At 43.5% G+C, this 57,671-nt stretch carries 37 protein-coding genes; 17 read left to right on the top strand and 20 right to left on the bottom strand.

The annotated features are described in order from the left end of the window. Window positions 1-18: 18 nt before the first annotated feature. Together AB6D06_RS07815 and fabA are read left to right on the top strand one after the other, a co-directional pair. Complete coding sequence (locus AB6D06_RS07815; protein WP_372099254.1) at window positions 19-1,671, top strand: AAA family ATPase; 1,653 nt, start codon at window positions 19-21, stop codon at window positions 1,669-1,671. A 70-nt stretch (window positions 1,672-1,741) separates the two neighbouring features. Next, a complete protein-coding gene (gene fabA / locus AB6D06_RS07810; RefSeq protein ID WP_017059675.1) occupies window positions 1,742-2,257 on the top strand; it encodes a bifunctional 3-hydroxydecanoyl-ACP dehydratase/trans-2-decenoyl-ACP isomerase in 516 nt (171 codons plus the stop codon). 252 nt (window positions 2,258-2,509) lie between these two features. Here the strand turns inward: fabA and rmf are convergent, their stop codons facing one another. The 14 genes from rmf to AB6D06_RS07740 form a co-directional block, all read right to left on the bottom strand. Next, entirely contained in the window at window positions 2,510-2,683 is a 174-nt protein-coding gene (rmf, locus tag AB6D06_RS07805) for a ribosome modulation factor (protein WP_017059676.1), read from the bottom strand. Window positions 2,684-2,843: 160 nt separating this feature from the next. Next, window positions 2,844-4,562: a DUF3466 family protein gene (locus AB6D06_RS07800; RefSeq protein ID WP_372099255.1), complete on the bottom strand. Its 1,719-nt coding sequence runs from the start codon at window positions 4,560-4,562 to the stop codon at window positions 2,844-2,846. A 9-nt stretch (window positions 4,563-4,571) separates the two neighbouring features. Then, window positions 4,572-6,488, bottom strand: coding sequence for an ABC transporter ATP-binding protein (locus AB6D06_RS07795; RefSeq protein ID WP_017059678.1), 1,917 nt, complete (start codon window positions 6,486-6,488; stop codon window positions 4,572-4,574). After that, window positions 6,466-6,726: a glutaredoxin family protein gene (locus AB6D06_RS07790; protein ID WP_019823251.1), complete on the bottom strand. Its 261-nt coding sequence runs from the start codon at window positions 6,724-6,726 to the stop codon at window positions 6,466-6,468. Before AB6D06_RS07790 ends, AB6D06_RS07795 begins: the two co-directional genes overlap by 23 nt. A gap of 25 nt (window positions 6,727-6,751) precedes the next feature. Next, window positions 6,752-8,872: a bifunctional 23S rRNA (guanine(2069)-N(7))-methyltransferase RlmK/23S rRNA (guanine(2445)-N(2))-methyltransferase RlmL gene (gene rlmKL / locus AB6D06_RS07785; protein WP_017068915.1), complete on the bottom strand. Its 2,121-nt coding sequence runs from the start codon at window positions 8,870-8,872 to the stop codon at window positions 6,752-6,754. Window positions 8,873-9,379: 507 nt separating this feature from the next. Next, on the bottom strand, window positions 9,380-9,928 hold the full coding sequence (locus AB6D06_RS07780) for a cell division protein ZapC (protein ID WP_017059680.1): 549 nt from the start codon (window positions 9,926-9,928) through the stop codon (window positions 9,380-9,382). Between the two features lie 206 nt (window positions 9,929-10,134). Continuing rightward, window positions 10,135-11,145 carry a quinone-dependent dihydroorotate dehydrogenase gene (gene pyrD, locus AB6D06_RS07775; RefSeq protein ID WP_102479755.1) on the bottom strand — a complete coding sequence of 337 codons (1,011 nt, stop codon included), beginning with the start codon at window positions 11,143-11,145 and terminating at the stop codon, window positions 10,135-10,137. A gap of 330 nt (window positions 11,146-11,475) precedes the next feature. Then, on the bottom strand, window positions 11,476-16,317 hold the full coding sequence (locus AB6D06_RS07770; protein WP_017066961.1) for an NAD-glutamate dehydrogenase: 4,842 nt from the start codon (window positions 16,315-16,317) through the stop codon (window positions 11,476-11,478). Between the two features lie 228 nt (window positions 16,318-16,545). Continuing rightward, complete coding sequence (locus tag AB6D06_RS07765; protein ID WP_081325156.1) at window positions 16,546-16,764, bottom strand: DUF2835 domain-containing protein; 219 nt, start codon at window positions 16,762-16,764, stop codon at window positions 16,546-16,548. A gap of 219 nt (window positions 16,765-16,983) precedes the next feature. Next, entirely contained in the window at window positions 16,984-19,590 is a 2,607-nt protein-coding gene (gene pepN, locus AB6D06_RS07760; RefSeq protein ID WP_372110097.1) for an aminopeptidase N, read from the bottom strand. Between the two features lie 218 nt (window positions 19,591-19,808). Further along, window positions 19,809-20,492: a hypothetical protein gene (locus tag AB6D06_RS07755; protein WP_017059686.1), complete on the bottom strand. Its 684-nt coding sequence runs from the start codon at window positions 20,490-20,492 to the stop codon at window positions 19,809-19,811. A gap of 322 nt (window positions 20,493-20,814) precedes the next feature. Then, a complete protein-coding gene (prc, locus tag AB6D06_RS07750) occupies window positions 20,815-22,809 on the bottom strand; it encodes a carboxy terminal-processing peptidase (RefSeq protein WP_017068919.1) in 1,995 nt (664 codons plus the stop codon). Between the two features lie 17 nt (window positions 22,810-22,826). Continuing rightward, entirely contained in the window at window positions 22,827-23,450 is a 624-nt protein-coding gene (gene proQ / locus AB6D06_RS07745; protein WP_017057223.1) for an RNA chaperone ProQ, read from the bottom strand. Between the two features lie 97 nt (window positions 23,451-23,547). Next, window positions 23,548-24,039, bottom strand: coding sequence for a GAF domain-containing protein (locus tag AB6D06_RS07740; protein ID WP_019823239.1), 492 nt, complete (start codon window positions 24,037-24,039; stop codon window positions 23,548-23,550). 89 nt (window positions 24,040-24,128) lie between these two features. Between AB6D06_RS07740 and AB6D06_RS07735 the strand changes: the two genes are divergently transcribed. From AB6D06_RS07735 to rsmF, 4 genes are all read left to right on the top strand, one after another. After that, window positions 24,129-25,925 (top strand): ABC transporter ATP-binding protein, encoded by a 1,797-nt coding sequence (locus AB6D06_RS07735; protein WP_102333356.1) that lies wholly within the window; start codon window positions 24,129-24,131, stop codon window positions 25,923-25,925. Window positions 25,926-25,979: 54 nt separating this feature from the next. Beyond that, window positions 25,980-27,263: a PqiA/YebS family transporter subunit gene (locus AB6D06_RS07730; protein WP_372099262.1), complete on the top strand. Its 1,284-nt coding sequence runs from the start codon at window positions 25,980-25,982 to the stop codon at window positions 27,261-27,263. Continuing rightward, window positions 27,250-29,907 (top strand): MlaD family protein, encoded by a 2,658-nt coding sequence (locus AB6D06_RS07725; RefSeq protein WP_372110096.1) that lies wholly within the window; start codon window positions 27,250-27,252, stop codon window positions 29,905-29,907. The genes AB6D06_RS07730 and AB6D06_RS07725 overlap by 14 nt, the downstream gene beginning before the upstream one ends. 149 nt (window positions 29,908-30,056) lie before the next feature. Continuing rightward, the gene (rsmF, locus tag AB6D06_RS07720; RefSeq protein ID WP_372110095.1) at window positions 30,057-31,478 is read left to right on the top strand and encodes a 16S rRNA (cytosine(1407)-C(5))-methyltransferase RsmF; all 1,422 of its coding nucleotides are present in this window, start codon (window positions 30,057-30,059) and stop codon (window positions 31,476-31,478) included. A gap of 297 nt (window positions 31,479-31,775) precedes the next feature. Here the strand turns inward: rsmF and AB6D06_RS07715 are convergent, their stop codons facing one another. Beyond that, entirely contained in the window at window positions 31,776-32,684 is a 909-nt protein-coding gene (locus AB6D06_RS07715) for a S1 RNA-binding domain-containing protein (protein WP_372099266.1), read from the bottom strand. Between the two features lie 28 nt (window positions 32,685-32,712). Here AB6D06_RS07715 and AB6D06_RS07710 point away from each other — a divergent pair, with 28 nt between their 5' ends. Beyond that, entirely contained in the window at window positions 32,713-34,068 is a 1,356-nt protein-coding gene (locus AB6D06_RS07710; protein ID WP_017063834.1) for a hypothetical protein, read from the top strand. A 108-nt stretch (window positions 34,069-34,176) separates the two neighbouring features. Here the strand turns inward: AB6D06_RS07710 and AB6D06_RS07705 are convergent, their stop codons facing one another. After that, entirely contained in the window at window positions 34,177-34,662 is a 486-nt protein-coding gene (locus AB6D06_RS07705; RefSeq protein WP_017059696.1) for a PaaI family thioesterase, read from the bottom strand. Window positions 34,663-34,821: 159 nt separating this feature from the next. Beyond that, entirely contained in the window at window positions 34,822-35,709 is an 888-nt protein-coding gene (locus AB6D06_RS07700; protein WP_017059697.1) for a putative PEP-binding protein, read from the bottom strand. A 207-nt stretch (window positions 35,710-35,916) separates the two neighbouring features. Between AB6D06_RS07700 and AB6D06_RS07695 the strand changes: the two genes are divergently transcribed. Together AB6D06_RS07695 and AB6D06_RS07690 are read left to right on the top strand one after the other, a co-directional pair. Further along, the gene (locus AB6D06_RS07695; protein ID WP_017059698.1) at window positions 35,917-36,975 is read left to right on the top strand and encodes a 3-deoxy-7-phosphoheptulonate synthase; all 1,059 of its coding nucleotides are present in this window, start codon (window positions 35,917-35,919) and stop codon (window positions 36,973-36,975) included. Between the two features lie 12 nt (window positions 36,976-36,987). Continuing rightward, the gene (locus AB6D06_RS07690; RefSeq protein WP_372110094.1) at window positions 36,988-37,470 is read left to right on the top strand and encodes a YajQ family cyclic di-GMP-binding protein; all 483 of its coding nucleotides are present in this window, start codon (window positions 36,988-36,990) and stop codon (window positions 37,468-37,470) included. Between the two features lie 187 nt (window positions 37,471-37,657). Here the strand turns inward: AB6D06_RS07690 and AB6D06_RS07685 are convergent, their stop codons facing one another. Continuing rightward, entirely contained in the window at window positions 37,658-38,599 is a 942-nt protein-coding gene (locus AB6D06_RS07685; protein WP_017059700.1) for a bifunctional precorrin-2 dehydrogenase/sirohydrochlorin ferrochelatase, read from the bottom strand. 480 nt (window positions 38,600-39,079) lie between these two features. Between AB6D06_RS07685 and AB6D06_RS07680 the strand changes: the two genes are divergently transcribed. The 6 genes from AB6D06_RS07680 to AB6D06_RS07655 all read left to right on the top strand — a co-directional run bounded on the left by AB6D06_RS07680 (window position 39,080) and on the right by AB6D06_RS07655 (window position 44,709). Next, window positions 39,080-40,108, top strand: a complete 1,029-nt coding sequence (locus AB6D06_RS07680) for an amino acid ABC transporter substrate-binding protein (RefSeq protein WP_017059701.1) — start codon at window positions 39,080-39,082, stop codon at window positions 40,106-40,108. Between the two features lie 71 nt (window positions 40,109-40,179). Further along, on the top strand, window positions 40,180-41,385 hold the full coding sequence (locus AB6D06_RS07675) for an amino acid ABC transporter permease (protein ID WP_017066316.1): 1,206 nt from the start codon (window positions 40,180-40,182) through the stop codon (window positions 41,383-41,385). 1 nt (window position 41,386) lies between these two features. Beyond that, window positions 41,387-42,484 carry an amino acid ABC transporter permease gene (locus tag AB6D06_RS07670; protein WP_017066317.1) on the top strand — a complete coding sequence of 366 codons (1,098 nt, stop codon included), beginning with the start codon at window positions 41,387-41,389 and terminating at the stop codon, window positions 42,482-42,484. 22 nt (window positions 42,485-42,506) lie between these two features. Beyond that, on the top strand, window positions 42,507-43,271 hold the full coding sequence (locus tag AB6D06_RS07665; protein ID WP_017059704.1) for an amino acid ABC transporter ATP-binding protein: 765 nt from the start codon (window positions 42,507-42,509) through the stop codon (window positions 43,269-43,271). A 282-nt stretch (window positions 43,272-43,553) separates the two neighbouring features. Then, window positions 43,554-44,219, top strand: coding sequence for a Bax inhibitor-1/YccA family protein (locus AB6D06_RS07660; RefSeq protein WP_017057206.1), 666 nt, complete (start codon window positions 43,554-43,556; stop codon window positions 44,217-44,219). 160 nt (window positions 44,220-44,379) lie between these two features. After that, window positions 44,380-44,709, top strand: coding sequence for a TusE/DsrC/DsvC family sulfur relay protein (locus AB6D06_RS07655; RefSeq protein ID WP_017057205.1), 330 nt, complete (start codon window positions 44,380-44,382; stop codon window positions 44,707-44,709). A 58-nt stretch (window positions 44,710-44,767) separates the two neighbouring features. On the opposite strand, the gene yccX is transcribed toward AB6D06_RS07655, so the two are convergent. Continuing rightward, window positions 44,768-45,055: an acylphosphatase gene (gene yccX, locus AB6D06_RS07650; RefSeq protein WP_065677517.1), complete on the bottom strand. Its 288-nt coding sequence runs from the start codon at window positions 45,053-45,055 to the stop codon at window positions 44,768-44,770. An 88-nt stretch (window positions 45,056-45,143) separates the two neighbouring features. Here yccX and AB6D06_RS07645 point away from each other — a divergent pair, with 88 nt between their 5' ends. Together AB6D06_RS07645 and AB6D06_RS07640 are read left to right on the top strand one after the other, a co-directional pair. After that, window positions 45,144-46,547, top strand: coding sequence for a methyl-accepting chemotaxis protein (locus AB6D06_RS07645; RefSeq protein WP_372099269.1), 1,404 nt, complete (start codon window positions 45,144-45,146; stop codon window positions 46,545-46,547). Window positions 46,548-46,676: 129 nt separating this feature from the next. After that, window positions 46,677-47,870 carry a class I SAM-dependent methyltransferase gene (locus AB6D06_RS07640; protein WP_372099271.1) on the top strand — a complete coding sequence of 398 codons (1,194 nt, stop codon included), beginning with the start codon at window positions 46,677-46,679 and terminating at the stop codon, window positions 47,868-47,870. Window positions 47,871-47,958: 88 nt separating this feature from the next. Here AB6D06_RS07640 and AB6D06_RS07635 read toward each other — a convergent pair whose 3' ends face one another. Beyond that, window positions 47,959-57,627, bottom strand: coding sequence for a tandem-95 repeat protein (locus tag AB6D06_RS07635; protein WP_372110104.1), 9,669 nt, complete (start codon window positions 57,625-57,627; stop codon window positions 47,959-47,961). Window positions 57,628-57,671 lie beyond the last annotated feature (44 nt).

Here is a 57,671-nt window from a genome sequence, read left to right as displayed (position 1 = left end):
TCATAATCAGAAACTTAAATGACTCAAGTAGATTGGCGACATGTTACGCCTCAGTACGACGAATATAGCGCTCAATTAGAGCAATTCCCTGACATCTCGCCTTTCCCGTTTTCAGATATTCAACATAGATTCAAAGATGCGCTAACCCGCTTTGTTCGCTTGTCTAACCTTTCGCGCGTTTTACTGGTAAATGCTCCGGACAATTCAATCTATCGTCAAATGATTGTTGAATCTCTAGTCACTGCTTTAGATGATCACACTCTGCCGGTTATCAAAACTGAGTCTTTAAATGCTGCCTCTCTATTTGACCAAGTTCAATCGAAAGACGGTAAGGTTATTGCGACAAAACCTGGCCTACTGGCTAGAGCAAACAACGGTTATCTGATCGTTTCAGCAAACTTGATCTTGGCCAACCCAGGAAGCTGGTTACTGCTTAAATCAGCACTGCTTGGTGAAGCCGTAGAACCAATCAGCAGTAATCCAGAGCACTTGAACCAATCCCCGACTTTGCCTTTGACTTACAACATTAAGTTGATTGTTGTTGGAGACAGAGCTCAACTAGGTGACCTTGATTACCTAGACAGCGATATTCAAACCGGTTTTTGCCTATTCAGCGAAATTGAACAAGATATCAAGCTCTCTGAAGAGACTTTGACTCAATATCTTGGTTACCTTAAGTGGCTTCAACAACGCTATGAATTACCAAACATCACGCAACAAGCGTTGACTGGCATTCTTACTGCCGGAGCAAGAGAAACCGAAGATCAAAGCTATATCCCACTGTGCCCTATTTGGCACAACGCGTTATTGAACGAAGCTTTGATTGAAGCCGACAATGGTGAGATTGATATTCACCATATCCAGCAAGCTCAACAGCACAAATACAACCGTGAATCTTATCTACCAGAACGCGCCCTTGATGATATTCGTGATGGCCAAGTCATTATCGAAACTGAAGGTGAACAAGTTGGTCAAGTTAATGGATTGACGGTCATCGATGTACCGGGACACCCGATATCGTATGGTGAACCTGCACGAATTTCCTGTGTTATTCACTTTGGTGATGGTGATATTGCCGATGTTGAGCGCAAAGCCGAACTTGGTGGTAATCTTCATGCAAAAGGTATGATGATCATGCAAGCATTTGTGAGCAGCGCACTCAACCTTGAAGATCCGCTACCTTATGCCGCTTCTGTGGTATTTGAGCAATCGTATTGCGAAGTAGATGGCGATAGTGCTTCTCTTGCAGAGCTTTGCTCTTTGGTGAGTGCTTTGTCTGAATACCCTATCAATCAACAAATTGCGGTTACAGGTGCAGTTGACCAATTTGGACGTGTGCAAGCTGTTGGCGGGCTAAACGAGAAAATCGAAGGCTTCTACCATGTGTGTAAGCACAACGGCTTAACAGGCGAACAAGGTGTGATCCTTCCAAGATCGAACTTAAGGCATCTTGCACTAAAGCCTGACCTTATTGAAAGCATTAAGAATGAAGAATTCCATATTTGGTCTGTGTCTAATGTAGACGAAGCAATTCCTCTCATTATGAACAAACCATTTAGAGACGATGAACAAGAAAGCGTTCTGAGTAAAATCGCGGAACGTATTGAAAACTTTGAAAGACATGAGCACCCTATTGGAATCGTTGGACGCATTAAAAACTGGTTTGTCTAGTACTGATCGGACTTGTTTAGCGTACACCTGTTCACTAATATGCACCTATCAAAAATCGGAGTAATTGATAATGCAAAACAAACGTGATTCTTACACTCGCGAAGAGCTTCTAGCATCAAGCCAAGGCGAACTATGGCCACAAGGCCCTCAACTACCAGCACCGAACATGCTAATGATGGATCGCATCACTAAGATGTCTGAAACTGAAGGTGATTACGGTAAAGGTTTAGTTCTTGCTGAGCTGGATATTACTCCTGACCTATGGTTCTTCGATTGTCACTTCCCAGGTGACCCTGTAATGCCTGGTTGTCTAGGCCTTGACGCAATGTGGCAGCTGGTTGGTTTCTACCTTGGTTGGGTTGGCGGTGAAGGTAAAGGTCGTGCTCTAGGGGTTGGCGAAGTGAAATTCACTGGTCAAATTCTGCCTACAGCGAAAAAAGTAACTTACGAGATCCACATGAAGCGTGTTGTTAACCGTCGTCTAGTTATGGGCCTTGCGGATGGTCGCGTACTTGTTGATGGTAAAGAGATCTACGTTGCTAAAGATTTGAAAGTTGGCCTTTTCCAAGATACGTCAGCATTCTAATCTAATAGTTAGATTTTTAGTAAAGCAGCCCATGGCTGCTTTATTTTCGTTCCAATAAATTTAGTTATAGTGCATTAAAGTATCCCGTATTAAGCTTGAAACAGGATAAATCCACCAGCGATACGCTTATGATAGCGAAACTAGAATGCTACATAGCTCTGGGAGTCTTTGTGTTGTTCTGAAACTAACAAGGCTCCAGCCGTTGTAATCAACATACAATGGAGCCCTGACCTTGAATTCTTTACGCCCTATCTACTTATAGAGACCTGATTGCTTGTCATCTTTGGCGTCACGCCATCCACCTAACCAATAAGACCGAGAATCCATTTGGCTATATGGGCAAGCTTCTTGCGACCGTCCATTTAAACCAGCCTTGTAGCCTTGAGATTGTGCTCGTTCTAGTCGATCACGCTTTTGTCTCTTCATAGTGCAGTCCTCATACGGGTGTTCCATTTACTAACATACAATGATTACAACTTTGCGGAGTTTTTGTGACTCCAACTTTAAGAATCGATCAGATTTTCACTTTTCTCAAGGCGAAAAAAAGCCCGAGTTCAGAATTGTGAACTCGGGCCCAAGAGATAAATTATTTAAATTTTCTGCGGAACCCTAACAGACCAAGCACAGTCAAAGTTAACCAACCTAGGCTACCACCTTGACGATCAACTTTCTCTGAGTCGGCACTACGAGTTTGGATATCAGCTTTAGTTGCACCGGCAATTGGTACAAGCTTAACTGCAACAACCTCTTCTACCGCGTTAGATGACGCGCCACCACAATATGAGTTGTGAGAGGTTGTATCATACGCTTGTGCCTTACCACCCACAGTACATTTTATAGCAGTCGCAGAGATAACACCTGCATCATTAATACCTGTTGCATCTATGATTCGGAAATAGTTATTCGCATCAGAGTAGTCTTGACCGTCAGTGTTCGCACCATTGGTCAAGTCGTCTAGCCACCAAGCTTGATTATTAAATACTGCGTCAACTCTTACATTATTTGGGGCCTCAACAGCGTAAGGGTAAATAAAACCACGATGTCTACGTTCACTACCATCAACTTCACGAGTCGTTTCCGCATCAATCTGGCCTACAAATTCATTATAATTGTTTACCGCTTTAGCTTCACCACTTGAGCCACTAAAGAAAATGCCACCGGACAAGAATGTTGCTGTTGGGTTCGTCGCATCCGTTACAACAAAGATCTTATTACCTGCACTACCATTCTCTGGCACATAGCCATTACGTTTGGCATAACCAACAGCGAACAAGTTATTGTTAATATCAGTCGCAACAGAGTTACTGTATCTCGCATCGTCATTAGACGAGCCTGACTTCACCTCTGCACCACTAATCTGTGTAGTCGTCCATGTTGCACTGCCAAGATCTAATGAACCACTCACAAATACACTAGCATTCATGTCCTGTAGATCGCCATTGCCATCGGCAGTATTATAGCCAACACCATAAAAAACAGAGTTGGATTCAACAATTGAACGCATACTACCTTGGGCAAAATAATCACCCTGTCTAGCATCACCGGTGCGAATCCAATCAATTTCTTTAGTCGTCGTTCCGTCCCAAATAGCAGCTTTTGAGCTGAACGTCGTGTCAGAGGTGTCAGTACCAGGACCTTTTACAGAAACACTACCTACATTGTAAACAGTGCCGTTACTTGCTGTGATCGCTTTCCATGCACGAGTTTCAGAAGATCCGGTAGGTTTCGCTGTCGTCGTAAACAACGCGTTATTGCGAATGTCGCCTTCAGATTTAACACCTAGCGGTTGAGCATTATCATCTAGAGAGTTAATTACCGTATTACGAGTGTCAAAAGTATCACCACCTTCTACAAATGCTTTTGCATTGACGTAAGTAAGGTCATTTCTTTCCTTACTCCAAGTATCGTTCCAACGGTTTTGCGCCCAGCTTTCACATGTAGAATATCTTAGTTCTCGGTAGCAATAGTTTTCGAAATCATCGAACTCTTGAATGTATTGGAACGGAGCATCCATGGCAAAAGGCACTTCTTCGCGATAACTTACAGCCTCGACCGTATTGCGAGTTTCACCAGCTAATTTAAATGTCGTATCAGCACAGTTAGTTGCGGTAGCGTCAAAACATCCTAGTGCAAGGTCGTTCGTTCCGTCTGTAGCAGTACCAGGCTGAATAGCTACACCGAATATCTCTGATGTGCCAGTAATCGAAGGCGTCACTTCAACTACCTTGTAAAGCGCTGCGTTAGCATGAGTTGCCGCCAAAACTAGGGCTGCAACTGTAGTTAATTTAAATTTAGTACAAGTCATTATTACTTCTTAACTTTCCTGTTGTAGTGCCTCGAGCTCTTCCCAGCGCTCAAAAGCAACTTCAAGCTCCTGCTCTGCTGCAGATAGCTTATCTAATACTGGTTGTGTCTGCTCTACAGATTTCGAAAAGAAGCTTGGATCGTTGACTTCTTCCTGAAGAGTTTCAATTTGAGTTTCCAATTCTTCTAAACGCATTGGTAGCGCTTCTAGTTCTCGTTGTAGCTTATACGATAACTTCTTAGGTTTAGCCTTAACTGGCGCAGTTTTGGGAGTTTCCTCAACTACTTTCTCAGGCTTTGATGGCTTTTCAACCTGTCGGTACTCTAATGCTTGCTTTCTTTGCTGTTGAGCATCGTGATAGCCACCAACAAATTCTTCAATCACACCGTTACCTTCGAAGATCCAACTTGTCATAACCGTGTTATCAACAAACTGACGATCGTGGCTCACTAAAAGAAGCGTACCCTGATAGTTGGCAAGCAAATCTTCTAAAAGTTCCAAAGTTTCGATATCTAGATCGTTGGTTGGCTCATCGAGAATCAATAAGTTGTTCGACTTAAGGAAGATACGAGCTAATAACAGACGGTTTTTCTCACCACCTGATAGTGCCTTAACAGGAGTACGAGCACGTTTTGGTGAGAATAAGAAATCTTGTAAGTAGCTTAGTGCATGACGCTCACGGCCGCCTACTGTCACTTCTTGCTTACCATCCGCTAGGTTATCAATTACAGACTTCTCAGGATCTAGGATTTCGCGGTATTGGTCGAAGTAAGCCACTTCAAGTTTAGTACCACAATGCAGACGACCTGAATCAGGCTTAAGCTGGTCAAGAAGCAGCTTAAGTACCGTACTCTTACCACAACCGTTAGGACCAATCAGAGCAATACGATCACCACGCATGATGTTGAAGCTGAAATCTTTAACAATCTCTTTGCCTTCGAAGCCAAAGTTAATGTTCTCTGCTTCAAATACAATCTTACCAGAACGCTGGCCATCGTCGATTTGGATAATCGCTTTGCCCTGCACTTCACGACGGTTCAAACGTTCTTCACGTAGCTTCTTAAGCGCACGAACACGGCCTTCGTTACGAGTACGACGAGCTTTAATACCCTGACGAATCCAAACTTCCTCTTGAGCAAGCTTCTTATCGAATTCAGCGTTTTGCATTTCTTCAACACGAAGCGCCTCTTCTTTCTCAACAAGGTAATTTTCGTAATCGCCCGGGAAAGAGCTCAATTTACCGCGATCAAGATCGACAATACGTGTTGCCATCGATTTAATGAACGCACGGTCATGCGAGATAAAGATGATTGAACCGCGGAAGTCTTTCAGGAAGCCCTCTAACCATTCAATGGTTGCAACATCCAAGTGGTTAGTCGGTTCGTCGAGTAGAAGCACGTCAGGGTCACATACAAGCGCACGAGCAAGTGCCGCTTTACGTTGCCAACCACCAGACAAATCTGTCAGTTTGGTTTCAGCAGTCAGCTTAAGTGCTGCCAATACGTTACTTACACGATCTTCAAAACGCCATGCATTAGCATGATCCAGTTGTTCTTGAACGCGAGTAAGGCGGTTTAGATTCTTTTCACTTGGGTCTGTCGCGATGAGATCCAGAAGATCATGATAGATCTTCAGCTGTTCGCCGATTTCAGCAAGGCCACCAGCAACATAGTCATAAACTGTACCTTGTTCATTACGCGGTGGATCTTGTTCTAGACGAGACACAACCACATCTTGCGTGATTTGCATCTTACCGTCGTCCATGATGATGTTTCCAGATAGGATTTTCATCAATGTCGACTTACCAGCGCCATTGCGCCCTACTAAACATACACGTTCGTTTTCTTGCAGCACGAAGTCCGCACGATCTAATAATGGGTGATCACCAAACGCTAATTGCCCATTATGAATTGTAAGTAATGCCATTCTTCTTTAACCAATCATTAAGTTCTAACAAGCCAAATGGCCAGTTAAGCTCTGAGCTTTGAGAAAGGTCAGAGCTTTCAAATTTGAGCACCGGAATAGTGACCCCGTAACGGGAAAAGAGCTCATCATCAAATGCAATGTCAACAACGTTGACGTGATGGCTAATGTTTAACTGTTCCGTGAGTTGGAATGCCATCTCACATAGATGGCACCCTTCTGTACTGTAGAGAGTCAGCACTATATATCCTTATACGATCTCTTAACTACTTATGTGTAATCAACCAGCAATTATGAATGTGCTTATTGCGAGAGAAGTCCAATGGAAGTGTCTTCGCTGAGATATTCTGAGCCTTAAGACCTAACTCATCTAGAGCTTCCAAGTCCATTTTGAAGTGACGCTTGTTGTTAGAGAACACAATCGTGCCTTCTTCACGAAGAAGACGTTTAAGGTTTTCCATCAGCTGAATGTGATCACGTTGAACATCGAAAGATTGATCCATACGCTTTGAGTTAGAGAACGTAGGTGGATCGATAAAGATCAGATCATAAGAACCCTGCTCTTTAGCTAGCCATTGTAGACAGTCAGCTTGAACAAACTGATGTTGACGACCAACACGACCGTTAAGCTCCATGTTCTCTTTCGCCCACTCTAGGTAGGTATTAGACATATCAACAGTAGTTGTAGAACGAGCACCACCCACAGCAGCATGAACAGATGCACTTCCTGTATAAGCAAACAAGTTTAGGAAATCCTTACCTGCGGCCATCTCACCGATACGACGACGAGTGATCTTATGATCTAGGAACAACCCGGTATCTAGGTAATCATGAAGATTAACAATCAGCTTAACGCCATACTCGTTCACTTCTAAGTTCGATGAGTCTTGAGCCAATTTCTGGTATTGAGAACGGCCTTTCTGTTTCTGACGAACTTTAAGCACAACGTTGTTTGCTTCTACGCCTGTTACTTGAATAGAAGCACGGATGATATCGGTTAAGCGACGTTTAGCCTTCTCTTCCGGTACATCTTTAGGCGCTGCGTATTCTTGAATCACAAGATGACCTGGGTATACATCAATCGCTACATTGTATTCTGGTAAGTCCGCATCGTAGATACGGTAACAATCTAATTGCTCTTTCTTAGCCCACTTGCCAATTTTACCGATGTTCTTTTTAAGACGGTTTGCGAAGTCAGGAGCAATTAACTGTTCTTGCTCGCCCGTTGGACGTTCTGACATCGGACGATCTGAAATTGAGTAGTTCTTTTGGTGACACGGTAACGCACCGTTATTCAATTTGAACTGTTTGTCTGCACGCATGCGTAAGCAGCTTAGTAGCTCGTCTGAGCTAGAGAAGATAGATGCGTTACAGCCACCAAATTCAGCTTTGAGCTGTGCACCGAATGCTGTGTAAAGTGCAATAAGACCCGGCTCGGTACCAAGACGTTCACCGTAAGGCGGGTTAGAAACAATCACACCATCAGTAAACTCTGTAGGACGCTTAAGCTTTGCAGCATCGCCTACTTCGAATTCAATCAACTCTTCAACACCGGCACGACGAGCATTGTCACGCGCAGTTTTGATCATACGTTCATCATTGTCGTAGCCATAGAACTTACATTCCACTTTCTTAACACCACGACGACCTTGAACGTTCGCTTCAGCTTTCACTTCAGCCCATAGCTCTGGTTCGAAATCTTCTAGTGATTCAAAACACCACTTCTGACGTTTAACACCTGGAGCCATGTTTGCAGCCATCATCGCCGCTTCAATCACTAACGTACCTGAACCACACATAGGATCTAAGAAAGGTTTCGTTGCATCCCAACCACTACGAAGAAGGATTGCAGCAGCTAGTGTTTCACGCAGCGGAGCACGACCTGATTCTGGACGGTAGCCACGTTGGTGAAGACCGCTACCCACCATATCAACACCAAGAATCGCTTTATCACGGTGTAGACGAACGTGAATACGAACATCTGGGTTCTCTTTGCTGATAGAAGGACGAGGCAAAGACTTCTTCTCGAAGCAATCGACAACCGCATCTTTTACTTTCATCGCACCGTATTGGCTATTACGGATTTCGTTGTTCGTACCATTGAAGTCAACAACAAAACGCTTAGAGCTATGGAATTGATTTACCCAGTTAACCGCAGTGGTTGATAGGTACAAATCCATGTCGTCCATACAAGTGAATTCAGAAAGGACACGTACAAATCGAGAAGCCAAACGGCTCCACAAACAACAACGATAAATTTGCTCATTGGTGGCTTTGAATTTAACACCTGCTTGAACAGGTTTTGCGTTTGTAATCCCTAGTTGGGTTAGTTCTTCAACTAATAAATTCTCAAGGCCATTTGAGGTAACCGCTAGATATTGATTCATAGTGTTCTTTTATTGATAAAAATGAGCTCGATTATACCTGAATTTGTTACTAGAGCATCACACTAAACTCGTCTTTTCATTGAATCTTTCTTCTAACTGGCTAGCAAACACACAGTGTTGAAGCGATCGCTTACCCACATCCCCTTAGAACATAAGACTTATCAAACCAACACGATTCATGAGCAAATCCCCGTTAAAGCGACAATGTGAATTTATATTCACCCTAAAATTGGTATATACCAAATGAAGTTTGCGGGTGAAAGTTAGCTACAAAAGGACAAAAACAGGGAATAAAGATGGGTAAATTACACTTCTGGCGATAAAAACAGGCAGAAATTAAGGCGAAAAAATAGTCGTAAGTTCACTATTTAAATGGTTAAGCAGTGATGTATTTATCAGGATGAGGTTTTTTAGGCACAAAAAATCGGCTAATGAGCCGATTTTGGGGAAGATTTGACAGGTTGATGCGTTGCGATGTGTTTGAGAAATGATGGACTAGATTGAAGGCTAACCGACCATCGCAATGTGCGTTTGATGAAGAATAGCGTTCGCGTCTATCATTCTATCGTGCATGACCTTAATCGAGTCGCCAAAGCGTAACCCTTTTGAAGGTGTAAGCAGAAACTCTTCTAGGTCGACAAATGCACATAGGCTCGCACACTCTCCCACTTCTAATACAATGAAATACCCTAAGCTATGCTCGTTATTCATTTGTACGATATCCCCTTCTTGAGGGTATTCGTGGCCAGCGCCCTGTGAGTCGAAGAACCAACTCTTAGGCTGTACAGGCTTATGGAAACGCTTTGCTGCCACACAATAGAGTGCTAATTCAGCTTGACGAGGCTCAGACAGTTCTAAGCCAGAAATTTGTTCTTTGAAGGTTTGGTATGAAGATGCGTCATCAACGGTGAATTCATTATCTCGAAACGCACAGTCCACCAGCTTATTGCGGACCAGATTCGTTTTGAAAATCATATCCTCTCCGAGGTTTAGCATTAATGAACATTGCTGCTCATCGTAATACCAACTCCATGTATCGCTAGGTTTAAGCATCATTTCGTCTCACACTGTTGAACCATTCCATTAGGTAAAACGCAAAATTACCTTCAATTACAGTAATTTTACTGAGCAATAGGCAAAAAAAAAGAGGAAATGAATTCCTCTTTCTTGTCGCTTTTCTCTACAACTCAGTGAGTTACAGTGTCTCTTTTATTAAGACGATGCCAGATTGTCGCTTTTCAGAAATAAAAGCGTCTTGCCGTTTAAAGATTTTTAACGATGTCACCTACAAGGCCTGGACCTTTGTAAATGAAACCAGAGTAAACTTGTACAAGCTTAGCGCCTGCCATCATTTTCTCTTTTGCAGCAACATACGAATCAACACCACCTACCCCGATGATCGGCAGTTGGTCACCAAGCTCTTCGTGAAGTTTACGAACTACTTCAGTACTACGAGATTGAACAGGACGTCCACTTAGGCCACCCGCTTCATCACAATGTTTCATACCTTCAACGATTGAACGATCCAATGTTGTGTTTGTTGCGATCACACCATCGATCTTATTTTTGATCAATGATTCACAAATTTGGCGAATTTCGTCGTCGCTTAGATCCGGAGCAATCTTAAGAGCAAGAGGAACATATTTACCATGCTTCTCTTCCAGTTCAGATTGTTTCGTTTTAAGTTCAGACAATAGATCGTCTAGAGCTTCGCCGTATTGTAGAGAACGAAGTCCTGGAGTGTTTGGTGAAGAGATGTTCACAGCAATGTAACCAGCGTATTGATATACCTTCTCCATACAGATCAAGTAATCTTCAGCGCCCTTTTCAATTGGTGTGTCTTTATTCTTACCAATGTTAATGCCTAAGATGCCATCGTAGTTCGACTTCTTAACATTCTCAACAAGGTTGTCGACGCCTAGGTTGTTAAAACCCATGCGGTTGATGATACCTTCAGCTTCAACAAGACGGAATAAACGAGGTTTGTCGTTACCCGCTTGCGGACGTGGAGTCACTGTTCCTACTTCTACGAAACCAAAACCCATTGCGCCAAATGCATCAATACATTCGCCGTTTTTATCTAGGCCAGCAGCAAGGCCAACTGGGTTTTTAAAAGTAAGACCCATGCACTCTACAGGTCGGTGAGGTAATTGTTGGCGATACAAAAGATCAATAGGTGTGCCTGTGAAGCGCTTGAAATTTTGAATTGCAAGATCATGTGCCTTTTCGGCATCAAGTTGGAAAAAGCCAGTTCTGGCTAGACGGTAAAGCATTGTGCCTCCGATAGAAAAAAGCCCCGTGTAAACGGGGCGCTATTATTTACTTATTTACCCAACTATTCAATCTATTACTGTCTGTAAGGGTAAGATAATCAAGTTTGCTAACGAATGAGGTTCATTATTAAGCAAACGTTATCGTTTCTTCAAGTTATTAAGCCATTTCTAATCTCAACCTTAGTACAGCCATCAGGTCACTTAACAACAAACAACGTTTGCGTCGAAGTTTGTTCTTCAAAAGTCGTTAGGCCTATTGTTTCCACTTTACCGAAACGAAAAAGGCAGACCTTTTGGCCTGCCCTTATACTTTTTCGTCTTATCTAGTAACTAGTCTTTTGACATGCAGTTTAGATTCAACAGCATCAATTCACGCAGTGCTACTGAGAACTTAGCAAACTCATGAACAGAACCTACTTTGAATTCGTTTAGGATGCTTTCCCAACGATGTAGAGAAACAGAGTTACTTTCCATCCAGTCATCAAGCGCTTTAATCACATCGATATCTGAAGCACAACCACAGTTAAGTACTTGACCAGTTAACTGGCGTTGCTGCCAATCCAGATCTTCTCTGAATGCTGCACGCGCCAGTGCTTGCCAGTTGTTGTCTATAGCTTGGCCATTGATTTGCTTCAAGAACCAGTGCAGTGACAAACGGTCGCCTAGGTTGAAGTAAAGCTTAGACGCTTGCTGTACTGTTTTACCTGTTTCACGAGCCACTGTAGATATATCCAGTGCTGAGTACAGGCTAGACAAACGAGCCACTGAATTAGCCAGCTCAGCGTTTACACCTTGGTCAATCCATACTTGAGCCATTGCTTGATGCTCTTCTACTTCTGAAGCCACTAGGTTTTCATCCAGCTTCTCAGTAATTGCGACGACATCACCTTGGTAAAGCTCAATCAATGCATTCACTGACTGTTTACCGGTACGGTTTCTTAGCAACCAGCGTGCTAGACGACGAAGCGTACGACGTACATGGTAAAGCAATTCGTATTGAGCTTCAGAACTTGAGATGTTGTCCAGTTCACGGATGCTCTTCAATACCTTACCCAGGCCGTAGATTTCACGTGATGCCGCGTAAGCATTCGCAATATCAACAATGTTCGCGCCCGTCTCTTCTTGCAAGCGAGTCACGAAGTTACAGCCCATCTCGTTAACCATTTGGTTAGCAAGCGCAGTCGCAATGATCTCTGCACGAAGTGGATGGTTATCCATGTGCTGAGAGTAGTTACGGCGTAACTCTGTTGGGAAGTATTGCATCAGTTGTTGAGCATGGAACTCATCATTCGCAATGTCATCACTCACAAGATCTTCTTTTAGAACCATTTTACCGTAAGCGATCAATACTGATAGCTCTGGTCTTGTTAGTGCTTGGCCCTGCTTCTCACGTTCTAGCAGCGTTTCGTCATCTGGGATGTATTCCAAACCACGGTCTAAGTACCCGGCTTTTTCCATTGTGTGGATAAAGCGGATTTGCTCTTTCACTAAGCCTACACCTTGATGCTCAGTAACAGAGATAGACTCAGCTTGGCAGTAAGCGTCGTCTAGTACGATTTCACCTACTTCATCTTCCATAGATTCAAGAACTTGGTTACGTTGCTTAACGGTAAGATCACCATTAGACACCAAGCCATTCAAGAAGATCTTAATGTTAACTTCGTTATCCGAGCAATCTACACCACCAACGTTATCGACAAAGTCAGTATTAACTCGACCGCCCGTTAGAGCGTATTCAATACGACCCAATTGAGTCATACCCAAGTTACCGCCTTCACCAACAACCTTAGCTTTCAGGTCACGGCCATCGATACGTAGCACGTCATTTGCACGGTCACCCACATCGGTATGAGTCTCACTAGAAGACTTAACGTAAGTACCAATACCGCCGTTCCAAAGTAGATCAACTTTCATAGACAAGATCGCTTTGATCAAGTCGTTTGGTGCCATTGATGCTTTCTTGGTACCCAGCATTTTCTGAATTTCAGGTGTCAAAGAGATAGACTTCGCTCGGCGAGAGAAGATGCCACCACCTTGAGAAATCAGGTCTTTATTGTAATCTTCCCAACTTGAACGAGGCAGATTAAACAGACGGTCACGCTCTACCCAGCTTGATGCTGATTCTGGATTCGGGTCAATGAAGATGTGCATGTGGTTAAACGCAGCTTGCAAGCGAATGTGCTTAGATAGCAGCATACCGTTACCAAATACGTCACCCGCCATATCACCCACACCAATGGCAGTGAAGTCTGTGCTTTGACAGTTAATACCCATTTCGCGGAAGTGACGTTTAACCGATTCCCAGCCACCTTTCGCCGTGATACCCATGGCTTTGTGGTCGTAACCGTTAGAGCCACCCGATGCAAACGCATCACCTAGCCAGAAGTTGTACTCTTCAGCTACTGAGTTCGCTAGATCTGAGAATGTCGCGGTGCCTTTATCGGCTGCAACAACCAAGTATGGGTCATCTTCATCGTGACGAACAACGCTCTTAGGTGGGATAACCTCACCTTCAATGATGTTGTCTGAAACGTCTAGCAATGCACGGATGAAGCGCTTGTAACAACGTTGACCTTCAGCAAAGATCTCGTCTCGGCCAGACATCATGTGTTGACGCTTACAAACGAAACCACCTTTAGCACCAACCGGTACGATAACCGTGTTCTTAACTTGTTGCGCTTTAACTAGGCCTAGAATCTCAGTACGGAAGTCCTCTTGACGGTCTGACCAACGTAAACCACCGCGTGCTACTTTACCGCCACGTAAATGCACACCTTCAATGTCTGGTGCGTAAACGAAGATCTCAAACGCAGGAACCGGCGCAGGGATATCTGGAATCTCGCTTGGTCTCATTTTCAGAGCCAACCAAGGTTTAGACTGCTTATTCTCGTCTACTTGGTAGTAGTTAGTACGAAGCGTTGCAGTGATCATTTCCATGTAGCGACGAATGATACGATCATCATCCAAGCTTTCTACATGATCCAACTGTTCAGTGATCTTCTTAATAAGATCTTGTTGGCCTTTTACGCTGCCCTTCAGTTTCGGGTCAAAACGCTTGCCGAATAGGCTCACTAGCCCTTTCGCTAATTCTGGGTAATGAGACAATGTGTCTTCAATGTATTGTTGGCTGAATGGGAAACCAACTTGACGCATGTAACGAGCATAAGCACGTAAGATTGAGATTTCACGGCCAGAAAGACCAGCGCCAAGTACTAAGCGGTTGAAACCATCGCTGTCTAACTCACCCGCCCAGATTGCCGCAAAGGCTTGTTGGAAAAGATCGCGAGCTTCACGAAGATCAATGGTCTTATCGCTCTTGTGCAGCATAGAGAAATCAAGGATCCAATAGGTCACACCGTTGGTTTTACGCACTTCATATGGAGATTCACCGATAACGCGTAGGCCAAAGTTTTCAAGCATTGGCATAACATCAGAAAGGTGAATTGGCTCATCGCTGTGGTAGAACAACTTCAAACGAACGGCTTTTGAATCTGCCGCTTCTTCTTGAGGACGGTAGAAAAGCATACCCAGTTTGTTGTCTTCACTTAGCGCTTCTAAACGTTCAATGTCGGCAACAGCAGAACCTGGCATCATGTCTTCTTTGTACGAACGTGGGAATGCACGCATGTACTCTTTCGACAATGGAAGACCTTTGCTTTCACCGAAGTTTGCAATGATAGATTCAGACAGACGGTCATCCCACGTAGACGATACTTCCATTAAATTTTGCTCAATTGTTTTCACGTCCACATCCATGTTGTTGTTATCAACACGAACAATATAGTGCGTTCTTGCTAGCGGGCTTTCAGAGAAGTACGTTGTAAATTCAACCTCTTCTTCACAACCAAAGTACTGTTTCAAGATGCGCTGTGTTTGGCGACGAAGCTCAGTGTTGTAACGATCTTTTGTTACGTAAACCATGCAGCTAAAGAAACGACCAAACGGGTCTTTGCGAACAAACAAACGCAGGAGATCGCGATCTTGCATTTGTACTACGCCCGTACCGACTTCTAGTAGCTCTTCTTCTCGAGCTTGCAGCAGTTCATCACGTGGGTAGTTTTCAAGAATGTTGTGCAGCGCTTTGTAAGAGTATGAACCTTCACGGTAACCACTCGCATCCAAAATACGTTCTACTTTCTCGCGAACAAGAGGAATCGTTTCAACGGTTTGGTTATAAACGGCAGATGTGTAAAGACCAGTAAAGCGGTGCTCACCAATGACCTTACCGTTCTTATCGAACTTCTTAATACCAATGTAATCGTTGTAAGCTGGGCGGTGAATGCGTGAAGCCGTGTTGCCCTTGGTTACGATAAGCACATAAGGCTTTTTCGCTTCAAGACGTGCCGAATCAGAAAACTCAGATAGCTTAACGTTACGTACACGATCTGAGTTCGCAAACAAACCAAGACCTTGCTCCTTGGTCGGTTGCAGTTCAGTGTCGCCGTTAACTGAAACTAGGTCATATTCCTTATAACCCATGAATGTAAAGTTGTGTTGGCCTAACCAACGAAGAAACGCCAACGTTTCATCAAAGCGCTGGCCGTCTACTGGAATGCTCTCTTTTTGCTGTTCAACTTGATTGGTCACTTCTTCAAGTCTTTCAACCATCTTCAACCAATCGTTCACGACTAAGCTAGTGTCGGTAAAGATATCCAGCAACTCCGTTTTAAGTGCTGTCATTTCAGCTTTACTACTCAGACGGTCAACTTCGATATGGAAAAGCGATTGGAATGCACCTTCGTTATTGCTTACACCGACAACACTGCCCTTATCTGAGCGAGAGATTTGTGTTGGGTTATGAAGCATAAGGTGAGAAGAAAGGTCTAGGCGAGTCAATGCCATTTTTACGGAATCAACAAGGAATGGACTGTCTGGAACGACTATCTCAACGATAGTATGAGTAGACTGCCAACCTTGACGACTTACCGTCGGGTTGAATACGCGTACAGAGATTTCGTCGGCTTTCTTTTCATTGATGTGATGCCATAAGCTAACTACAGCACCATATAAATCGGATTCGTTTCTCTGAGTCAGATCGTCGTGAGAAACGTTACTAAACAAGTGTTGAGCAAGTTGAGTTACGAGAGGTCGATGAGCAAGGTCAAGTTTGTCTTGAATCAGCTTGTAAACTTTTTCAAGTAAAACTGGAACCACAGTTTCACGTGCGGTCATAGTCACACTCCACAATTAGAATTATATTTTATTATTAGGGGGATCACTTAATCTGGTGTTTGAAACGTGCCGTTGAGCGCTTTTCTACTAACGAGTTAAGCAAAGGTAATGCATTCATTTATTGTAAAAGCATTATTGAAAAATAGTTAATTGTTTTGGAGGTGGTAAGAGCTGAAATGTTTGATTATGTGATTAAGATTCCTTTTAACTCACTAGGCATGCCAAGGTTTACAGAGCTTCTAACTTAATAAACTTATTTTTTTGGTCAGTTGTCAGCCTAAACTGCCCTCTAACCCCTATTTGTGTAAGAAATGGTCTGAATCGAGTTGCAGGTAACTGTAAGCGTAAACCTGTTGTTGTTATCACTTGAACTTTACTTGCCGTACCAGAATAGCTGGCCAAAAACTGCTGATATGAGATGTTAAGTTGGAAAATATAGCGATTCATACGATACCTGTATAAATAAACAGTGCCAGTGTTTTTTGGCACTTTTAGATGTCTGACGGTGAAACTGAACTTGAAGCTGCTCTAGCTTATCGAAAATTCGATGAACCAGAAACAAAAAATCAGTGGCAGATATTCTCTACCACTGATGACCTTTCGTTGTAGCAAACAGTTTATTAGTAAACCGCTTATTAGCAAACAGTTACCTGAATGCGCGCTGACTTAAGCCTCTAGTGCTTTCGTCACTTTCTCAAACAAGTCTTTTGCTAGGTTGTCCATGTTCTTTAACGTCTCTAGTTCTTTTTTGATCAGAGCTTGGCGTTCATCGTCGTACTTACGGAATTTAAGAAGTGGATCAATCAGACGTGAAGCCACTTGCGGGTTGCTGCTGTTCAGTTCACGTAAGATCTCGCCTGCAAATGCATAGCCTTGACCAGACTTGTCGTGGAATTGAACCGGGTTCATGTTTAAGAATGAACCGACCAAGTTACGGGTACGGTTCGGGTTCTTCAAACTGAACGCCTGGTGCGACATCGACGCTTTGATCACTTCAAGTGCGTTTGAACTTGGGTTTGTACCTTGCAATGCAAACCACTTATCCATAACAAGACCATCGTGTTTCCACTTGTCACTGTAATCCACCATCAAGGTTTCACGACATGGTAGTTGTGCACTGTTTGCCGCGCCCATTGCTGCCATCGTATCTGTCATGTTGTTTGCTTGCTGGTACATCGCAACAACCAAGTCATTACCCTGCTCTGTATGTGCTAAGTAACTTAGGCAAACTTTACGTAGAGTACGCTTACCAATCGAATCGTGATCGACCGTGTATTCTGTTAGTGCGTGGCTGTGATAAACCGCCGCTAACTCGTCTTCAAGTTCTGCAGCTAGTGTGACTTTCATTGAGTTAAGAACCGATGCGACCGCATCAATATCAACGCGCTCGTACCAACCCGATACTTCATTGTGGCTTGGTAGAGAAAGCATTTCTGCAATAAACGCAGGCTCTAGTGAATCACTCAGCAGTACGCCACGGAATGCATCAACAACAGAATCAGAAAGCTCAAACGCTTGACCCTGCTGAACTTTCTCCACGTTACTGCGGATGTACTTCGCTAATAGCATTTGACCCGCATCCCAACGAGAGAATTCATTGCGAGCATTCACCATCAAGAAGATCAGTTCTTCATCTGAGTAGTCATATTCCAATTTCACTGGCGCAGAAAATTCACGAAGTAATGATGGGATCGGTTGCTCAGAAACGTTTTCAAACACGAACGTTTGCTCTGCTTCTTTCACATCTAATACATTATGAACTGGCTTACCGTTACATTGTAACTCAACAACTTCACCCGCAGCTGTGTACAGCTCGATATCAAGAGGAATATGCAGAGCCTGCTTTTCCGTTTGCTCATGAGTTGGCGCTGTTACTTGGCGAGTTGTTAACGTGTACTGTTTCTTCTCTGCGTCGTACTTACTTTCAACAGACAGCGTCGGCGTACCAGACTGGCTGTACCATAAGCGGAACTGAGATAAGTCAACGCCCGACGCATCTTCCATTGCCGCGACGAAGTCTTCACATGTTGCAGCCGTACCATCGTGACGTTCGAAGTACAGCTTCATGCCTTTTTGGAAACCATCTTCGCCCAACAATGTGTGGATCATACGGATCACTTCACTGCCCTTTTCGTACACTGTCAAAGTATAGAAGTTATTCATTTCTATCACTTTTTCTGGACGAATTGGATGAGACATTGGGCTAGCATCTTCTGCAAATTGTGGACCGCGAATGATACGTACATTGTTAATACGGTTTACTGCGCGAGAACCAAGATCAGATGAGAATTCTTGGTCACGGAATACCGTTAAGCCTTCTTTCAGACTTAACTGGAACCAATCGCGACACGTCACTCGGTTACCTGTCCAGTTGTGGAAATATTCATGGCCGATTACTGCTTCAATACCTAGGTAATCTGTATCCGTTGCAGTTTGGTCGTTTGCTAGAACGAACTTCGAATTGAATACGTTCAAGCCTTTGTTTTCCATCGCACCCATGTTGAAGAAATCAACGGCTACGATCATGTAGATGTCTAAGTCGTATTCAAGATTGAAACGTTCTTCGTCCCACTTCATTGAGTTAATCAAAGAAACCATCGCGTGGCTCGCACGGTCTAGATTGCCTTTATCAACAAAGATTTCTAGGTCAACTTTACGACCCGATTGTGTAGTGTATGCGTCACGAAGTACATCAAAGTCACCCGCTACTAAAGCAAACAAGTACGCTGGTTTTGGATGTGGGTCTTGCCACTTCACCCAATGACGACCGTTTTCAGCTTCACCTTCATCTACACGGTTACCATTACTTAATAAGAATGGGTTCTCTGCTTTGTCTGCAATTACCGTTGTAATGAATTTCGCCAACACATCTGGGCGATCCATGTAGTAAGTGATACGGCGGAAACCTTCAGCTTCACATTGAGTACAGAACGCGCCACCCGACTTGTACAAGCCTTCAAGTGCACTGTTCCCTTCAGGGTTAACTTCGGTAACGATGGTTAGAGTAAATTCTTTTGGAAGGTCATTCAGCGTAAGTTGAGTTTCAGACTGCTCGTACTGAGTCCATTCGTTGCCTTCAACCAAAACAGAAACCAACTTCAAGCCTTCACCATCAAGTACTAATGTCGTGCTGTCTTTCTCCTGCTTAACACTAGAAACAGCCGTAACAATGGATGCTGAATCGTACAAATCGAAAGTAAGATCGATTTCAGAAATCGTGTGAGATGGTGATTGATAATCTTTACGATACTTGGCTTGAGGTGTATGTGCCATGACGGGTTCCTTTTGATCGTTATACGTAATTATTTTTTAACTGTATATATCTAAAGGTTGAGCGCCAATAAAACAAGGGGAATATTAAAAAAAGGAGGCATTGTAAGAAAATGCCTCCATGTTTTGCTATTTTATCAATCAAATCAGACAGGAACGCCTAAGAAATGAACTGTGCACAATATTATCAACGAGTACGCCGTTACTGCTAAAACTCACGATTATCGAATGCGATTGAGTACCGCAAACATATCTCCCTCTTCACCTTGCAGCGTTAACACATCGCTGTTCAGTGTATATCGAGTGCCGTGTTCACCGTTCTCATAAAGTAACACTAGTTGATCGCCTTCTGTGTAATACACCCCGCGACGAATGACTTCACCACCTTCTTCATCTGATACTCGGAACATGAATATAAAGTCCGGCTGAAGGACTAAATCCATTTTTTGAATGTTACTCGCACGTAGATCGCTTCCAGACAGTTGGGCACTGGACCAGATTCCCGCCAATGCATTTGGCAAGGCCTTGGTGAACATAACACCGTTAAGATTCAGCATGTTGTGATTACTGCTGTACGCGTAAACCTGAGGTTCTGAGGTATTCAAACCCAAAATAATCGTGTCTTCATTGGCGTTATACAAACCTTCCCAATGATCGACACTGTAGTCTTTCTTTTGGATATCGATAGTGAATGAGTAGTTTGAATCAAGAGTGAGCTTGATCGCTCTAAAGTTTTCAGTGCCTTGCTCAGGATCAGGATTCATCAAATACCAATCACCAAGCAGCAAAGGAAGGTCAAAATGAGATAGATTACTATCACTTTTTGATTGTTGGCTACTCGAAGCGACCTCGCTCCCAAAAGCCACAAAACTTAAACAAGATAAAAATAGTAGAATCCATTTCATAAGCGTCCCCTCGTTTTCTTTAAGCTTAGGCACGTAATGAATAGAAAGCGAAAAAATATGATCTAAGTCACTAAATTTTAAGTGCGAAGTAACTTAAATGTCATTATCACTCGAAAAATAATACTTAAGTTTAGTTATTTTTACAGTGTACTTCACAGCCGAAAATCAAATAACAGTGGTTCTGCAGCAAGTTAAAAAGCGAGGAAGCATGCCGTTAACATGACATTATTCGAGGCAAGAACACAGGTACAAAAAAAGCGAGCCTAAGCTCGCTTTTCAAATAGTACGTCTTTAAACAATCACCTTATAACAGGTATTTTGTTTATTTCTTGATCATATCCAGCATGATAGCAACTGATTCATCAAGATAAGCATCCGGGGCTTCGTAGTCTTTTGGAATATCATCCAACGTTTTAAATGCCTCTAACTTAGCGGCTTTTTGACGTTGGTTAATACGCTCTAGACGAAGCGCATCCGCATCATCACTCTCTTGTTGACGAACCTTTTCATTCAGAGAAAGGTCATTGTCGTCTTTATCTGCCTTATATTTTTCAATATCTTGCGCGATAAAGCCAAATTCCATGTCTGTTGCGATACGAGCTTCGTGTTTAGCCGTCAACGCTGCGATCTGCTCATCGTTACGCTGTAACACTGAGTACTTCGCTTTGTCGATGCTGTCCCAAGGAAGAGCGTTGTCTTCAACACTTTCACCAGTATCTGCAGGATCAATTGGCGTTGGGTAAGCAATATCAGGTACTACACCCTTGTTTTGCGTACTACCACCATTGATTCGGTAGAATTTTTGGATTGTGTATTGAACGTAGCCTAACTCTTTATCGAACAAATCATAAATATGATTCAAAGAGCGATGCTGTTGCACCGTACCTTTACCGAAAGAGTTTTCACCCAAGATAATTGCACGGCCATAATCTTGCATCGCTGCTGCAAAGATTTCAGACGCTGAAGCACTGTAGCGATTCACCAATACCGTTAACGGGCCTTGGTAACTGATTTGACCATCAGTATCGCTGTTCACTTTGACACGACCGTAGCTATCACGAACCTGAACAACAGGTCCTTCTTTGATAAACAAACCAGAGAGTTCAGTTGCTTCAGTCAGTGCACCACCACCGTTGTTTCGGAGGTCAACAATAATACCTTCAACACCTTGCTCTTTAAGCTCGGTGATCAGTTTATCGGTATCTTTAGAAAGGCCAACGTAGAAACTTGGTACTTCTAATACACCAATTTTCTTGCCGTCTTTCTCGATCACTTCTGATTTAACAGCGCGGTCTTCTAAACGAATCTTATCGCGAACAATTGTGACAACGTGACTTTTTGCATCTTTACCATCTGGCAAGATCTGTAGCTTAACTTTGGTCCCTTTAGGGCCTTTAATAAGTTGTACTACATCGTCTAAACGCCAGCCGATAACATCAACAATTTCTTCGCCATCTTGACCAACACCAACAATGCGGTCTCCATCACTCAATTGTTTGCTGTTTGACGCAGGGCCACCAGCAACTAAAGAGCGAATAACGGTGTAGTCGTCTGTCATCTGAAGCACAGCACCAATACCTTCTAGAGATAGGTTCATCTCAGATTGGAATTGTTCTGCATTTCTTGGAGAAAGGTAACTTGTGTGAGGATCAACTTCACGCGCAAATGCGTTCATGTAGATCTGGAAAGCATCTTCATTATGCGATTGCGTAATACGCTTCATCGCATTGTTGTAACGCTTTTCCAAAACTTCTTGAATCTCTGGCCACTCTTTACCAGTAAGTTTTAGATTCAACGCATCATATTTAACGCGTTTTCTCCAAAGCTCATTCACTTCAGCGATATCTTTTGGCCACTCAGCTTCACTACGATTGAGCTCAATACTTTCATCGGTATCAAACTTAATCTCTGTATCTAGCAAAGACAATGCATATTGAAAACGTTCAAAACGCTTCTGCATAGACAGATTATAAACATCGAATGCAATCTGGTTATTGCCCGATTTCAGCTGATCATCAATTTGTTTAGATGACGCAGAGAAAGAGTCAATATCAGCTTGAGTGAAGATATTACGATTATAATCCAGCATCTCTAAGTAACGATTAAAGATAGCTTGAGAGAAATCATCGTTGAGATTGAAGTGTTTATAGTGAGAACGAGTAAATCGAGAAGTAACACGTTTACTAGCAGTTTCGTGTTGGACCTCAGGAGCGAGTAGAGGTAAATCGTCCTGATCTAATTTGGCTTCAAGAGCCTGAGCTGAAGCTGCTAGCCAAAAGCTAGCAGCAATCAGTGTCAATTTTGAACGGCATTTCATGCGTAGGAGTATCTCCTTTAAGCGCGCAAGTGCTCCGCTTTAACAACCATTTGTAGGCCGTTTGCTAACTGAACACGCACATCTTCCTTATTGATTTCAACAATGGTCGCAGCCATGTTTCCTTTACCCATGTTCACATTTACTTCTTTGCCAGCGATGAATTCGTCAGCGTTCAAAGCGCGTGTTTCTACAGGCTTTTCTACTTTTGGTGCTTTAGGCGCTTGACGACGAGGCTGTTGAGCTTTCTTCGCCTTAGGTTTCGCTTTGCCTTCTTCACGAGCTTTTTGTGCTTGTTCTTTACGACGAGCCTGAACTTTCGCTTTGCTTTCAGCAAGTGTAGCTTTAGCGTGTTCAACGTGCTCTTCTTCTAGTGTGCCACACGCGTTGCCGTCTAGGTCAACACGTTCTGCGCCAGCTTTTACGCCGTGCAGGTAACGCCATGATGATGTGTACTGTCTTAACGCTGCACGAAGCTGAGTCTTACTTACTTTTTCGTCTTCATTTAGACGTTCAGCAAGATCTTGAAAAATACCAATTTTAAGTGGCTTCGCTTCACCTTCTAGAGTAAAGCATTTAGGGAAACATTCAGCAATATATGCGATAACTTCTTTGCTGTTTTTTAACTTTTCAGTGTTTTCCATGTGGGTTCCTGGTTTTTGCGGTTTTCCGCGAGCATTAAGAAAATATTTTTACGTATTATAGAGAGATGCTTGGGAAAAACCACAGTAAGAGAATAATTTATGCCTTGTTCGCGTGCGAATTAAGCAGCTTTTCCACTTCTGCCATGAAAAATGTCAATCCGTCCTCGTCAATTTGAGAAAAACGACCAACATTTGGGCTATCAATATCAAGAACGCCCGCGATTTTTCCGCCAATCGAGAACGGAATAACGATTTCTGAGTTACTTGCAGCGTCACAAGCGATGTGACCTTCGAACTCATGAACATCATGAATGCGCTGAACTGTATTCGTCGCAACCGCAGTTCCACACACTCCACGCCCTACCGGAATTCGCACACAAGCAGGTTGACCTTGGAAAGGACCCAGTACAAGTTCGTCTTTTTCCTTAGCTTGATCCTGCTTCATTAAATAGAAACCCGCCCAATTCAATTCATCCAATTCCATGAATAATAAAGAACTGATATTAGCAAGATTAGCAGTTAGATCGGTTTCTGATTCAATTAATGCAACGGCTTGTTTGGTTAAGCGTTGGTAATGTTCTATTTTCATATTAACTTCCAATTAAATTGAGACTTCCATTATCAAGAGAACGCAGTAGAATGCGGTCATCAAACTAAATAGGACTTATTCTCATTACAATGAACAATTCAGAAGACACTATTAGCCGTTCTTGGTTAATAACTCAAGTAAAAAAACACAAGTCCAAATTACTGTTTGCTAACATTATTGCCATACTTGCAACTCTCATCAGTGTCCCTATCCCGTTGCTCATGCCATTAATGGTTGATGAAGTATTACTTGATAAGCCTGCTTCTGGCTTAGAGATGATGAACCACCTACTTCCATCTTCATTACAAACACCGACTGGCTATATAGCACTAACTTTGTTGTTAGTGATTATCATGCGCTCCGTTAGCCAAGCGTTGAACATTCTGCAAGGGCGTCAGTTTACGCTTGTGTCCAAAACAATTACCTATCAAATGCGCAGCAAGATGATAGATAAGCTTGGTCGCATCAGTATTAGACAATACGAAACCAAAGGCAGCGGCGGTATCAACGCCCACCTAATAACAGACATAGAGACAATAGATAAGTTCATTGGCTCGACTCTTTCTAAATTTATCATCAGCTTCCTGACCGTGTTCGGTACAGCGATCGTGCTGTTGTGGCTAGAGTGGCGTTTAGGGTTGTTCATTTTACTGGTCAATCCTGTTGTGATTTATTTCTCCCGTAAACTAGGCAGCAGGGTCAAACACCTTAAGAAATACGAAAACCAATCTTTTGAGCGCTTTCAAAACCGTTTGGTGGAAACCTTAGATGGCATTTACCAACTGCGCGCGGCGAATAAAGAGCGTATCTTTCTCGATGAGCTTAAGGTTCAAGCAAACCAAGTAAGAATCGACGCCGACAAATACGCTTGGCAATCTGAAGCTGCTGGCCGTGTTTCGTTTCTGCTGTTCTTACTAGGTTTCGAGCTTTTCCGTGCCGTCGCTATGCTAATGGTGTTATTCAGTGACTTAACCATTGGTCAGATTTTCGCGGTATTTGGCTACTTGTGGTTCATGTTAGGCCCGGTCCAAGAGCTACTAGGGATTCAATTCTCTTGGTATAGCGCGAAAGCGGCACTACAACGCATCAACGATCTTCTTCAGTTAGAAGAAGAGAAGCGCCCTATCAGTAAAGTGAACCCATTTACTGAAGATCAAGAAGTGACAGTTGACATCGAAGACGTTACATTCTCTTACACATTAGAAAACACTGTTTTAAATAGGCTATCGCTGCACATCCCTGCAGGTAAAAAAGTCGCTTTGGTCGGTGCGAGTGGAGGGGGTAAATCTACGTTAATCCAGTTGCTGATTGGGGTTTACCAAGCAGACTCAGGTTGCATTCGCTATAACGGTGAAACAACCGATGACATCAGCTTTGATGTAATACGCAATCAAATTGCCGTTGTTTTACAACAACCTATACTCTTTAACGATACATTAAGGCATAATCTGACCCTTGGTGCTGAATACGACGAAATGTCGTTGTGGCGTGCGCTTGAAGTCGCTCAAATGCAAGATGTCATCAAGCAACTGAGCAATGGCTTAGATACACAAATTGGTAGGAATGGCGTTCGACTGTCTGGTGGTCAACGACAACGCTTAGCAATAGCTCGTATGGTGCTGAGCAATCCTAAGTTTGTTATTCTTGATGAAGCGACATCTGCACTCGATACAGCAACAGAGTCAGCACTGCATAAAGCGTTGAGCGAGTTTTTGAAAGATCGCACAACTTTGATAGTGGCTCATCGATTATCAGCGGTGAAACAAGCCGATCTAATCTATGTTTTAGAAGATGGACAAGTCACACAGACGGGAACACATGGTGAATTGGTTGAACAACAAGGACTCTATCAAACACTCTACGGCAGTGTGCAATCGCACGCCTGATGTTTGTGGCTCTGAGTCTTTAAGTCGGGTTGCTAACCTAACTTACGTTTCAACTTGGGAGGTCGCGTGACCTCCCCATCCGTAACCAACCCTTTATCAACAAAACACCAATGCGACAGCAGCTCAGTGCGTCTTTGCCAGGGCTGCGAACTTCCCGTAGATAAAATGGACATCCCTTTAGGGAAATCAGCTTACTGCCCAAGATGCGGAACTCAGCTTTATAGAGGCGGTACCCCTAGCCTCTCTGGAAACCTAGCAATCGCAATTACCTGCTTATTGCTGTTTATCCCATCGCACTTTTTTGAATTCATCAGTATTCGCCTGATTGGCGTCATGATACCCGCGACGTTACCATCGGGTGTTTTTACCTTAATGGGCGAAGGCTTTCCTCTACTTGGTTTGCTGATCCTGTTCTGCAGTTCGATCGCTCCGTTGCTCGTGTGCACCTCGGTACTCATCACTCATGCATCACTGCGTCTTAAGATCTTCACACCCTTTCGTTATGCATTAGCCATTATTCAGACTCTCAAACATTGGATGATGTTGGATGTGTTTCTGGTAAGTTTGGCGGTCTCATGTTTCAAACTGCAAGATTACTCTGACATTTTCGTCGGCCCTGGTTTGATTGGCCTGATTCTTCTGCAGCTTTTCAGCGTATTACTAGTAAGCCGTATCAGTGTACGTCGCTACTGGGAAGCTTGGGCAAAAGAATCCGAATACTCTTTTGCTGAGAGTAAGAACGTACACTGTCACAACTGTCACCTATCTCAGCCTGACGGTCATACTTGTGTGCGTTGTCACCATGACTTATACCACCGCAAGCCCTACTCTATACAGAAAACTTGGACTCTGCTATTTGCCGCATCCGTGGCTATCGTGCCAGCCAATGTCATTCCTATTTCTATTCTTATTACCAACGGTCAAAGGCTAGAAGACACCATCATTTCCGGTGTCGCTTCGCTGATTAATAGCGATATGTATGGCATCGCTGCGATCATTTTCATTGCCAGTATCGTCGTGCCAGTCGCGAAAATACTGGGCCTCGCGTACATCTTAATCTGTATCAAGATGAAGCGCGCCGTTTACCACAGGCAACGTATGACCATCTATTTCATCGTGAAATGGGTGGGGAAATGGTCGGTAATGGATCTGTTCGTTATTTCGATCATGATGACCTTGGTCGACCGCGGGCAAATTTTAAACTTTACACCAGGTTATGGTGCAGTCGCTTTTGGCGTCGTAGTTGTTCTCACGATGCTAGCAGCGGAAAGCTTAGATCCTAGGCTAATTTGGGATAACTACACCTCTAAAGATGAGTCAGTGAATGAACAACGATAACCAATCACAAACGTCATATTCACCAGAAATAAGGAAAAACAAAGGCATCTCCCCTTTGTGGATTCTGCCGATATTAACCGTCGCCTTAGCCGGTTGGTTGGTCATGAAATCGATACACGATGCTGGGCAACGTGTGCAAATATACTTCTCAGATGCCGCAGGTTTAGTCGCAGGTCGAACAACGATTCGTTACCAAGGCTTAGAAGTGGGTATGGTGCGCCACATCACTTTATCCAAAGATCTATCGAGCATCTATGTCGATGCAGACATCTACCCTGAAGCGAAGAAGCTACTCTCAAAAGGCACTCGTTTCTGGCTTGTAAAACCGACAGCAAGTTTGTCGGGTATCTCAGGATTAGACGCACTTGTTTCAGGTAACTATATTGCTATCCACCCGAGCGAAACCAAACAAGACCCAGAAACCATTTTCCAAGCGTTAGAATCCTCCCCTTCTGATTTACTGGCTTCTGAAGGTTTGAATATTTCACTGACGACCAAAGATCTGGGCGGCGTGTCTGTTGGCTCTCAAATCGTTTACCGTAAAATCCCAATTGGTGAGGTTTACAACTACCAGTTAAACGACAACGCGAAATCCGTTACGATTCAAGCGTCAATTAAAGATGAATACAGCCATATCATTACCGACCAAAGCCGTTTTTGGAATGTCAGTGGTTTAGGTGCCAGTATTGGTTTTTCTGGTGTTGATGTTCGCTTAGAGAGCCTAAGTGCATTGCTTGGCGGTTCAATTGCGGTCGACTCTCCGGGAGAAGGCCAACCCGTAGAGATGAATACCAAGTTCAAGCTCTACCCAGATTTGAAGACAGCGGGTCGAGGTATCTCTATCAAGATCGCCGTTCCCGATGATAATAAAATCAGTGCAACGGGTGCTCCGATCATGTATCGCGGCATTGAAATCGGTCAAATCACTGATTTATCGCTAAGTGAAGGGCGTGAAAACGTCGTTGCATCTGCCGCTATCCAACCGGCATTCAGTGACTTTTTAAACAGCGGCAGTAAATTCGTTCTAGAAGAGGCTGAACTGTCGCTTACTGGCATGAAAAACATTGCCAATTTAGTGACAGGTAACTTTTTAACCTTGGTACCGGGTGAAGGTGAAAAGGCGCGTCGATTTACTGCAATCCGCAAAAATGAATTCAGTCAGGAACAACAGAAATCCGTTGCGATTCGCTTAACGTCGAACAATTCGTTCGGGTTAGATGTCGGTACACAACTTCTCTACAAAGGCATTGCCGTTGGCTCTATCATCCATGTGGGATTAGTTGATGGTGTTGGTACGGGCTCTGATAAACACGAAGTCTTCATGGATGCACTTATCGATAATGAGTACGCGCACCTTATCAAAAGCCACAACCGTTTCTTTGTGACAGGTAGTGCGACTGCAGAGCTAACCGAATCAGGCTTGAGTGTTACGGTCCCACCAGCAAAACAGCTTCTTACCGGCTCGATTAGCTTTGTGAGTGAAGGTAAATCTGAAGCTCGAACGGACTACCAACTTTTCCAAAGTAAGTCGTTAGCAGAAATTGCTAAGTTTAATCAGTCTGGTTCAAAGACACTTTCTTTGTTTGCCAGTGAGTTACCTTCAATTTCTAAAGGCAGCCCACTCCTCTACCGCAACCTACAAGTGGGTAATATTTCTGATTTTCAGCTTGCCGACGGTGGCGTAAGAATCAAAGTCACAATCGAAAATCGTTACACGCACTTACTCAACAAGCACACTGTTTTCTGGAACCGTTCAGGCGTTGAGGTTGATGCGTCGCTATCGGGTATCAGCATTAAAGCGGCACCAGTTAAAACCCTTATCCAAGGCGGTATTGCTTTTGACTCTCTGCCAGGAATCGACAACAAACTCGGCGATGTGTGGAAGCTTTATAAAGATTCGAAATCCGCTCGAAAATTTGGCCGCGCGATTACTATCACCTCTTCTGGCGATCAAGAAGTCAGCAAGGGCATGGCGATCAAATATCAAGGTGTCACTGTTGGTGAGGTTACTTTGGTGATTCCGAACTTCAACAAGGGCGGCATTGAAATTACTGCGCGTATTTTACCTGAGTACGTCGACAAGATTGCCGTGACGAACAGTCACTTCTGGTTGGCAGAACCTGAGATTGGCCTTAATGGCATCAAAAACGTCTCTGCGCTGCTCTCTAAACACATCAACGTAGACCCGGGCAAAGGTGAAAGAAACACGAAATTTGAGCTTAGCAAAGGACCTGTGCAGCCTGAAGGCAAGATATTCCAACTGCAAAGCGAAACGCGCGGCTCAGTATCTGAAGGTACACCTATCCTATTCCGTGAACTAGAAATTGGCAGTGTTATAGATGTTCAGCTGGGCGAGTTTGCTGATCGCATCATATCTACGATTCAAATAGAACCTGACTACGCGTATCTAATCCGCGCAAACACCGTGTTCTGGAACGTGTCGGGCGTCGATGTCTCTATCGGCCTGTCAGGCGCAAACATCAAAGCCGGAACGGTAGACAGCTTGTTAAGAGGTGGTATTACATTCTCAACGCCACCGACAAATGAACTTCAACCAGTAGCAAGCGAAGATCAGTCTTTCTACCTCTATCCTCAAGCCGAAGATGAGTGGAAATCATGGAGAACCGCAATTCCTCGTCCATAGAGTGAACTCTCTGACGTTTCTGGAAGATTAATTCTTCATCAAAATGCAGCCATTAGGCTGCATTTTTGTTGTTTGCTGCAAATATGGTTTAGGACGGCCTCATTTTGCTTTAAACTCCCCGCATTAATGCAATAAATCGAGATACTCTTTTGCACGCTAACGTATATATTCCTGAAGAATTCCTAACGCACATCGAAGCAATCATGCCTAGTCATCTAGATATGGCTTCTTTTGTTGCGTCATGCCAAAAACCACTTCGTAAAAGTATTCGAATCAACACATTGAAAATCAGTGTTGAAGACTTCCTAGTACGAGCAAAAGAGAAAGGCTGGGAACTGGAACCTGTACCTTGGTGTGAAACGGGCTTTTGGATTACAGCGGACGAAAGTGAAGCGCCACTAGGTAATACGGCAGAACACATGTCTGGTCTTTTCTACATCCAAGAAGCCAGCTCGATGATGCCACCCTCGGCACTTTTCCAAGGCGAAGCTGATTACCAAGCGGTGCTAGACACTGCGGCTGCACCCGGCTCTAAAACAACGCAAATCGCTGCGCTAATGAATAATCGCGGTGTATTGGTTGCCAATGAGTATGCAGCAAGCCGTGTGAAAGTCCTTCACGCTAACATCGAACGTTGTGGCGTTCGTAATGCCGCTCTAAGTAACTTTGACGGTCGAGTTTTTGGTGGTTGGTTACCAGAACAGTTTGATGCTGTGTTGCTAGACGCACCCTGCTCTGGCGAAGGCACCATTCGTAAAGATGCCGATGCGATGAAGAACTGGACGTATCAATCTGTGGTCGACATTGCCGACACGCAAAAAGATCTGATTGAAAGTGCATTCCATGCTCTTACACCTAATGGTGTTTTGGTTTACTCAACGTGTACGCTTAGCACCGAAGAGAACCAACAAGTGTGTCATCACCTAAAAGAAACCTTTGGTGATGCGGTTGAGTTTGAATCTCTTGAGTCACTGTTCGACAACGCAAAAGCAACCACGACAGAAGAAGGCTTTCTTCACATCTTCCCACAGGTCTATGACTCTGAAGGTTTCTTTGTTGCACGTATCCGTAAACTAGCGTCTGTTACTCCACCAGAAGTTAAAAAACGTATGGGTAAATTCCCATTTGAAAAAGCATCAAAGAAAACTCAGCAAGAAGTCGCTGAACAACTAATGAGTACTCTCGATATCGAATTGCCAAGCGATACTCAGGTTTGGATTCGCGACAAAGACGTTTGGCTATTCCCAGAAGCGCTAGAGCCTATGATCGGTGAGTTCCGTTTTTCTCGCATGGGAATCAAGATCGCCGAAACCCATAAAAAAGGTTACCGCTGGCAGCACCAAGTGGCGACAACGCTTGCAACAGGTAATGAAGCTAATGTTGTCGAGCTAAGCATTGAAGATGCTCGTGAATGGTTCATGGGCCGCGATGTTCGCCCTGAAGGCTTGTCTGGCAAAGGTGAAGTACTAGTGAAGTACAACGGTGCAATCATCGGCCTTGGTAAATGGGTTGGCAACCGAGTGAAGAACGGTTTACCACGCGAGTTAGTGCGCGATAAGAACCTATTCTAAAGCTTTCTCCCTGTATACAGCTAGATAAACAAAAGCCCAAACAACGTTAATTGTTTGGGCTTTTTCTATTCTATCGTCCATATAAGTCAGTGTGCGAGCGCTTGTAAATCAACAACTAATTACATAAATATCAATTCAAGCCACTATTTCCAAAAAGAAAAATCGCACTTTAGAGAATCTAAACTAGACTTCAATCTAACAGTCAAAAGATTAAGACGATTAGCGTAGGCTCTTCGGAGCCCTTTCCCCTAAGCCCAAACAGGAAGGTTTGGGCTTTTTTTTGACCGAAAGGACCGCTTACTTAACTAAGCTGATACCTTCTTTGTCGATAGTGATCTTGCCAGATTTGTATAGACCACCAATTGTCTTCTTGAACGTACCTTTGCTGGTTCTGAATGCAGAGAAAATAACTTCAGGAGAAGACTTATCATTCAAAGGCAGGTAACCGCCTTTCTTCTCAAGCAGGTCAAGAACCTTAGTGCTTAGGTCATCCATCTTAGCCACACCAACCTTCTGAAGAGACAAATCAATCTTACCGTCTTCTTCACGAACGTTTTTAATGTAGCCTTTTAGTGTTTTACCAATGAACAGCTTACCGATGATGTCAGATGGGAAAACCATACCCCAGTGTTCACCGTTCACGATCGCTTTGTAACCCAATTGGCTGCGCTCAGCGATAATGAGATCAACTTGCTCATTTTGCTTATAAGTAGCAGGCGTGTTGTCTAACCATTTGTTGAACTTCGTTGTACCAACGATACGGCTCGATGCTTTATCGATATACACATATACTAAGATTGACTGGCCTTCGTTTAAACGGCCACGCTGCTCGCTGAAAGGAACAAGAAGGTCTTTACCTTTCACGCCCCAGCTCATGAATGCACCAGTGCTGTTAACACCTTCAACCGTCATCAAACCAAACTGGCCTACTTGAGCGATTGGTTTTTCAGTGGTTGCAGCGATCTGGTTGTCAGAATCAATGTATAAGAAAACATCTAGCTTTTGACCAATTTCAACACCTTCAGGAGTAAATCGTTTCGGCAGCAACACGGTTCCATAGTCGCTCGCGTCAAGGAATACACCGAAGTCTGCTTGTTTTACTACTTCTAAGTTGTTTATTTGACCAATATTAATCATCAAGGTTGTCTCTACTTTAAATTTGGCGGAGATTATACGTGATCTCTGATATGCTTTCGCTAGTTTCATTCATATTTTTACATTCTAGGAGACATCGTTGATCACCGTTGATAAACAAGATGCGATAACACTCAAAATTAACCATGCCATGGCTAAGACCAAAAAGCTCGACATGGACGTTTATCTATTCATTCCCGGTGAACTTGGACTGACTCCTGAAGTGCTTTCTGAAAGTGCCTTTTTCTACAGCTCAATCACTCAAAAACGTGCCTACTATAGTGACAAAACACTTTTACCTTTGGTACACAGTCGCTTGGCAAAACGTGGACGCTTATCTACAACACAGTATCGTGTCAGTTTGAGTCTGTTTGCCTACCAATATGTTATCGCGTTAGATAAAGCAGTCAGCAGCTTAAATAAAACTGATAGTGACGACGTAACGGCTGATGAAGTAGATGAAGTCATTGAATTGGCTTTAGATATCTTGAAGAAGCTACGCCGAAGCATCCCTTACGAAGAAAATCTCAAGCGCTACTACGCTAATATCGATAACTACCTATCTTGGTATACCGAACAAAAGTTCCTATCGCTAGTTTCACACATGCCACGAGGTAGTGAGTATTCAACGATTAAAGAACGACTCTTAACGCTTTGTGATAAAGAGACCGCGCACCGTAAACTGAACCGCTACAACTCAGCAAGAGTTCGAGAGGACGTTACCCGCTTGAGTAACAAGATGCGTTTGCTGCGTCGTTTGATTGAACACCCTATCGTGCTTAAAGAAAAGACAACGTCGATGGGTAAGAACGTTAAGCGTGCCGTGAAAGGCATCGCGACCGGTTTGGTGATGGTTGTCGTGACCACTACTGTGATCTTGGCTCGTGACTTTCTTGGTGAGATTACCGCCTCTTTCATCGTGGCAATGTCTTTCATTTACGCACTGCGTGAGATCTTTAAAGATGACTTGAGAGACATCCTTTGGCGCTGGCTGCGTAAAGGCAAGCCAAAATGGAAGCGTCGTTACTATGATCCAACGACCAACAAGTCAGTAGGCCATAAACTGGAATGGTTGGACTACGCAAATTTTTCTAAGCTTGCAGATCGCATTCAGTCGATCCGTAAAAAGCGTGTGGTACAACGTGAAGAGCAAATCTTGCATTACCGCTCTCATACTGAGATGTCGACATCGACCTTTATGAGTGGTTATGAGGAGACTCGTGAAACGTTATCGATCAGCCTAAGAGCGCTGACACGGTTGATGGATAAAGGCTCAAACAAGATCTACCGCTTGAATGAAGGACAAGTGAGCCGCGAATCAGTAGAAAAGCGTCATCTTCTCAACCTGATCATTAAAGAGAACAACCATGATAACGAACCAACCTACTACCGTTGGAAGATCGTTATGAACCGTTCAAAAATAGTTGATATTGAGCAGATCACTCAAGAGTCATAGAGCCGTTATAAAGTTCTCTATAACGGTATGTGGAAACCATTCACATACCGTTGTTTTATCTCTTCAACGTTACCCATGACTTCTAAACCAAAATCTATTATTTAATCGCTATTTTCTTGAAGGGACTTTCTTAATTGAAAGCGTAAGCGTGAACTCCGCCATCGGCTCGTCACCATGTAAAGATGGGCAAGTCGCGATAATGGTTACGGGTTGATTGACCCGTTCTCCGGTCGACATGGTTTCTGCCAGCATAGTGTTGATCAGCTCACCGTCGTTACAAGTGAAATGCACATCACCTTCAGGGCGCTTCAAAAAGTTACCCGTCACCTCTTTAAAAGCCAACGAGATCTTTTCACCTTGCTGCTGAGATTTGCTCATCGCAAGAAACCCACCCGCGACATCCGCACCTACAGCCAAAACGCCAAAGTACATACTGTTAAGGTGATTCTTAGTACGCCTTCTAAGCGGGATTTTCACTTCAACATGTTGGTTGTCCAACGCGAGTAGTTTTGGTCGGCACAACCAGATAAGTGGGACTTTGAAAAAGCCAAACATGCTTAAGTAGAAATTTGCTTTTTGTAGAGGGGTCAACATTCGAATTACCTAGCCAAGTTAGTCATCAGACCAGTTAATCGACTAGCGATAAGAATGTCAAAAAAATGTTACAAAAAAGAGATATCATCGCACAATGATATCTCTTTCATTCTCAAAGCATTAGCGCCTTAAGTCGGCTTATCAGGCAAGCTAATAGATTTACGCAGTCACGACCGTTTCAACACCTTCAAGGTCAGCAATGTAACCTTGTAGACGTGGATAATCGACTAAACCTTGCGTAACTAGCAGCACTGGCTTCTTCGCGTTCAGGGTTGCTTTAACAATCATATCCAACAAGGTAATAACCGCTTCGTTTTGTGGATCAAAAGCGTGCTGCTGAGCTTCATTGTGTTTGTCTACGCCTAAAGTGAAAGACGCTAAGCTATCAACGTTTACCACTACACCATCGAAGTAATGCAGTAAACGTTCGCTCAGTAGCACTGCAGACGGCACATCGCACGAGAACAGTACTTTCAAACCGTTAAGGCCGCGTGGTAGCCCTTGCTCGGCAAGCAGGTCAATAATCTTAGCGGCATCGCTTAACGCACGAACGTAAGGCACAACTACTTCAACGTTGATGCCCTGCTCACGTAATGCCTTAATAACCTGACACTCTAAAGCGAAAGCCTTGCTGTATTCTGGTGTCGCGTAACGAGCAACGCCACGAACACCTAGTGCAGGGTTAATCTCTTCTGCTTCACAGTTCCCGCCAAGCAGCGAACGGAATCCATAGCTGTCTGCACTGCTTAATGCGATACGAACAGAAGTGTGATTTGGCTGAACGGCAGCTTGAATGGCAATCACTAAGGTCGAAACAAAATGCTCATCGACTGTTTTATCGCCAAGGATCGCTTCTAAAGACGTTTTTTCAATATCAGTCAAAGTATCTAAGTGACTCTCGATACTTGGGTGGTAGAAGACACGATCCATCACTAATTCTGATAATGAAACGTATAAGTGGTTAGAATTATTATTATCGTTGTAAGAAGGCAGCACATCACCTAAGACGAGTTCTGGGTGCAAAGTGCTTTGATTTTCTTGAGTCATTGCTGCTCCAGCATTTTTATGTTGTGTTCAAACGAAAATACCGATAGCTGCCTGTTAATACAAGTGAAAATCCCTTATTTGACGCTGGCCTGCTGATAAAAATAAGAATATTAGCAATAACTGAGATAACTTTGACTCAATAGAGTTTATTCCTCTGTTCAATTCCGTTATCTTAACCACTTCGCAATAGAATAAAAAAGCTATCACATGCCATTAAAAACTGATGAGTTGAGAACCCAAGCTCTGGGTCCTATGCCAACTCCTGCCGAACTAGGCAATGCACACCCTATTACTGACGACGTTGCTGAGCGCATTAAAAATTCTCGCCGCCAAATCGAAGATATCCTAACTGGTCGTGATAACCGCCTATTAGTTATCGTAGGCCCTTGCTCTGTTCACGATACAGATGCGGCACTTGATTACGCTGAGCGCCTAAGCAAAATTCAAGACCAGTACAAAGATGAACTGTTCGTTGTAATGAGAACCTACTTCGAGAAGCCTCGTACTGTTGTAGGTTGGAAGGGTTTGATTACAGATCCTAACCTTGATGGTTCATACGCACTTGAAACAGGCTTGAACAAAGCTCGTAAGCTTCTGCTAGATATCAACAAGCTTGGCCTAGCTACCGCGACTGAATTCCTTGATATGATCACAGGTCAGTACATTGCAGACCTTATCACTTGGGGTGCGATTGGCGCTCGTACAACTGAATCTCAGATTCACCGTGAAATGGCTTCTGCACTGTCTTGCCCTGTTGGCTTCAAGAACGCGACCAACGGCAACATCAAGATTGCTATCGATGCAATTCGTGCAGCACATGCTTCACACTACTTCTACTCTCCAGATAAGAACGGCCGCATGACGGTTTACCGTACTTCTGGCAACCCATACGGTCACGTTATTCTACGTGGTGGTGATAAAGGCCCTAACTTCGACGCTGAATCTGTAGATACTGCATGTAAGCAACTGGCTGAATTCGATCTACCTCAACGTTTGGTTGTAGACTTTAGCCACGCTAACTGTCAGAAGCAACACCGTAAGCAGTTAGAAGTTGCACAAGACATTTGTGAGCAAATTAAATCTAACAAGAACCAAATTGCAGGCATTATGGCAGAGAGCTTCATTATTGAAGGCAACCAGCCAATGACAGACATTAACAACCTAGAATATGGCAAGTCGATTACTGACCCATGCCTAAGCTGGGAAGATACTGCAACAATGCTAGACATGCTTGCAACAGCAATTAAAGATAGAAACTTAGCTTAAGGAAACAACACAATGCCATCATTTGACATTATCTCTGAAGTAGAAGCAGTAGAACTGCGTAACGCAGTAGACAACGCAAACCGTGAACTATCGACTCGTTTCGATTTCCGCGGCGTTGACGCAAGCTTTGATTACAAAGATGAATCAGTAAAATTGACTGCTCAAGACGATTTTCAACTGAAGCAAATGCGCGATATCCTTCGCAGCAACCTAACGAAGCGTAATGTTGATCCTAACGCGATGGAAGCGAAAGCGGCAGACCAAACAGGTCGCACTTGGCACCAAACGGTTATCTTTAAGCAAGGCATTGAAACTGATGTCGCTAAGAAGATCGTTAAGCTAATCAAAGACAACAAAGTTAAAGTTCAAGCTTCTATCCAAGGCGAAAAAGTTCGTGTTACTGGTAAGAAGCGTGATGACCTACAAGCTGTTATGGCTCTAGTTCGCGGCGGTGAACTTGGTCAACCTTTCCAGTTTGACAACTTCCGCGACTAATTTTTGAGTTTGAGTGACCGCCTATTTGGGTTGCTCATTCATCAGCACAATGTCGTGTTTGAAATAGCAAAAAGCCACTTCTTTTGAAGTGGCTTTTTATTTATCTGGTCCAGCTTTAGTTTTATTCCGAGCCTCTAGCCGATTTCAAACAACCAGAAAGCTCTCATTTCAACTAGAAGCAATTACCTCAACTGAGTACTTGGGCTGCTGACAATTTTAGGTCTTTGCCGACCAACAGATTAAACTCTACGCTTGCTGGTGGAATAAACACACACACTCGTAATTTCTCTGCTCTTGCTTGCTCAAGCTTTGTTGATAGCTCTCCGCTGTTGGCGTAGCTCTCTCTTTCTGCATCTCGGCGGCACAGGTCGATAAATTCAAATGGACAATCGCTCGGTGAAAGTACGAGCTCTGCCTCCTGCATCAAACGTAAAGCCTTCATAGACAACAGCTCGACATCTTGCTCGAATTCAATCCAAGTGACCTGCCCTTCGCTATCAATGCCTTCGGTTAGCGCTTGCTGGTAGTAAGACTCTAACTGCTCTCTGTCATTCACCTGCTCGATAAAGCTGGATGACAAGAAACGCTCCCAAAATTTACGACGCTCGTCGACGGTTGGGAATGACTCTTTGATTGAATTGCGTTTTGATGCACCGAAGTCTGCTATCAAACCTATGTTTTGTGGCAATACCGTTTCGAGTTTTTCTCTGATATTTCTTACTAAAACAGGTGATGCCCCGCCACTAGAGATGGCAATTTGGATTCTGCCGCGATTTATCATCGAAGGTGTGATGAAGTCGCAGTAAGGAAGATCGTCAACCACATTGACTAAAATGCCCAGTTTTTTCGCATCATTATACACTTGGTGATTCAAGCTTGGGTTGTCTGTTGTGGCCCAAACCTGCAAGTAATTTTTCGATATGATCTGTGACGAGTAAAAGTTTTGAACCCAGTGAAGCTTGTTCTCGTCCACAAGCTGCTTTAAGTAAGGCGCTACCTTGGGAGACACCAAAGTCACATCCGCTCCCGCTCGTAGTAAGCTATCGACTTTACGGCAAGCAACCTCACCCCCACCAACCACTAAGATTGGCTTATTTTCTACATCCAAAAACATTGGGAAATAACGCATGTTCTTCCTTGAGACTACTTCAATAACTATTCAGCCATGCTACCAAATTTGGAGCATATTCATAACTATCGAAGTGTAATAAAAATATTTATTGACCAAATTTCAACATTTCTTAAGTTTAATATTTCATCATTGTGATGTTTATTCAGAATATTTATCTAGTCGATTATCAATATAAAAATCTAAATCTCGTTGCACCAACAGTGTGAACCGTTGCACTATTTACATTCACTTAACATTTGGTCATTCTAATTGTGTTCGGATTTGTGATTTCATTCAAAATTCTTTTTAAATTATACATTTGTGAAACTACGGATCCTTTCCTAACCTTATAAACAGTTGTTTAAATCGCACACAGTTTCATTTGCAAAATGCAACTCGTTTAATTTGAACAACAAGGTCATAGAAAACGCAACACATAAGAGAAACTCAAACGAGCACGAGTATCAGGTGTCACCTGGTTAACAAGGAAGGATACAAATGACAAATAAACTAACACTTCTTGCTTCAGTAGTAGCTGCATCAACTGCGATGATGGCAACATCGGCATCAGCGGCAGAAAGCACTCTGGACAAAGTCACATCTCAAGGTTTTCTAACTTGTGGTGTAAGTACCGGTCTTCCAGGGTTCTCTAACCCTAACTCAAAAGGTGAATGGGAAGGAATTGATGTTGAGTATTGTCAAGCTCTTGCAGCGGCTGTACTCGGTGACAAGACTAAAGTTAAGTATGTACCTCTAACAGCAAAAGAGCGTTTTACTGCGCTTCAATCTGGCGAAATCGACGTACTATCTCGTAACACAACATGGACATTACATCGTGACACTGCTCTAGGTCTGAACTTCGTAGGCGTTAACTACTACGATGGTCAAGGCTTCATGGTTAAGAAAGAACTTGGCCTAACAAGTGCTCAAGAGCTTGATGGCGCTTCTGTATGTGTTCAATCAGGTACAACAACTGAACTTAACCTAGCCGATTACTTCCGTAACAGTGGCATGTCTTACAAGCCAGTGGTATTCGATACGGCAGCACAAACATCGAAAGGTTTCGACGCAGGTCGTTGTGACGTACTAACAACTGACCAATCTGGTCTATACGCACTTCGCCTAAACCTAGCTGATCCTAAATCTGCAGAAGTACTTCCTGAAATCATCTCTAAAGAGCCTCTAGGCCCTGTTGTTCGTCAAGATGATGATCAATGGTTTAACGTTGCTAAGTGGACACTTTCAGCAATGATTAACGCGGAAGAATACGGCATCTCCTCTAAAAATGCAGACGAAATGCTTAAGTCAAAAGATCCAAACATCAAACGTATTCTTGGTGTAGACGGTCCTAAAGGTAAAGGCCTTGGCATTCGCGACGACTGGGGTTACCAAGTAATTAAGCAAGTTGGTAACTACGGTGAGAGTTTTGAGCGTACTGTTGGTACAGGTTCTCCACTTCAAATCTCTCGTGGTGTAAATGCATTATGGAATGCGGGCGGCTTTATGTACGCTCCACCAATCCGTTAATAAATTTTCAAGCATCAATTAGGGCGGAGTTTTCCGCCCTATTTATTAAATGGATTTGAGGTTATAGTAGTATGAAACCTAATGAAACTATTTCTCCAGCTCAGGCAAAGCCACAGCCCAAAAGTGCCAACTTATTTTACAACCCCACTTTTCGCTCCATCATTTTCCAAATTATCGCCGTCGGGGCGCTTTGTGCTTTCTTTTACACGATTGTAAATAATGCACTCACAAACTTAGATTCCCGTGGTATCACCACTGGTTTTGATTTTCTCTCCCAAGAAGCTGGTTTTGGTATCGGCTTAACACTGATTGAATACGACGAGACCTTCTCATACGGTCGTACATTCTTTATCGGTCTTCTCAATACCGCTTTGGTTTCAGTACTCGGCATCATGCTAGCGACAGTGCTGGGCTTTAGTATGGGTATCGCTAGACTCTCTTCAAACTGGCTAGTTAGCCGATTTGCAGCTGTCTACATTGAGATATTCCGAAATATCCCTCTGCTATTACAAATCTTTTTCTGGTATTTCGCCGTTCTACAAGCCTTGCCTTCTGCTCGTCAAAGTATGAGTCTAGGTGAAGCAATTTTCTTGAACGTACGCGGGTTGTACTTCCCTGCTCCAGTCTTTGAGCAAGGCAGTAGCATTGTCATCGCATCATTGATTGTCGGTATTATCGCTACGTTTATTATCAACATCTGGGCTAAGAACAGACAGAAACTGACCGGCCAACAAACACCGATGTTGCGAATTGCAGCTGCGTTGATTTTAGGCTTACCGTTGATAACTTACTTTGTTATGGGCATGCCTATCTCTGCAGATTACCCTGTGTTGAAAGGGTTTAACTTCAAGGGTGGTGTTACGATAATCCCTGAGCTTGCTGCATTGATGCTCGCTTTAAGTATCTATACAGCAGCGTTCATTGCTGAGATTGTTCGTTCAGGTATTAACGCGGTAAACCATGGGCAAACTGAGGCTGCGATGTCTCTAGGCATCCCACGTTCTAGAACTCTAAAGCTTGTCATTATTCCACAAGCATTAAGAATCATTATCCCACCACTAACCAGTCAGTATCTAAACCTGACCAAAAACTCATCACTTGCGATGGCCATTGGTTATCCTGATCTTGTCTCTGTATTTGCAGGAACAACACTTAACCAAACTGGACAAGCTATCGAAGTAATCGCGATGACAATGGGCGTCTACCTAACCTTGAGCCTATTAACGTCCGCTCTAATGAACATATACAACCGCAAAGTAGCATTGGTGGAGAGATAAGATGAGTACACATCAATTTCAACCTGATCTTCCGCCTCCAGCGAATACCGTTGGGCCAGTCGGTTGGTTAAGAAAAAATCTATTTAATGGACCTGTTAACAGCGTCGTCACTGTGATTCTTGCTTACTTTGCTTTCACCCTATTATGGGCAATAGCGGATTGGGCATTCATCAGTGCCGACTGGATAGGAACCACACGTGATGCCTGTACTAGCGAAGGCGCTTGTTGGGTTTTTATCAGCGTTCGTTGGGACCAATTCATGTATGGCTTCTACCCAGAAGCTGAACTGTGGCGACCTCGCCTCTTCTATGCAACGTTGGCCATTTTTGTAGCCTTACTGGCTTATGAAAAAACACCTAAACGTACGTGGATTTGGTTGTTCTTCGTCAACATCTACCCATTTATCATTGCTGGCTTGCTATACGGTGGCGTCTTTGGGTTAGAAGTTGTTGATACCCATAAATGGGGCGGCCTACTGGTTACACTGGTCATCGCACTTGTTGGTATTGTAGTGTCACTCCCTATTGGTGTTGCACTTGCTCTTGGGCGCCGCTCAGAGATGCCGATCATTCGCAGTATGTGTACCGTATACATCGAAATTTGGCGTGGCGTACCGCTCATTACAGTTCTATTCATGGCTTCAGTAATGCTGCCACTCTTTTTATCAGAAGGGACAGAAACCGATAAGCTCATTCGAGCACTTGTAGGGGTAGTTCTATTCAGTGCAGCCTACATGGCCGAAGTAATTCGAGGTGGTCTACAAGCAATACCAAAAGGCCAATACGAAGCAGCTGATGCTCTGGGGTTAAGCTACTGGAAAAAGACTGGGCTTATCATTCTACCTCAAGCTCTTAAAATCACGATTCCTTCAATTGTGAACACCTTCATTGGTTTGTTTAAAGATACCAGTCTTGTTTTGATTATTGGTATGTTTGATGTACTAGGAATTGGCCAAGCCGCGAATACCGACCCTGAATGGCTTGGGTATTCAACAGAAAGTTATGTATTTGTCGCGTTAGTGTTCTGGGTGTTTTGTTTTGGCATGTCGAGATATTCGATATGGCTAGAAAACAGACTTCACACCGGTCACAAACGATAATTAACAAGATCAAGGACGTATTATGACGCAGCAGACAGAAAACAACTCTCAAGGTCTTATGATCGAGTTGAAAGACATGAACAAGTGGTACGGTGAATTCCACGTACTTAAGAACATCAATTTAGAAGTTAAAAAAGGCGAGAAAATCGTTATCTGTGGCCCTTCAGGCTCTGGTAAATCAACGATGATCCGCTGCATCAACCGATTAGAAGAGCACCAAAAAGGTCATATCTTCGTTTCAGGTAATGAATTAACGGAAGACCTAAAGAACATCGAAGCCGTGCGTAGAGATGTCGGCATGTGTTTCCAACACTTCAATCTGTTTCCACATCTGACGGTATTAGAGAACTGTACTCTGGCTCCAATCTGGGTCAAAAAGATGCCAAAAGAAGAAGCCGAAGCGATTGCAATGAAGTACCTAGAGCGCGTAAAAATCCCTGAGCAAGCGGACAAGTTCCCAGGTCAGCTTTCAGGTGGTCAACAGCAGCGTGTAGCTATCGCTCGCTCTTTGTGTATGAACCCTCAAGTGATGCTGTTTGATGAGCCAACGTCGGCGCTCGATCCAGAAATGGTTCGTGAGGTGTTAGACGTAATGGTTGAGCTTGCAGAAGAAGGCATGACGATGCTTTGTGTAACGCACGAGATGGGCTTTGCTAAAGAGGTCGCGGATCGCGTTATCTTCATGGATGCCGGTGAAATCATAGAAGAGAACAACCCTGTCGATTTCTTTGAAAACCCACAATCAGACAGAACGCAGAACTTCTTAAGCCAAATCTTACACCACTAATGTGTTATGATGCATAAACTACAGAGGCGGCTTAGGTCGCCTCTTTGGTTTCAGTGTTATAATTAGTTTTTCAAGATTATAAACAGCGATTCAGTGCGATTAAAATTGAACAACGAACCTTAACTGCACTTTAAGAAATACTTTGTTACACCTTCAGAAACACTTAACCGACTATTTTGATTATTATTTTGCGTATACAAGAGGAATGAGAGACTTGATTTTTCGAACTTTCACCCCCATAAATGTACTAATAACTATTGAAGTCACCTTACGAGGAAGATTATGAACAGCCCTATGTTTTCACGCACAGCATCTCAAGAAAGTGCTCTGCAAACCAATAAAGTGTTGCGTAACACCTACGCATTACTGTCTATGACACTACTTTGGTCTGCTGTTGTAGCAGGCGTATCCATGGCGATGAACCTTCCTCGCCCGGGTCTTATTATCATGCTAGTTGGCTTCTACGGCCTACTTTTCCTAACAGAAAAGAACCGTGACAACAGCATGGGTCTAGTCTTCACATTCCTATTTACAGGTTTCTTAGGCTACACCATCGGTCCAATCTTAAACATGTACGTTGGCGCAGGCATGGGTGATGTCATCCTAACTGCACTTGGCGGTACAGCACTGGCGTTTATGGGCGCATCAGCTTACGCACTAACAACTAAGCGTGACCTGTCGTTCCTTAATGGCATGCTATTAGCTGGTTTCGTAGTACTACTTGTAGGTATGGTTGCAAACATCTTCCTACAAATGCCTCTACTATCATTGGCAATGAGCGGTATGTTCATCCTGTTCTCGACTGGTGTTATCTTGCTTACAACGCAAAACATCATTCGTGGCGGTGAAACAAACTACATCTCTGCAACGATCAGCTTGTACGTATCGATCTACAACATCTTCATCAGCCTACTAAGCATCCTAGGCATCATGGGCAGCGACGACTAATCGTTCCCATCATTGAAGAATATCTAGCCCAAGAGCCTACCTCTTGGGCTTTTTTGTATCTATAAGTACGATATTTCATTGGATAGCTACAATTTCTGTTGAGAAAGACAAACTTGGTCATGTACCCTATCCGCATAGTTAATTGGATTCTGGATTAAACATGTTTGAATATAACGGCAAGCAAATCGAAACCGACGCTCAAGGCTACCTATTGGATTACACGCAATGGGAAGAAGGCATGATTGAAATTCTTGCTCAAGACGAGGCGATTGAACTTACAGATGCACACTTAGAAGTCGTACATTTTGTAAGGAGCTTTTACGAAGAGTTCAACACCTCACCAGCGGTTCGCATGCTCGTTAAAGCAATGGAAAAAGCCCACGGCCCAGAAAAAGGCAACAGTAAATACCTTTTCAAGTTATTCAAAAAAGGGCCGGCAAAACAAGCAACCAAGCTCGCCGGTTTACCTAAACCAGCAAAGTGCTTGTAAAACCTAACCCGCTTTAGGTCATTAAGTTACGTTCGATATAAATACTGTAGTACCATAACTACAGTATTTTAAACGCCCCTATGCGTACGTCCTGGCGCTCACTCTCTTTCACTTGATGCATCACTACGTTGTCTACTGTTGCGCTCGAAGGGCCAATATTGAGCCAAGCATGTAACTTCTCTATTTGCTGACTCTCTCCGACAGCTAACACTTCAACTCGACCATCATTTAAGTTCTTCGCATAACCTGAGAGTCCCATAGCTTGCGCCTGCCTACTGGTGTGGTAACGGAACCCAACACATTGAACTACGCCTGACACGACAAAAATATATTGTGAACTTTCCATAACGTTGCCTCATAAATTATATGAATGATATAGTCGAGCTTCTATTCATTCACCGCTTATTGGTGGACTTACTTCGAGTATAACGATTATGAAAGAAATCCCATTTCGTTGGATTGACAAATATCTCATTCACCTAAAAATCCAAGAAAAGTTCTATCTACTCTTCTTATTGCCTCTTCTCGCCCTGGTTATATTAACTCTCGTTTTAGATAGTGCCGCGGACTCTTTACTTGCTCATCTTTATCAAGAAGAAATGCTCTTGATGAAAGGGCTTATCGAAGCAGGTCAACTCACTAAAGATCAAGTTGCTCAGCTTGTCAGCAGTTCTGAAACCATCTCTTTAGGCTACGGTGTTGGTTCTGTTTCAGTGATGAATGGTGCGTTCAGTCTAGTTGCTAGCCATGACCAAAACCTTTGGTCTGCTCTATCGACGACTCAGGTTTCAATTATCGCAGTAACCCTAACGCTGATCGCACTAGGTGTTTACTACATCATGACTTTCATCGGCGGCGCAATGTTCTCTATGAACAAAGCTCTGAACACCCTAGCGAATGGCGACTTAACTTGCCGCATGAACTACTTCTTAGTTCGTGACGAGTTCAGTGAAATCGCGATTACAATCGATAAAGTCGCTAAACGTGAACAAAACATGGTTCTATCAATCCAAGAGTCTGTCGCTCTCATGCAGCAAATTAGCTCGGACTTGAACCAGTCAACACAACAAAGTTCAGACATCTCAGGTAACCAACAGGAACACCTGAATAGCTTGGCAAGTGCAACGGAACAAATGGCGGCTACGATTCGCGAAGTCGCGACTCTTGCTCATGAGTCTAGTTCACAAACGATGGACGCTCGCGGCGTTGCTCAAAGTGGTCAAGTCAAGGTTTCAAATACACTGGAGTCTATCTCTAGCCTATCTCAAGAGATCCAGTCCGCTTCACAAGCAGTAGAAGAACTGGATGCCAACGCGGCGCAGATCGATGAAGTAGTCACAACCATCAACGGTATTTCTGAACAGACTAATCTGTTGGCGCTGAACGCTGCTATCGAAGCTGCACGTGCTGGCGAGCAAGGTCGTGGATTTGCGGTTGTTGCCGATGAAGTTCGTGCCCTTGCCGGGCGCACTCAACAAGCAACGGTTGAAATCCAAAGTATGATTGAGTCATTACAACGTAACAGCCAATCACTGACCAAGCTGATGGAAGTCACGGTGAACAATGCTAATGAAGGCCAAACCCTGATGTCAGAAGTGAACGTCGAGATCGGTTCATTAGCGGAAAAGAACCAATCTATTTCAGATAGCAGCACTCAAATTGCTACAGCAGCTGAAGAACAAGGCGTAGTTGCCGACAACATTGCACAAAGTGTTGAAGAGATTCGTCATCAATCAGACAGCATCTGCGAGATGATCAGTAAGAGTAATTCCAATGTTGACCAACTTCGTAAACAAAGCGATACGATGGAAGGTTTGCTGACAGGTCTTAAAGCTTAATACTGCTCTCCAACCACAATGTGTTGATTAATCATTACAAGGGCTGCTTCTGCAGCCCTTTCTTATTTGCTTTTCACCTGTACTTCCCCGACAATACCCCTCCTTCAAATTCAACAAACAGAGTAAATTATGACTCCTTCAATTCATCTAGCTAAAGGCCGAGATAAATCACTACGCCGCAAACACCCTTGGGTATTTTCACGCGGTATCGATAAGGTCGAAGGCGAACCAAAACAAGGTGAAACTGTAGACGTATATGCTCAAAATGGTCAGTGGCTTGCAAAAGCGTCTTACTCACCAGAATCTCAAATTCGAGCTCGTGTTTGGACATTTGAAAAAGAAGAGATCAACAAGGCGTTCTTCGTAAAACGAATTCAAGACGCACAGTCTTTACGTGAGGACATTATCGAACGTGATGGTCTAACGGGCTACCGCCTTACCGCAGCAGAGTCTGATGGCCTGCCAGGTATCACAATCGACAAATATCAAGATTTCCTTGTTTGCCAACTGCTAAGTGCTGGCGCTGAATTTAACAAAAGCGCATTGGTAGAAGCGTTAATCGAGTGCTTCCCTGATTGCAACATCTACGAGCGTTCAGACGTGGCAGTTCGTAAGAAAGAAGGCTTAGAACAGGTTGTTGGCGTTCTTCACGGTGAAGAGCCACCTAAGTCAATTGTGATTGAAGAAAACGGCGTTAAGATCAGCGTGAACATTATGGAAGGCCACAAAACGGGCTTCTACATGGACCAACGTGATAGCCGCAAAGAATCTATGAAGTACGTTAAAGGCAAAGATGTCCTTAACTGCTTCTCATACACGGGTGGTTTTGGCCTTTACGCGCTTAAAGGCGACGCAAAGCGTGTTATCAACGCTGACGTATCTCAACTAGCTCTTGATACAGCTAAATTCAACGCTGAACTTAATGAGTTTGATATTTCGAAAAAGCGCGCTGTGTTCCTAAATGCTGACGTTTTCAAACTGCTTCGTGAATACCGTGACCAAGGCACTAAGTTTGACGTAGTGATTATGGATCCGCCAAAATTTGTTTCAAGCAAGAATAACCTAACTTCAGGCGCCAACGGCTATAAAGACGTTAACATGCTTGCAATGCAAATCCTGAAACCAGGCGGCACTCTACTCACCTACTCTTGCTCTGGCTTAATGGGTACTGATTTGTTCCAAAAAATCATTGCTGATGCAGCATTAGATGCAGGCCGCACTGTTAAGTTCGTAGAACGCTTCGAGCAAGCAGCCGACCACCTAACAGACACTGCCTACCCAGAAGGTTTCTACCTGAAAGGCTTTGCTTGTAAGGTTCTTTAAATACAAATTACCAATCTAAGAAACAGCGTTACAGTTCATAAAAAAACCGAGATTCTTCAATCTCGGTTTTTTATTGGTATCAGCAAACTCAATCGTCTTTAATAACAAGGATGTCAGACAAACTATTCGTCAAGTCTGCAGCGGAGAGGCCATCAAATTCAATTTTAACTTGCTGTCCATCTTTTTCTACAACCATGGCGGAGTTAACTTCGCCTCCTTCAACCTCGATGTTGTCTAACAACTCAGTGACTTGTTGTTGAGTTGGCGCATCAGCAAATAAGTCAGACAAATCAACCTTATCTCCTTCCGCGATGCTGAAATCAGAGATTCGATCGGTACTTCCATCTAAGTCTCCATCAACCCACTTAAATATATCAGCGTCATCACCACCGGTAAGAATATCGTTTCCTAAACCACCAATTATAGTATCCGCACCACCTTGACCGTAAAGAATATCATCACCCTCTCCACCATCTAGAGTGTCACCTTTACCAAGCACACTACTCAGTGCACCAAGTGACTCATCAAATAATTGATAGGTATCGTGATTTTCTGAAATAAACTGATGTAGCTCTTCATCGTTAGCTTCTGAGCCATTTTTCAGATTCAAAAACTGCTTCAAACCATCAAGCCCCAGCTTTTGTTCAGTTGGATTACCGACTTGCTCCCATGGCAGACCAGCCACATTAATAGAGTCACCAAAAATAATGTCGTCACCTTTACCACCAAGGATAGTGTCTCCATCCATATTACGATATGTGGTATTTGATACCTCGCCCTCTAGCGCCGCAATTAATTGGTTTGCATTAGTAACGACATCCGCTTCACCCAATGGTACGCTCAAACTCTCAGAGATAGTTATGTTTGCATCCAAATCAATAGCATCACTCTGATCATTAGTTACATTATCCAACATCATTGCTAGCCTATACTCACCAGCAATATCTAGTATCTTAGTTGCGTCAGCAGAACCGTTAATCGGACCATAAGCCGTTACCCAAGAGCCATTTTCTAGCTTTTCGATACGCCAACTAAAGATGTCACTGTTTGCTAGCCCTTGCTTAACGCTAAAGTCCAATTCAATATTTGCTGACTGGTCAGCAGCAATTACGAAAGATGTACCATACGCCGTCTCTGCAGGTTCGTTGTTTTTAACTTCAACTTCTAACTCTTGCTCAAATGAACTTACTTGTTGGGCTAATGGCAATTCGACGCTATCTACAACATTCGAGTTGTCGAACATGCGCAACGTCTCTGTTTCACTACTATCGGTCGCAATACCGATTGCTCTAACCTTACTGATACTTGAAAGTTCATTATAGGCTTCAAGTGCTTTAGTGAGATCAAGGCTATCAGTCGAACCTCCTGAACCACCTGGGTCGCCCGTATATGTTGTCGGCTTACCATCAGTCATAAACAAGGTTACATTCTCTGCATTAGCATTCGAGCTACCTACACCATCGAACCAGCTTTTAGCCGAGTCAAACGCTGACTCATAGTTTGTTGCACCGTTGGCTGAAAGACTATCGATTGCTGTATTTAAAGCACTCCAGTTGTTATCTTGGATATCAGAAATACTTACTGCTGCGCTTGCCGATGAAGCGAAGCCGATAAGCGCGATGTTGATCGTACCAGAATGCGTATCTAATCCTTCAACAAAGTTCAACAGCGCTGCTTTCATCACCGCAAGTCGTGTACTGCCGTCAAAGCTATCTTTCATACTGCCCGACACGTCTGCTAAAAGCGCAATATTGTAATTTTTCGCTGGCGTTATCGTAGTATCTACACCACCAACGTCACCAATAATTACATCGTTCGCACTGTCACCTAAGAGTTGTTCATCTGGAGAGTTGTCTACTATGAGCTTATCGTCAGCAAACGTAGCAAATGCCGAATCAGAGCCTGTTGCTTGATTGCCATTATAATCTTCAGCTACGGCATGAGCAGCTACCGTAAAGTCTAAACTGCCAGTGTAATCAGCAGTAACCTTAAGCTGAGCACCATTAATACTTGAACTAAAGTTGTTAGATTGGTTTAGATCAACTGATACATTAAATGTTTGAAGGCCATTCGTAGTATCTACAGGTTCAACCTTCGTTCCATCAATGTAGAGGTCTACACCTACAGGGATACCTGTAATTTCAACGCGCTCATCAACTAGATGTTCAGAGCCATCTTTATCCTGCAATTCAACATCTACTGTTAATGGAATCATATTGTCTTTAACAATATTTGAGGTTCCACTTTCGTTGTCTAATTTAACAATACCATCACTAAAGATGATCTGTTCGATAAAGTAAAGCGTATCACCTGCTCCAGTTACACTTGGGAGACTGGTCTCATTACCAGTAGTGTCAATTACTCTAAATCGACCGGATTCTTTCTCGTATGTAACGGTGAAATCAGACATTGAACCTTCGTAAATAACTGTATCTACTGCTCGAATTTCATTACCGTCGTCATCAAAGCCTAAATGATCATTGAATGTATGGTCAGAGTCGGTGTTCGCCCCCTTAAACGTGTCATCTAAGCTACCACCAATAAATACGTCGGAACCTTTATAGTTACCTGTATAATGCACTGCTAGAGCTTGTTCTGGCGTTCCTGGAGCTCCGGGATACGTCTCATGAGCTACGAATAAGTTACTGTCCCTACTGCCCGCAACAAGAAAGCTATCATCCTGGTCATGTGTACCTTGATAAAGCTCACCATTAACGCTCAACAACTTGCCGTTATTGAAAAGGTCTAAGATAGTTTCTTTATCCGTCGGATGGCCAAATACGGCGTTAGTCTCCTGCATGTCACCCAAAGAAACAGAGATAATAGGAACGTCCGTTACTGGCGTAATATCTACCGTAAGCGTATGTTCTTCTGACGTACCATTCTCGTTTACAGCCTTGAACTTAATTTCAGCGTAGTCATTCGATTTATTGCCTACACCATCAACATTAAAGCCGTCATAACCAGATTCGTTAGCATCTGGATTAAAGCCTATCACGCCTGAAGTTAATTGAGCCGATGTAATCTGAGTCGAGTTTAGCGGCTGCCAATTTGGCTCTTGAACAGTGCCAAGGTTAATCACCAACGCTCCATCGAGTGGTTGATGAGTTATCACCACATCGTTGCCAGACTCAATCCCAAAATCATCAATCGATAGCACTAAAATAGTATCTTCTTGTCCAGAGGCTTCCTTACTTTCAGCATCTGGTCCAACAGGTACTGGATGGACAATTAGCTCGAAGGCCCCATTCGAAATCTCACTGGTATCGCCAACAATCTCGTCTGAAATAGCTTCAATCTTAACGCTATAAGTGCCTGGTTCATCAACCTGAATCATCAGATCAGCGAGCACTGTTTCGGCAGTACCATTTGATGTTAACCAAGCAGATATATCAACTTCACCATCAGCATTAACAACAAGTTCCTGATCTCCAAGTTTAACAATTGAACCTTCAGGCAAACCAGACACGACGAGTCTCAACGTCTCTGAACCATCGGTATCAACAAGCTGAGTCGTGATCTTAGAGACATTGATAAAGGTATCTTCCAGCCCTTCATTAATATCGAACGCTGGGTAATAACCACCCTCTAAGGATTCATGTTCAACCTGTGCCCCGATATTAACTTTATCCTCAAGCGAACTTACATCAGGAACAATATCGAAGTTGTCCGTGTTAAAGTCTACGGGTTCATTGCCACCAACTGCGACACTGATAGTGGCATTACCTGGACCAGCCTCGTTGTCGTGGAATGCAGTAATTGTGTACCAACCAGATGTCGATGGTACAAAGGCTGAAGACTCATAGGTACCGCCTCCGCCCCAAGTTTGAGAGGCCATGGTTTCACCACCGACTTCAAGTCTAAATGAATCATCTGCATGACCACTAAACACGTATGACTCACCAGCAACTAGGAATACCAAACCAGTAAGTTTGCTCGAAATGTTTTCGATAGCTGGAGAGTTCTGAGTGCCAAAGTCTGGCGTCTGTGTGACTTCTGAAGTGTTGGCAGCACCTGCAGACTCGATAGCTTGTTCAACAACGTCCGGAGCGACACCGCTACCATTGTTGTAATCAAAGTCTAGGTTCTCCCATTGCTCTAACTTAAAACCTTCATCTAAATCTACATTTGGTGTATCTACTACTAACTTGGCAAGCGTCGTATCAGGGCGAATATCAATCGACATCGTCGTGCTAGAGCTGGTGTTGATGCCGTCCGAACTGTGGTAGTTAAACTCAGCATAATCTTGTTGATTATTACCAGTTACTACATTCTCTTCATCAGACATTGACGTACTAGATTCATAGCTTACTGGGTTGAATATCAAGAAACCTTGTTCAACCTGCTCTTGGCTTACTGATACTCCTGTGCCAATCGTTTCAGTATTTAACAGAACCCATTCATCAGTAGATTCGTTGTACAGATACATATCACCCGCGCCTGGAGCACTAGTGATAACAATCGACAATTCACTAGAATCTGCATCAGAAACGTTGAAATCGGCCCACTCAAACGTAATCGATGAACCTTGGGCTTGTGCCTCATCGCCAATGACATGTGAGTCCTGTGCTTGCGGTGCTTCATCATTATCGATGATCGTTGCAATACCTTGCTTGCCACCCACTTCGAGCGTGAAACTCTCATTTAACTCATCAATGCCGTCATCGTTAGTTGGTACCTTGATGTCAAACGACGTTACTCCCGCAGGCACAACAAGCTGACCATTAACAAGCGTCACGCCCTCAGTGAACTCTACGTTGTTGGTGAAATCTTTGTTATCACCGAGCTCAGCTGAACCGGAGTTTAACGACCAATCGAATCGAGTCTCTTGACTGCTTGTGCTAACTAGGTTCACGGTGAAGACAGCTACATCGCCTTCAATTACTTGTTCATTATTTGGATTAACCGCGTTGCTCACTGTATCGATAGTTGGAGCTTCATCGTTATCAGTAATGCTGCCCACTGCAGATTCACCATCAACAGTCACGGTGTAGGTTTCAGCGATCTCATGGAGACTGTCATCAATTGTCGGAATCAAGATTGCAAAGTCCTTCACTCCAATTGGGACAATCAGTTTTCCACTTTGCTGATCATAGGTGACGCCATTAGTAAAACGAACCTGACTCAAGTCGAGATCTTTTTCTTCACCCGAATCATTCGCAGCATCCGTGTTCTTACCAAAAGTAACGTCCAATACAGACTCAACAAGTGCACTTGAATCCAGAATTACTTTAAAGCCAAGATCATCACCTTCAACTACTGAGTCTGCTAGCAGGTCTACAGACGCAACACTAGAAGGAGTCGGTAAAGGGTTGACGATAACATTAACTTCAGCACTCGCGATTTGGCCATTATCATCAGTAACCTGATATTTAAACGTTGTTTCACCGACAAAATCATCGCCAGTTAAATCAAAGTATACGATGCCGTCTTTGATATACGCATTACCTTCCGTTTCACCGTATACATAGGTAATACGTAGATTGTCGCCATCTGAATCGATATCGTTATTTAGAAGCTCAGAACCGATAATGCCAGCAAGCTTCGATGTTGGAATCTCAAGAATGCCGCCTTGATTCACTGCATACGCGCCTTCACTAGAGGCTTTAAAACCAGTTAGGAAGTAATCTGACGCATCATTATCATTCGTTGCTTGGTTGGAATACTCAGTTGCTTCAAATACCACAGTATCAAACGCGATTGGAGTACCATCAGGACCAAGCGGTGTTATTTCGTAAGTACCTTTATTGTTACCGTCTTCAGCAATAAACGTATCACCTGCAACCGCTACGCCATTGAGGTACGCTACCCAACTGCCTTGTTCATGGTTATCAGTGAAATCACCGTCATTACCTTCGTTTTTAAACAAGTTAGATACTGAAAATGTAAACTGAGTAGCAGGGCTATCTAAGTTGATTTCAAACTTCTCAGATTGCTGCTCTGCACGATCATATTCAATCTGAGCACCCAATCCACCCACTTTGTCGGCAACACCAATCTTAATACCGCTGTGTGCAAAGTCTTTATCTTGGCCATTGAAGCTGGCACTCAGCTCAGCACCTTCAGCCGACCATGGAGAGTCGTTGTCTTCACTGAACTGACCCAGTTTAACTTCGAAGCTTTGCGGATCGTTATTCGCATTCAGGTTACCAGACTTATCGATAGTAACTGTCTTAACTTCACTTTCGTTACCATCACTGTCTACCGCTTTGTATTCGAATAAATCTGACGCCTTAGCTTCAAGAGAAGTCAGCTCCCAGTTACCTGGTCCTTGTGTGCTTGCTTCCACCGAAACAATCTCAGCACCTTCAGGAGCGACAATCGTGACATTTTGATTATTGTGGGTGTCATCATAAAGGAAGGTTTGTTCTTCTGTGACACCATTACCATAATCAAAGGTGACTGTAATCTCAGCTCTTGATTGAACACTATCATCAGCATTTGGGGCAAACCAACCACCCAAACCACTTAGACCAACCGTTACTGAGTCCGCTGGACGAGAAGAGAAATCAATGTTGATCGCCTCGTCTTGGTGAATACCGCGATTAGTCGATGCAATACCGAAACCCATATGGCCTTGCTGACTGTTGTTTTGCACTAAAGGCTTAGCGTCAACGTTATTTCGACCTTCCGAGGTAATGGTGACGACATCACCATTATCAAACTTCAGTTCGCGAGTATACGCATCTACTTCATCACCCCAGTTATGGAACTCTGCAGTGCTATGAGGGCCTTTATCTAATGTGGATGTATCATCAACACCTAAGAAGAAGCCCGTTGATTCTTGGTCATCTTCATAAACGATGTTGTTAGGATCTGCATACGTCTGCCCAACTACCACTTCAACCTTGTTATTACCATCGACATAGTAAAGAGTTCCTGAATCAGGCAGCTCTGTGATGATCACGCCGAGATTTGTATCTGCGTCATTATCGTTATCATCTTCATTATCAGAAATATGGTCTGTACCATCACCTTCGATAGTCCCCATCCCGGTATCGAAAATAACTTGCGAAGAGCCATCTGCATTGAGAGAAATAGAGAAGTCTTCAGCTTTTGGCGGGTTATCATGGCTGTCGTCAATAGCTACATTTTTATCAGCACTAGAAGTATCTAGCTTCTCAAATACATCGGTACCATCTTGGGTTACGGATACAACACTAACGTTAAACTCTTGTCCAACTTCGTATTCGTTGTCTTGTTCAGTTTGAATCTCAAAGGTCGCTGTATTTGTATTTGCGTCTACGTTTACAGTTATAACTTCAACAATATCTTCATTGCTCGCATTTGTGTAAGAGTACTGAAGAGTAACCACACTATCTTCAGGCACTTGCTCACTTAGCGTAATCGTAAATGGACTTGTCTTATCACCCTCAATAACTGAATCGGGACCAGTCAGCCCAACTGTAACGGTATCTTTGTCGTTTGTGTCTGACTCATCGACAATCTTAGCTGTACCTGAGTCCTGTTTGTCATTTTCAACAAACTCACTAGTTGAGCTAGCATTTAGAGTTACAGTCTCTTCACCCTCAAGCAATTTATCATCAAGAACCTTGATGAAGACTTCTAAGCTATCAGAGCCGCTAGCAATAATAAGATCGGCAAGCTCCTGATCTGAAAGCGCTTTATAATCTTGTCCATCTTTAACGTAGATCTTGTCTTCGTAATCGACACCTTTAGTTGCAGTATCCCCTGCCGACCCTAGTGTAAGATCAAGACCAACGTTCTCAGAGACAAGCTCATCTAGGTTGATTTCAAATGATAAGAAAGCATCTTCTGCTTCTGTCACTGGTTGGCCAGCAGTAACTGTTAGCTCAGCAACAGGTAATACATCAACATTCACTACAACCGTATCTGTACCACCGTTACCGTCCGACACGGCAACAACAAATGAATCATCTCCATCAAACTCGTTGTTCGGAGTGTACTTCCACTCGCCCGTTTCAGGGTCGATCTCAACACTACCGTTTGTAGGTTGGCTCACCGTGTAAGTCAGGTCAGTGTCGTCAATATCGGTTGCAGTAACCTTACCAGATACAGAGTTATCCTCTTTAGTCGATACACTTATTTGATCAGTATCGCCAATCGGCACTCCATCTTTGACAAATATTGGAGCATCATTTTCTGGAGTGACATTAATCGTAACCACGGCGGAATCAGTACCACCTTTACCGTCAGAAACTGTGTAAGTAAACGTAGCGATACCATTGAAGTCATCCGCTGGAGTGTAACGAACGGTCTGAGAACCATCTTGTAGCTCAACTAACTCAACCTGACCGTATGTTGGATCAATCACTAAACTATCTAAAATGATTAACGTATCACCATCAACATCAGAGTCATTCGAAAGTAACTCGCTACTAGGTATATCGAGAGTTACATCTTCTTGTGTCTGAAGATTTTTAATCACTTCTTGAAATTTGATATTGTCTAGATAAGTCCCACTCTTGTCGCCTTCAGTGCCAACTTCTCTAAATGAAAGGGTATTTGAACCATCTCCACTCCCACCTAATAATTCCAATAACTGGGTTTGCATTATGTTACTTTCAGGGGTAATCGTAGCAACAACTTCGCCGTTCCAAATGACCTCAAGCTCAGCACTCGGCAATCTTTCGTACATTGCAGTATCAAAAGACAGTTGGTATAAGGTACCGCTTTCTACACCTTGAATTTGTTGAGTAAGGGTTACATTGTCACCATTACCTTCCATATCAATCATACGATCGCCGTCTGTTTCATCAACAGCATAGCCTTCTTGAACTGAATCTAAAGCACCAGTTCTTGCATCGTAGGACCAACCATCTAGTTGGTCGATTCGAGAACCCCAACCGGCATTTGATACCGATTCATAGTCTTCAAAGCTACCATTGACGATCAGGTTATCACCTAACGCTCTTGAATCATCGTTCGCGATAGGGTCATCATTTACTGGTGTGACATTAACGGTCACTGTCGTAGTGCTTTTTTCACCATGAGTATCAACAATGGTGTATTCGAAAGTCGCTTCACCATTGAAGTCTTGGTTAGGTTCAAACACGACATTGCCATCTATCAGCAGAACAGAACCGTTTGTAGCATCGGTTGCGTTGACAGAAAAAATGGTTATGTCATCCCCATCAACATCGAAATCATTGGCTAACAGCTCACTACCACTAATAGTAAGAGCCTGATCTTCTTCCGTTATGAGTTTGGGTGCATCTATTCCGGTAACTGTAATGTTATCGATAAACGCACCAAGCGAATCAGATTCACCCGCACCAGCAAAAGCGATTAAAGTAGCATCACTACTAACATCAAACTCAGCATTTACTTGATACCAACCTTTGTTATCCGGACCATCTAGTGTTACAGAAATGCCTTCTGGAGCAGTCACTGTTCCATCCGCATGCAGCGTAATAGTTGTATTCCCAACAGTAAAAGTCATATCAGACGACGAGTTGCCGTCTTGGCGAGGGTTATAATCGAACTCTACCCTCAAAGAGTCTTGATCCGACGTATCAATTGATGTCGTCATCACCGTGTTTTTATGTGGGTCTAGCTCTGCGTAAAAATCACCGTCGGTAGCATCAACAATTAAGCCGTCTCGCTCAATCTCTATACCATTAGTAAAGTCCCATACCTCTGATGGGTCTTTAGAAACAACCGCCCAACCCGCTGGGTTTGCCATATTTTCGAATGACTCAGTGAGCAATATGGTTTCTTGAACGTTTTTGTAAGAATCACTGATGGCTACAGGCGCATCGTTGACTGGCGTCACCGTCAAGTTGAACGTGCTGTCTACCGGTGTGCTGCCATCTTCGT

Origin of the sequence: Vibrio sp. 10N.239.311.G01, from assembly GCF_041465805.1 — a bacterium.
Classification (GTDB): domain Bacteria; phylum Pseudomonadota; class Gammaproteobacteria; order Enterobacterales; family Vibrionaceae; genus Vibrio; species Vibrio crassostreae_C.
This window is presented reverse-complemented; position numbering and strand designations above follow the sequence as displayed.

Bases quoted from the DNA above. Each gene is read 5' to 3' on its own strand.
- AB6D06_RS07755 (WP_017059686.1), bottom strand. From the start codon at position 20,492: ATGAAATGGATTCTACTATTTTTATCTTGTTTAAGTTTTGTGGCTTTT.
- AB6D06_RS07700 (WP_017059697.1), bottom strand. From the start codon at position 35,709: ATGACTCAAGAAAATCAAAGCACTTTGCACCCAGAACTCGTCTTAGGT.
- AB6D06_RS07645 (WP_372099269.1), top strand. From the start codon at position 45,144: ATGAAAGAAATCCCATTTCGTTGGATTGACAAATATCTCATTCACCTA.
- AB6D06_RS07715 (WP_372099266.1), bottom strand. From the start codon at position 32,684: ATGAAACTAGCGAAAGCATATCAGAGATCACGTATAATCTCCGCCAAA.
- AB6D06_RS07725 (WP_372110096.1), top strand. From the start codon at position 27,250: ATGAACAACGATAACCAATCACAAACGTCATATTCACCAGAAATAAGG.
- AB6D06_RS07765 (WP_081325156.1), bottom strand. From the start codon at position 16,764: ATGAATCGCTATATTTTCCAACTTAACATCTCATATCAGCAGTTTTTG.
- AB6D06_RS07695 (WP_017059698.1), top strand. From the start codon at position 35,917: ATGCCATTAAAAACTGATGAGTTGAGAACCCAAGCTCTGGGTCCTATG.
- proQ (WP_017057223.1), bottom strand. From the start codon at position 23,450: ATGGAAAACACTGAAAAGTTAAAAAACAGCAAAGAAGTTATCGCATAT.
- AB6D06_RS07815 (WP_372099254.1), top strand. From the start codon at position 19: ATGACTCAAGTAGATTGGCGACATGTTACGCCTCAGTACGACGAATAT.
- AB6D06_RS07800 (WP_372099255.1), bottom strand. From the start codon at position 4,562: ATGACTTGTACTAAATTTAAATTAACTACAGTTGCAGCCCTAGTTTTG.
- AB6D06_RS07770 (WP_017066961.1), bottom strand. From the start codon at position 16,317: ATGACCGCACGTGAAACTGTGGTTCCAGTTTTACTTGAAAAAGTTTAC.
- AB6D06_RS07795 (WP_017059678.1), bottom strand. From the start codon at position 6,488: ATGGCATTACTTACAATTCATAATGGGCAATTAGCGTTTGGTGATCAC.
- AB6D06_RS07675 (WP_017066316.1), top strand. From the start codon at position 40,180: ATGAAACCTAATGAAACTATTTCTCCAGCTCAGGCAAAGCCACAGCCC.
- fabA (WP_017059675.1), top strand. From the start codon at position 1,742: ATGCAAAACAAACGTGATTCTTACACTCGCGAAGAGCTTCTAGCATCA.
- pepN (WP_372110097.1), bottom strand. From the start codon at position 19,590: ATGGCACATACACCTCAAGCCAAGTATCGTAAAGATTATCAATCACCA.
- AB6D06_RS07740 (WP_019823239.1), bottom strand. From the start codon at position 24,039: ATGAAAATAGAACATTACCAACGCTTAACCAAACAAGCCGTTGCATTA.
- AB6D06_RS07655 (WP_017057205.1), top strand. From the start codon at position 44,380: ATGTTTGAATATAACGGCAAGCAAATCGAAACCGACGCTCAAGGCTAC.
- AB6D06_RS07690 (WP_372110094.1), top strand. From the start codon at position 36,988: ATGCCATCATTTGACATTATCTCTGAAGTAGAAGCAGTAGAACTGCGT.
- prc (WP_017068919.1), bottom strand. From the start codon at position 22,809: ATGAAATGCCGTTCAAAATTGACACTGATTGCTGCTAGCTTTTGGCTA.
- AB6D06_RS07705 (WP_017059696.1), bottom strand. From the start codon at position 34,662: ATGTTGACCCCTCTACAAAAAGCAAATTTCTACTTAAGCATGTTTGGC.
- yccX (WP_065677517.1), bottom strand. From the start codon at position 45,055: ATGGAAAGTTCACAATATATTTTTGTCGTGTCAGGCGTAGTTCAATGT.
- AB6D06_RS07665 (WP_017059704.1), top strand. From the start codon at position 42,507: ATGACGCAGCAGACAGAAAACAACTCTCAAGGTCTTATGATCGAGTTG.
- AB6D06_RS07685 (WP_017059700.1), bottom strand. From the start codon at position 38,599: ATGCGTTATTTCCCAATGTTTTTGGATGTAGAAAATAAGCCAATCTTA.
- rlmKL (WP_017068915.1), bottom strand. From the start codon at position 8,872: ATGAATCAATATCTAGCGGTTACCTCAAATGGCCTTGAGAATTTATTA.
- pyrD (WP_102479755.1), bottom strand. From the start codon at position 11,145: ATGCTTTACCGTCTAGCCAGAACTGGCTTTTTCCAACTTGATGCCGAA.
- AB6D06_RS07670 (WP_017066317.1), top strand. From the start codon at position 41,387: ATGAGTACACATCAATTTCAACCTGATCTTCCGCCTCCAGCGAATACC.
- AB6D06_RS07735 (WP_102333356.1), top strand. From the start codon at position 24,129: ATGAACAATTCAGAAGACACTATTAGCCGTTCTTGGTTAATAACTCAA.
- rmf (WP_017059676.1), bottom strand. From the start codon at position 2,683: ATGAAGAGACAAAAGCGTGATCGACTAGAACGAGCACAATCTCAAGGC.
- AB6D06_RS07680 (WP_017059701.1), top strand. From the start codon at position 39,080: ATGACAAATAAACTAACACTTCTTGCTTCAGTAGTAGCTGCATCAACT.
- AB6D06_RS07660 (WP_017057206.1), top strand. From the start codon at position 43,554: ATGAACAGCCCTATGTTTTCACGCACAGCATCTCAAGAAAGTGCTCTG.
- AB6D06_RS07640 (WP_372099271.1), top strand. From the start codon at position 46,677: ATGACTCCTTCAATTCATCTAGCTAAAGGCCGAGATAAATCACTACGC.
- AB6D06_RS07780 (WP_017059680.1), bottom strand. From the start codon at position 9,928: ATGATGCTTAAACCTAGCGATACATGGAGTTGGTATTACGATGAGCAG.